At 60.7% G+C, this 53,400-nt stretch carries 57 protein-coding genes and 2 pseudogenes; 18 read left to right on the top strand and 41 right to left on the bottom strand.

What is annotated here, in order from left to right; all coding sequences use genetic code 11:
• The 10 genes and pseudogenes from Q8K08_RS05020 to Q8K08_RS04975 all read right to left on the bottom strand — a co-directional run.
• Positions 1-354 (bottom strand): PfkB family carbohydrate kinase (locus tag Q8K08_RS05020; protein WP_305249366.1); only part of this gene is annotated, 354 nt, incomplete at its 3' end.
• A gap of 92 nt (positions 355-446) precedes the next feature.
• Entirely contained in the window at positions 447-1,232 is a 786-nt protein-coding gene (locus tag Q8K08_RS05015) for a TIM barrel protein (RefSeq protein WP_305249365.1), read from the bottom strand.
• 9 nt (positions 1,233-1,241) lie between these two features.
• Positions 1,242-2,252, bottom strand: a complete 1,011-nt coding sequence (locus Q8K08_RS05010) for a Gfo/Idh/MocA family protein (RefSeq protein WP_305249364.1) — start codon at positions 2,250-2,252, stop codon at positions 1,242-1,244.
• Positions 2,253-2,260: 8 nt separating this feature from the next.
• The gene (locus tag Q8K08_RS05005; RefSeq protein ID WP_304803231.1) at positions 2,261-3,157 is read right to left on the bottom strand and encodes a sugar phosphate isomerase/epimerase family protein; all 897 of its coding nucleotides are present in this window, start codon (positions 3,155-3,157) and stop codon (positions 2,261-2,263) included.
• An 83-nt stretch (positions 3,158-3,240) separates the two neighbouring features.
• Complete coding sequence (locus tag Q8K08_RS05000; protein WP_305249363.1) at positions 3,241-4,257, bottom strand: ABC transporter permease; 1,017 nt, start codon at positions 4,255-4,257, stop codon at positions 3,241-3,243.
• Between the two features lie 22 nt (positions 4,258-4,279).
• Positions 4,280-5,818, bottom strand: a complete 1,539-nt coding sequence (locus Q8K08_RS04995; RefSeq protein ID WP_305249362.1) for a sugar ABC transporter ATP-binding protein — start codon at positions 5,816-5,818, stop codon at positions 4,280-4,282.
• Positions 5,819-5,881: 63 nt separating this feature from the next.
• Positions 5,882-6,826, bottom strand: coding sequence for a sugar ABC transporter substrate-binding protein (locus tag Q8K08_RS04990; RefSeq protein WP_305249361.1), 945 nt, complete (start codon positions 6,824-6,826; stop codon positions 5,882-5,884).
• 238 nt (positions 6,827-7,064) lie between these two features.
• On the bottom strand, positions 7,065-8,093 hold the full coding sequence (locus Q8K08_RS04985) for a LacI family DNA-binding transcriptional regulator (RefSeq protein WP_304798865.1): 1,029 nt from the start codon (positions 8,091-8,093) through the stop codon (positions 7,065-7,067).
• A gap of 269 nt (positions 8,094-8,362) precedes the next feature.
• Entirely contained in the window at positions 8,363-9,049 is a 687-nt protein-coding gene (locus Q8K08_RS04980; RefSeq protein WP_304798867.1) for a hypothetical protein, read from the bottom strand.
• 9 nt (positions 9,050-9,058) lie between these two features.
• Positions 9,059-9,433: pseudogene (locus Q8K08_RS04975) on the bottom strand (ABC transporter permease subunit); the annotation flags it as partial.
• Positions 9,434-9,543: 110 nt separating this feature from the next.
• On the opposite strand from Q8K08_RS04975, the pseudogene Q8K08_RS04970 reads away from it, so the two are divergent.
• The 6 genes and pseudogenes from Q8K08_RS04970 to Q8K08_RS04945 all read left to right on the top strand — a co-directional run bounded on the left by Q8K08_RS04970 (position 9,544) and on the right by Q8K08_RS04945 (position 15,225).
• Positions 9,544-10,908 (top strand): annotated as a pseudogene (locus tag Q8K08_RS04970) (ISKra4 family transposase).
• Positions 10,909-11,198: 290 nt separating this feature from the next.
• Entirely contained in the window at positions 11,199-11,816 is a 618-nt protein-coding gene (locus tag Q8K08_RS04965; protein ID WP_304803007.1) for a TetR/AcrR family transcriptional regulator, read from the top strand.
• Entirely contained in the window at positions 11,813-12,973 is a 1,161-nt protein-coding gene (locus Q8K08_RS04960) for an efflux RND transporter periplasmic adaptor subunit (RefSeq protein WP_304803005.1), read from the top strand. Before Q8K08_RS04965 ends, Q8K08_RS04960 begins: the two co-directional genes overlap by 4 nt.
• Positions 12,970-14,103: an FtsX-like permease family protein gene (locus Q8K08_RS04955; protein ID WP_304803003.1), complete on the top strand. Its 1,134-nt coding sequence runs from the start codon at positions 12,970-12,972 to the stop codon at positions 14,101-14,103. Before Q8K08_RS04960 ends, Q8K08_RS04955 begins: the two co-directional genes overlap by 4 nt.
• A 1-nt stretch (position 14,104) precedes the next feature.
• Positions 14,105-14,818 (top strand): ABC transporter ATP-binding protein, encoded by a 714-nt coding sequence (locus tag Q8K08_RS04950; protein WP_304803001.1) that lies wholly within the window; start codon positions 14,105-14,107, stop codon positions 14,816-14,818.
• Positions 14,815-15,225 carry a hypothetical protein gene (locus Q8K08_RS04945; RefSeq protein ID WP_304802999.1) on the top strand — a complete coding sequence of 137 codons (411 nt, stop codon included), beginning with the start codon at positions 14,815-14,817 and terminating at the stop codon, positions 15,223-15,225. Before Q8K08_RS04950 ends, Q8K08_RS04945 begins: the two co-directional genes overlap by 4 nt.
• 52 nt (positions 15,226-15,277) lie before the next feature.
• Here Q8K08_RS04945 and Q8K08_RS04940 read toward each other — a convergent pair whose 3' ends face one another.
• From Q8K08_RS04940 to Q8K08_RS04900, 9 genes are all read right to left on the bottom strand, one after another.
• Positions 15,278-15,562 (bottom strand): DUF6522 family protein, encoded by a 285-nt coding sequence (locus Q8K08_RS04940; RefSeq protein WP_304802997.1) that lies wholly within the window; start codon positions 15,560-15,562, stop codon positions 15,278-15,280.
• Between the two features lie 3 nt (positions 15,563-15,565).
• Positions 15,566-15,760: a cbb3-type cytochrome oxidase assembly protein CcoS gene (ccoS, locus tag Q8K08_RS04935; protein ID WP_305249360.1), complete on the bottom strand. Its 195-nt coding sequence runs from the start codon at positions 15,758-15,760 to the stop codon at positions 15,566-15,568.
• Positions 15,757-16,566, bottom strand: coding sequence for a DUF2189 domain-containing protein (locus Q8K08_RS04930; RefSeq protein ID WP_304802993.1), 810 nt, complete (start codon positions 16,564-16,566; stop codon positions 15,757-15,759). The genes ccoS and Q8K08_RS04930 overlap by 4 nt, the downstream gene beginning before the upstream one ends.
• A 12-nt stretch (positions 16,567-16,578) precedes the next feature.
• A complete protein-coding gene (locus Q8K08_RS04925) occupies positions 16,579-16,734 on the bottom strand; it encodes a hypothetical protein (RefSeq protein WP_304802991.1) in 156 nt (51 codons plus the stop codon).
• Positions 16,731-17,597, bottom strand: coding sequence for a cytochrome-c oxidase, cbb3-type subunit III (ccoP, locus tag Q8K08_RS04920; RefSeq protein ID WP_305249359.1), 867 nt, complete (start codon positions 17,595-17,597; stop codon positions 16,731-16,733). Before ccoP ends, Q8K08_RS04925 begins: the two co-directional genes overlap by 4 nt.
• Complete coding sequence (locus tag Q8K08_RS04915; RefSeq protein WP_304802987.1) at positions 17,588-17,752, bottom strand: cbb3-type cytochrome c oxidase subunit 3; 165 nt, start codon at positions 17,750-17,752, stop codon at positions 17,588-17,590. The genes ccoP and Q8K08_RS04915 overlap by 10 nt, the downstream gene beginning before the upstream one ends.
• The gene (ccoO, locus tag Q8K08_RS04910) at positions 17,749-18,486 is read right to left on the bottom strand and encodes a cytochrome-c oxidase, cbb3-type subunit II (RefSeq protein ID WP_304802985.1); all 738 of its coding nucleotides are present in this window, start codon (positions 18,484-18,486) and stop codon (positions 17,749-17,751) included. Before ccoO ends, Q8K08_RS04915 begins: the two co-directional genes overlap by 4 nt.
• A gap of 3 nt (positions 18,487-18,489) precedes the next feature.
• A complete protein-coding gene (ccoN, locus tag Q8K08_RS04905; RefSeq protein WP_305249358.1) occupies positions 18,490-20,115 on the bottom strand; it encodes a cytochrome-c oxidase, cbb3-type subunit I in 1,626 nt (541 codons plus the stop codon).
• An 88-nt stretch (positions 20,116-20,203) separates the two neighbouring features.
• Entirely contained in the window at positions 20,204-20,644 is a 441-nt protein-coding gene (locus Q8K08_RS04900) for an Rrf2 family transcriptional regulator (RefSeq protein WP_304802981.1), read from the bottom strand.
• 87 nt (positions 20,645-20,731) lie between these two features.
• Here Q8K08_RS04900 and Q8K08_RS04895 point away from each other — a divergent pair, with 87 nt between their 5' ends.
• The 3 genes from Q8K08_RS04895 to Q8K08_RS04885 all read left to right on the top strand — a co-directional run bounded on the left by Q8K08_RS04895 (position 20,732) and on the right by Q8K08_RS04885 (position 23,359).
• Complete coding sequence (locus Q8K08_RS04895; protein WP_304802978.1) at positions 20,732-21,232, top strand: group III truncated hemoglobin; 501 nt, start codon at positions 20,732-20,734, stop codon at positions 21,230-21,232.
• Between the two features lie 98 nt (positions 21,233-21,330).
• Entirely contained in the window at positions 21,331-22,482 is a 1,152-nt protein-coding gene (gene nirK, locus Q8K08_RS04890) for a copper-containing nitrite reductase (protein ID WP_305249357.1), read from the top strand.
• Positions 22,483-22,549: 67 nt separating this feature from the next.
• Complete coding sequence (locus Q8K08_RS04885; protein ID WP_305249356.1) at positions 22,550-23,359, top strand: SUMF1/EgtB/PvdO family nonheme iron enzyme; 810 nt, start codon at positions 22,550-22,552, stop codon at positions 23,357-23,359.
• 91 nt (positions 23,360-23,450) lie between these two features.
• On the opposite strand, the gene Q8K08_RS04880 is transcribed toward Q8K08_RS04885, so the two are convergent.
• Positions 23,451-23,885: a pseudoazurin gene (locus tag Q8K08_RS04880; RefSeq protein ID WP_305249355.1), complete on the bottom strand. Its 435-nt coding sequence runs from the start codon at positions 23,883-23,885 to the stop codon at positions 23,451-23,453.
• Between the two features lie 97 nt (positions 23,886-23,982).
• On the opposite strand from Q8K08_RS04880, the gene Q8K08_RS04875 reads away from it, so the two are divergent.
• Positions 23,983-24,681: a Crp/Fnr family transcriptional regulator gene (locus Q8K08_RS04875; RefSeq protein WP_304802970.1), complete on the top strand. Its 699-nt coding sequence runs from the start codon at positions 23,983-23,985 to the stop codon at positions 24,679-24,681.
• A 3-nt stretch (positions 24,682-24,684) separates the two neighbouring features.
• On the opposite strand, the gene Q8K08_RS04870 is transcribed toward Q8K08_RS04875, so the two are convergent.
• Both Q8K08_RS04870 and Q8K08_RS04865 read right to left on the bottom strand, forming a co-directional pair.
• The gene (locus tag Q8K08_RS04870) at positions 24,685-25,452 is read right to left on the bottom strand and encodes an NnrS family protein (RefSeq protein ID WP_304803011.1); all 768 of its coding nucleotides are present in this window, start codon (positions 25,450-25,452) and stop codon (positions 24,685-24,687) included.
• Between the two features lie 218 nt (positions 25,453-25,670).
• Positions 25,671-25,880 (bottom strand): DUF1858 domain-containing protein, encoded by a 210-nt coding sequence (locus Q8K08_RS04865; protein ID WP_304802968.1) that lies wholly within the window; start codon positions 25,878-25,880, stop codon positions 25,671-25,673.
• A gap of 138 nt (positions 25,881-26,018) precedes the next feature.
• On the opposite strand from Q8K08_RS04865, the gene Q8K08_RS04860 reads away from it, so the two are divergent.
• From Q8K08_RS04860 to Q8K08_RS04835, 6 genes are read left to right on the top strand one after another with little or no spacing between them, the layout of a single operon-like run.
• A complete protein-coding gene (locus Q8K08_RS04860) occupies positions 26,019-26,471 on the top strand; it encodes a cytochrome c (protein WP_304802965.1) in 453 nt (150 codons plus the stop codon).
• Positions 26,472-26,480: 9 nt separating this feature from the next.
• Positions 26,481-27,827, top strand: a complete 1,347-nt coding sequence (locus Q8K08_RS04855; protein WP_304802964.1) for a cbb3-type cytochrome c oxidase subunit I — start codon at positions 26,481-26,483, stop codon at positions 27,825-27,827.
• Entirely contained in the window at positions 27,824-28,621 is a 798-nt protein-coding gene (locus tag Q8K08_RS04850; protein WP_304802963.1) for a CbbQ/NirQ/NorQ/GpvN family protein, read from the top strand. The genes Q8K08_RS04855 and Q8K08_RS04850 overlap by 4 nt, the downstream gene beginning before the upstream one ends.
• Positions 28,622-28,625: 4 nt before the next feature.
• Entirely contained in the window at positions 28,626-30,506 is a 1,881-nt protein-coding gene (locus Q8K08_RS04845; protein ID WP_304802962.1) for a nitric oxide reductase activation protein NorD, read from the top strand.
• 1 nt (position 30,507) lies between these two features.
• Positions 30,508-30,684, top strand: a complete 177-nt coding sequence (locus tag Q8K08_RS04840) for a protein NnrT (RefSeq protein ID WP_304802960.1) — start codon at positions 30,508-30,510, stop codon at positions 30,682-30,684.
• A complete protein-coding gene (locus Q8K08_RS04835; protein ID WP_305249353.1) occupies positions 30,681-30,905 on the top strand; it encodes an NnrT protein in 225 nt (74 codons plus the stop codon). The genes Q8K08_RS04840 and Q8K08_RS04835 overlap by 4 nt, the downstream gene beginning before the upstream one ends.
• Positions 30,906-31,302: 397 nt before the next feature.
• Here Q8K08_RS04835 and hemN read toward each other — a convergent pair whose 3' ends face one another.
• The 11 genes from hemN to Q8K08_RS04780 form a co-directional block, all read right to left on the bottom strand.
• Positions 31,303-32,658: an oxygen-independent coproporphyrinogen III oxidase gene (gene hemN, locus Q8K08_RS04830; protein WP_305249352.1), complete on the bottom strand. Its 1,356-nt coding sequence runs from the start codon at positions 32,656-32,658 to the stop codon at positions 31,303-31,305.
• A 144-nt stretch (positions 32,659-32,802) separates the two neighbouring features.
• A complete protein-coding gene (locus tag Q8K08_RS04825; protein ID WP_305249351.1) occupies positions 32,803-33,306 on the bottom strand; it encodes a DUF2478 domain-containing protein in 504 nt (167 codons plus the stop codon).
• 30 nt (positions 33,307-33,336) lie between these two features.
• A complete protein-coding gene (glp, locus tag Q8K08_RS04820; protein ID WP_304802844.1) occupies positions 33,337-34,617 on the bottom strand; it encodes a gephyrin-like molybdotransferase Glp in 1,281 nt (426 codons plus the stop codon).
• Complete coding sequence (locus tag Q8K08_RS04815; RefSeq protein ID WP_304802842.1) at positions 34,614-35,231, bottom strand: carbonic anhydrase; 618 nt, start codon at positions 35,229-35,231, stop codon at positions 34,614-34,616. The genes glp and Q8K08_RS04815 overlap by 4 nt, the downstream gene beginning before the upstream one ends.
• Positions 35,221-35,790, bottom strand: a complete 570-nt coding sequence (locus Q8K08_RS04810) for a hemerythrin domain-containing protein (protein WP_305249350.1) — start codon at positions 35,788-35,790, stop codon at positions 35,221-35,223. The genes Q8K08_RS04815 and Q8K08_RS04810 overlap by 11 nt, the downstream gene beginning before the upstream one ends.
• Positions 35,791-35,810: 20 nt before the next feature.
• A complete protein-coding gene (locus Q8K08_RS04805) occupies positions 35,811-36,605 on the bottom strand; it encodes a peptidylprolyl isomerase (protein WP_305249349.1) in 795 nt (264 codons plus the stop codon).
• Between the two features lie 6 nt (positions 36,606-36,611).
• Positions 36,612-37,388, bottom strand: coding sequence for a respiratory nitrate reductase subunit gamma (narI, locus tag Q8K08_RS04800; protein WP_304802835.1), 777 nt, complete (start codon positions 37,386-37,388; stop codon positions 36,612-36,614).
• Position 37,389: 1 nt separating this feature from the next.
• The gene (gene narJ, locus Q8K08_RS04795; protein WP_304802853.1) at positions 37,390-38,091 is read right to left on the bottom strand and encodes a nitrate reductase molybdenum cofactor assembly chaperone; all 702 of its coding nucleotides are present in this window, start codon (positions 38,089-38,091) and stop codon (positions 37,390-37,392) included.
• 2 nt (positions 38,092-38,093) lie between these two features.
• The gene (narH, locus tag Q8K08_RS04790) at positions 38,094-39,620 is read right to left on the bottom strand and encodes a nitrate reductase subunit beta (RefSeq protein WP_304802833.1); all 1,527 of its coding nucleotides are present in this window, start codon (positions 39,618-39,620) and stop codon (positions 38,094-38,096) included.
• The gene (locus tag Q8K08_RS04785) at positions 39,617-43,363 is read right to left on the bottom strand and encodes a nitrate reductase subunit alpha (RefSeq protein ID WP_304802831.1); all 3,747 of its coding nucleotides are present in this window, start codon (positions 43,361-43,363) and stop codon (positions 39,617-39,619) included. Before Q8K08_RS04785 ends, narH begins: the two co-directional genes overlap by 4 nt.
• A gap of 15 nt (positions 43,364-43,378) precedes the next feature.
• Positions 43,379-46,096 carry an MFS transporter gene (locus Q8K08_RS04780; RefSeq protein ID WP_305249348.1) on the bottom strand — a complete coding sequence of 906 codons (2,718 nt, stop codon included), beginning with the start codon at positions 46,094-46,096 and terminating at the stop codon, positions 43,379-43,381.
• A gap of 254 nt (positions 46,097-46,350) precedes the next feature.
• Between Q8K08_RS04780 and Q8K08_RS04775 the strand changes: the two genes are divergently transcribed.
• Both Q8K08_RS04775 and Q8K08_RS04770 read left to right on the top strand, forming a co-directional pair.
• Positions 46,351-47,049: a cyclic nucleotide-binding domain-containing protein gene (locus tag Q8K08_RS04775; RefSeq protein ID WP_305249347.1), complete on the top strand. Its 699-nt coding sequence runs from the start codon at positions 46,351-46,353 to the stop codon at positions 47,047-47,049.
• An 11-nt stretch (positions 47,050-47,060) separates the two neighbouring features.
• Positions 47,061-47,372, top strand: coding sequence for a carboxymuconolactone decarboxylase family protein (locus Q8K08_RS04770; protein ID WP_304802825.1), 312 nt, complete (start codon positions 47,061-47,063; stop codon positions 47,370-47,372).
• A gap of 3 nt (positions 47,373-47,375) precedes the next feature.
• Here the strand turns inward: Q8K08_RS04770 and Q8K08_RS04765 are convergent, their stop codons facing one another.
• The 8 genes from Q8K08_RS04765 to Q8K08_RS04730 are packed head-to-tail and all read right to left on the bottom strand — an operon-like array spanning position 47,376 to position 53,379.
• A complete protein-coding gene (locus Q8K08_RS04765) occupies positions 47,376-48,041 on the bottom strand; it encodes an NnrU family protein (RefSeq protein WP_304802823.1) in 666 nt (221 codons plus the stop codon).
• Between the two features lie 17 nt (positions 48,042-48,058).
• Entirely contained in the window at positions 48,059-49,237 is a 1,179-nt protein-coding gene (locus Q8K08_RS04760) for an NnrS family protein (protein WP_305249346.1), read from the bottom strand.
• A 46-nt stretch (positions 49,238-49,283) separates the two neighbouring features.
• Positions 49,284-50,198, bottom strand: a complete 915-nt coding sequence (locus tag Q8K08_RS04755) for a U32 family peptidase (RefSeq protein WP_304802819.1) — start codon at positions 50,196-50,198, stop codon at positions 49,284-49,286.
• A 5-nt stretch (positions 50,199-50,203) separates the two neighbouring features.
• Positions 50,204-51,202, bottom strand: coding sequence for a peptidase U32 family protein (locus tag Q8K08_RS04750; protein ID WP_304802817.1), 999 nt, complete (start codon positions 51,200-51,202; stop codon positions 50,204-50,206).
• Complete coding sequence (locus Q8K08_RS04745) at positions 51,199-51,729, bottom strand: SCP2 domain-containing protein (protein ID WP_305249345.1); 531 nt, start codon at positions 51,727-51,729, stop codon at positions 51,199-51,201. Before Q8K08_RS04745 ends, Q8K08_RS04750 begins: the two co-directional genes overlap by 4 nt.
• Complete coding sequence (locus Q8K08_RS04740) at positions 51,726-52,424, bottom strand: 5-formyltetrahydrofolate cyclo-ligase (protein ID WP_305249344.1); 699 nt, start codon at positions 52,422-52,424, stop codon at positions 51,726-51,728. Before Q8K08_RS04740 ends, Q8K08_RS04745 begins: the two co-directional genes overlap by 4 nt.
• Positions 52,425-52,465: 41 nt before the next feature.
• On the bottom strand, positions 52,466-52,954 hold the full coding sequence (locus tag Q8K08_RS04735; protein ID WP_304802812.1) for a hemerythrin domain-containing protein: 489 nt from the start codon (positions 52,952-52,954) through the stop codon (positions 52,466-52,468).
• Entirely contained in the window at positions 52,915-53,379 is a 465-nt protein-coding gene (locus tag Q8K08_RS04730) for a group III truncated hemoglobin (protein ID WP_305249343.1), read from the bottom strand. The genes Q8K08_RS04735 and Q8K08_RS04730 overlap by 40 nt, the downstream gene beginning before the upstream one ends.
• Between the last annotated feature and the right edge of the window lie 21 nt (positions 53,380-53,400).

The following is a 53,400-nucleotide window of genomic DNA, read 5'->3' as shown; positions in this document are numbered from 1 at the left end:
CAGCGCCATGTCTGCGCAATTCTCGCGGTAGAAGATTAGTGGAAACTGTTCGGAATCGCGGATCCCCAGAATGACCAGCGCCGTCAGGCGATCCGGGTCGGTCGCCACCCCGCGCACATCAACGCCCTCGCGCTGCAACTGTTCGCGGATGAAACGGCCCATATGCTCGTCGCCCACCCGTGTAATCAGCCCCGACCGCAACCCAAGCCGCGCCGTGCCGCAGGCGATATTCGTGGGTGAGCCGCCGATGTACTTGCGAAAGCTTCCCATATCCTCCAGTCGCCCGCCAACCTGCGCCCCGTAAAGATCGACGCCCGCACGGCCGATGGTGATGACATCCAATGTTTTGGTCATGCTGGTTCCTCAATATCAATCAGGGCAGGAGGCGGCGTGATGTCACAGCCGCCCCCTTAAGGACGAGGCAGGGAGGAGCCCCGTCTCTTGTCTCAAAGGCCGGCGCGGATGAAATCCATGCTGGTCCGCACAGCCGCCTCGCTGTCGTCCAGATCATGCACTTCGGGGGCAAAAGGTTCGAAGCTGAACGGCCCGTCGTAGCCTTTAGCCAGCAAAGTCTTGATCTGCGCAATGTTTTCCAGCCTGTCGTGCGCGTCGACCAATACCCGGTGTGGATCCAGCATTGCGGCCACGCTTACTTCTGGATCGACCACACCCGAAATGTGAACGAGCCCCGTCCACTCGGCAAAAAACTCGGTCTCGCCTGCGAGGTGGTGGTGAAACGTATCATGCACCAGCTTGTAGACGTCTTCGCCGCCAGCTGCCTGAATCGCGCGAATGGCTTCGGCCTTCGTCCGCAACGAAGAGATCGGGAATCCGAGCGGCTCGACCAGCCCTGTCAGACCGCGATCCTGCAAAATTGACTTCATGGCAATCAGCGCGGCCACGAGATCATCAAACGAAACCTTGGTCCCGTCATTCAACGGGCACATGACAAGGGCCTTGGCACCACAGGCGGAGGCGTAGTCGGCCATCGCTTCGGCCTTGGCGGGCAGATCACCGGACCAAACGTTGAAAGGATACAGCGCGTTGATCGAGATGATGCTGACACCCGCTTTCTCGGCGGCAGCTTTCACGTCAGCGGCCGGCCAATCACCCACCACATTCGGCAAATCGTTGCGGATTTCCACCTCGGTCGCGCCAAGTCGGCGTGACATCGCGAAAAAATCCTCCAGCCCCACCTTGGGGGCCGTGATGTGGTTCATTGCAAAGCGCATGGTCATTCCTCAGGCGTAAAGTGCGGGACGGGAGGGGTAGCTGATCGCGACAGTCGCGCCTTCGTCGTCTTGCGCGGCAACGCAAGCGTCGGCGGTCACGGCGGCCATATAGCCATCCCAGGAGGTCGGGCCAGAAGCGGTGCCTTCGGCAGCGGCTTTCAGGAAATCCTGCAATTCGACGTCATAGCTCGCAACAAAGCGGTCTTTCCAGTCGGTCAGGATGCTGTTTTGCAGCTTTGCTCCCAGCCGCATCTGCACAGCCATTGGCTCGGGCAGGCTGGCCACGCCGTCTTCGCCCACCACTTCGCACTGGATGTCATAGCCGTAATGGCAATTCACGAAAATCTCGGTGTTAATGACCACGCCTTTTGCGGTGGTCAGAGTGACGATCTGCGGATCACGCAATTTGGCGTGGCTGCGCGCACAGGTCCGCGGGAAGGTGACGCGGGCGGACACGTAGTCATCCTCCAGCAGCCAGCGGAACACATCGATCTCGTGGATCAGCGTGTCATGGATCGCCATAGGCGTGGTATAGGCTTCGGGAACCGCCGGGTTGCGGTGTGCAGCATGCACCATGACGGGCGCCCCCGTGTGGGTTTCGATAGCCTGTTTCAGCGCCACATAGCCCGCATCATATCGGCGCATGAAGCCGACCTGCACCAGACGACGGCCAAAGGCCACCTCGGCGTCCACGATGCGCTTTGCACCCGTTGCGGTTGTTGCCAGCGGCTTCTCGCAAAAACATGGCTTACCTGCTGCGATAGCGGCCAGAACATATTGTTCATGCGTCGCCCCCCACGAGGTTACGAGAACAGCATCGACATCGGCCGCTGCAATCAATTCCTCACCCGTAGCATATACGGTCGCATCGGGTGCGATATCGGCTTTGACGGCTTCGGCTGACGCAGGGTTCACATCGCTGAGCGCCACGATCTTGCCACCGGCAAGAACCTGATTGATGCGGCGCGCATGATCGCGGCCAATGGCTCCGGTGCCGATGACACCAATTCTGACGGTCATGTTGGATCTCACTTCCAGTATTTTGCGATGTAGGTTTTGGTTTCGGCCAGCATAAAGCGGGCGCTGTCTTCGGCACGATCTTCCCAGCCAAAGACACAGTTCGAGAGCACCCCGTCGAACTTCATGTCCGCCAGCGTGGCAAAGAAGGTGTCCCAATCAATCTCGCCTTGCCCGAAGTCCAGATGCTGGTGCACGCGCACCTTTGATCCGGGCGGGTTAACGACGTAGCGCAGTTGCGACGACTTGTTGTGATCATAGGTGTCGGCCAGCCGGACATGCTCCAGATAACCTTCGGTGGCGCGCAGATTGGCGACCATGTCAGGACCATAAAAGAAGGTATGTGGCGCGATGAAAGACGCGCGCACCATCGGTGAGTTAATGGTCTTGATGATGTCGATCGCAGGCGCGATTTCTTCGAGCCAGTCTTCGGGATGTGCCTCAAGTGACAGTTTGATGCCCTCGCGCTCCAGGATCGGGACCAGAACATCCATCGCGCGAAAGAACTGGTTCTCGCAGGTTTCGGGACGATGCAGACCGGAGCGGTCGTTCAGACTGCGGTCCGGCGATCCGCCACGGCCAAATTCGGAAACGAACAACGGACATTCCAGTTCGACCGCAATTTCGATGGCCCGTTTCCAATTGGCAATCGCAGCCTCCCATTCATCAGGATAGGGGCTGGCCCAGCGATACATCGGCTGGATCGAGGCAAGACCGACGCCATGATCCTTCAGCGCCTTTTTGAATCCCTGAATGCGCTCGGGATACATCTTGGGGCGCGTCCACCATGCCAGAAAATCCGGGCGTGGGGACATTTCAACGTAATCGTAACCCAGATCTGCCACTTTGCGGAGCGTGTCTTCCAGCGACAGATGGCGGATCATATGGGGGTCAAGCGTGTGTTTCATCTCAAAATTCCGCTATTTTTGGGTGCAGGCCACCTTTCGGCGAAGCAGGTCCGCCGAGAGGGAAAGTCTGGATGTCGAGAAGTTCAGCTTTTCTTGACGCGTTTTTTCTGGCGATGCACGTCGGCCACCACAGCGGCCACAATGATCACGCCCTTGATCATTTCCTGATAATAGGCGTCCAAACGCAGGAAGGTGAAGCCCGAGATGATGACGCCAAAGATCACCATACCGATCATCGTCCCAAGAATGGTCCCCCGGCCCCCGGCCAGTGAGACCCCGCCGATGACGGCCATCGCGATGGCATCAAGTTCATACATCACACCCATACCAGCCTGCGCCGTCAATCCGCGCGCCGTCACCACGATCCCGGCAAGTGCGGCCAGCAGTCCCGCCACGGCATAAATCTTGACGATATGGCGCTCTACATTGATCCCTGACACGCGGGCCGCCTGTGGGTTCGCGCCGATGGCATAGGTGTATTTCCCGTAGCGTGTGTATTTCAGCGCCACATGGAAGATTGCGGCCACAAGCAGAAAGATGAACACCGGTGTCATCCCTTTGCCCAAGGCAGCAAAGCTGTCTGTCGGGAAAGATACCGGCTGCCCCTTGGTATACCATTTCGCAAAGCCCCGGGCCGCAACCATCATCCCGAGCGTCGCAATGAACGGCGGTATCTTGGTGTAGGCAATCAGCACCCCGTTCACGGTGCCTGCGATCAACCCGACCATTAGACCCGCGATCAGTGGCACGATCACCGGCAAATCTGTCAGGCCCGGGTAGATCGCACGATCAAAGGTTCCAACCTGTGCAAGGCTCATCGAGATCATCGCCGTCGCTCCGACGATTGATCCCGAAGACAGGTCAATTCCGCCCAAGATGATGACTTGAGTCACGCCGATGGCGATGATGCCGATAACGGATACTTGCAGGATCATGATCGAAAGGCGCTGTGGATTGCCCAAAAAGCTTTGGCCTTGCGTGATCCAGCCCAAGATTTCGAACACCAGCGAAATGCCGACCAGCACCATGAGGATGTTGACTTCTTGAGGCAGCCGGCGCTGTGGCCTTTCGGTGGTTGGTTGTGTGGTTGCAGTTGTCATAGATTGGTCCCCCTCGGGTCACTCAGCGCGCAGCCAAGTCCATGATTTTCACTTGATCCGCCTCATCCCGGTTCAGGAAACCTGCGACATGGCCTTCGTGCATGACCATGATCCGGTCTGACATGCCCAGAACCTCAGGCAATTCGGACGAGATCATCAAAACAGCCACCCCTTCGGAGGCCAGCCCCGTGATCAGGCGGTGAATTTCGGATTTAGCCCCCACGTCGATACCGCGCGTCGGCTCGTCAAGGATCAGAATGCGGGGCTTGGTCAGCAGCCAACGCGCGATCAGTAGTTTTTGCTGGTTGCCGCCAGACAGGTTTTCGACCTTTTCAGCCAGGTTCGGCGTCTTGACCCGCAGTTTTGCTGCCATGTCTTCGGCCAGTTTGGTTACGGCTTTCTGATCAATGAAGCCAAAGCGGACATGATCACGGGTGATCAGGGCCGTCTGGATGTTTTCAAGACAATCCAGGATCAGAAAACATCCGGTCTCTTTGCGGTCTTCGGTCAGGAAGGCCATGCCATGTTCCATGGCGACCTTTGGGCTGGTGATCTGAACGGGTGTTCCGTCAATCAGAACCTCGCCTGATGATGCCGGGTGAACCCCGAACAGCGCCTCGGCGACATTGGATCGCTTTGAGCCTACGAGTCCGGCAAGTCCCAGAATCTCGCCCTTGCGGAGTTGGAAAGACACGTCGTGGAAAACGCCCGGAATGGTCAGGTTCCGCGCCTCGAGAACCACTTCGCCGATCGGACAATCAATCTTGGGGAACATATCGGTGATGTCACGCCCCACCATCATACGGATGATGTCGTCGCGGGTCACATCAAGTGCCGAATGGGTCCCGACGTATTTGCCATCCCGAAAAACGGTAAACTCGTCGGCGATCTCGAACAATTCGCTCATCTTGTGCGTGATGTAGACGATTCCCACCCCCCGCGCCCGAAGATCGCGGATGATGGTGAACAGATGTGCCACCTCGTTTTCCGTGATGGCAGACGTCGGTTCGTCCATAATCAGCACGTCCGAATTGTGGCTGACCGCCTTGGCGATTTCGACCATCTGCTTTTGCGCGACAGTCAACTCAGACACCATAGCCAACGGGTCAAGCCGAATGTTCAGGCGGTCAAACAACTCCTGAGTCTGACGCGCCATCTTGCCATGATCAATAAGCCCGAACACATTTTTCGGCTCGCGGCGGATCCAGATGTTTTCTGCCACCGTCATCCAGTTCATCAACGCCAGTTCCTGGTGGATCATGGAGATCCCCTGCTCCAGCGCATCAAGCGGAGATTTCAGGGTAACTGGCTTTCCACGCAACGTGATTTCGCCAGCGTCGGGCTGATAGATCCCGGCGATGATCTTCATCAGCGTGGATTTGCCGGCACCGTTTTCGCCCATTAGCGCATGAACGGTTCCTGGCCGGACTTTGAGCTGCACATCATCCAGCGCAAGCACGCCCGGAAACTCCTTCCGAATGCCGCGAATGGCCAGAATGCCCTCTGCGTCGATCCGTTGCTTCACACGGTCCACCGCCGCGGCTGTAGATGCACTGACCATTGTCATTCCCTCCGTCCGTCATCGTTTCTGGCAGAGAGGACCTCCTCTCTGCCAGAAACAGATTCAGTTTTTTGACTGATAGTCAGCCAGATTGGCCGGGGTCACGAGTTCAAATGGCACATAGACCTTTTTCTCGACCTCTTCGCCCCTTGCGAGCTTCAGTGCAGCCTCTACCGCACCCTGCCCCTGCCCCGCGGCATTCTGGAACACGGTCACGTCCAGATCACCGGCTGCCATTGCGGCCAGCGCGTCAGCGGTTGCATCGATGCCGCCAACGATGACGGCATCCATGGCAATGCCCGATGCCTTCAGCGCCTGGATGGCGCCAATGGCCATTTCGTCATTGTTGGCGATCACCGCATCGAACTGAACCCCAGCCGAAAGCCAGTTGGTCATCAGATCGGAGCCTTGGGTCCGCGACCAGTTTGCTGTCTGCTCTTCCACAATCGTGATAAACCCGCACTCGGGAGTTCCAAGCACATCCTTGATATCTTGGGTGCGAACTCGGGCAGCCTGATTGGAAAGCTCGCCCATCATCACCACTGCCTTGGCTTCGGTCTTGCCGGCTTCGGTCAGCAGGCGGCAGATTTCCTCCGTTTGCAGCGTGCCGGACTCCAGCTCGTTCGATGCAACAAACGCTTGCTTCTCGGGAAGCGTGTCGACGTTGACCGGCTGACGATTCACATAGACCAGGGCAATTCCCGCAGCTGCCGCAGCTTCGGACATTGCAATGGTCGCATCGGTATCCACCGGGTTGACGATGATGGCATCAACACCCGAGGCGATGAAATTCTGAATCTGGTTCAACTGCTTACCGACGTCATTTTGGGCGTCTTCGATTTGCAGTGTCACGCCGTCCTTCGACCCGGCATAGTCAATCATGCCGTTGCGCAGGACAGTAAGGAAGTTATCGTCGAACAGCGCCATCGAAACGCCGATGTTTTCCGCCGATGCGGCCGATCCCATAAGGGACGCAACCATGCTGCTGGCGATCAGAAAATTCTTCATGTCATTCCTCCACTGTAGGCGTCCGGCGCGCCGCTGTAGTCATGCGAAAACCTGTCCCACCGCGCACATAAGCTGGCAGGCTGGCCGTCACTTTGCCGGTTTGGGTTGGGGCGGCTGGGCTCCTCTACCTTCCGCCATGGCAAGACACTCGGACACAGAATGATTCTGGTCAACCTGCTGATAGCTGGTTTTGCCATCATCTATGATAGAAAATAATCACCGGTGATGATAGAGTCTATCAGATACTTTCCGGAGTCCATAAGATCGGCGCGATGAAGCGCTGCCCCGGATTCTCAGCCATCCCATTTTCGATTGTATGCACGACCGTCGCCATCAGTTCGCGGCAAAGCTCTTTCAGGGGCGTCTGGAAAATACCACTGATCCTGCGTTCCAGCAGAGCCTGACGCGACTCCGGGGTCAGCTCATTTACAAGGCAAGCTATGCTTTCACCCGCATCCACTTCACGTAGCGCAGCGATGGCTCCTTCCATTCCCCCTCCCGCGCAGTAAAGCGCCACAAGGTCGGGGTGGCGCGATATGGCCCCTAAAAGGGCCTCGCGCGTCAGCTGCCGCGTTTCGAGGTTTACAACCGCATCCAGCACCTCGAATTCAGGTGCGTACTCGCGAAAATAGGCCCGAAATCCTGTCTCGCGCAAAGAATGCCCATGATAGCGATGTCCGCCAATGAACAGCAGCACCTTACCGGGGCGCGGCGCGAACTTTGACAAAAGCCATGCTGCATTGCGCCCGACCTTCATATTATTGGTTCCGAAATAGGCTTCGCGCACGCCTTGGGCAAAATCTGACAACAACGAGAAGGTCGGAATGTCCTTGTGACGCAGTGTCGCAACGGCATTGGTCACGTCGTGGTGATCCAACCCGGTCGCTGCAATCGCGTGAACCTTACCTGACATTCCCAACAACAGATTCGCCACTTCCGCAGGTTCTGCCGATTGAGAGAACAAGATCGTGATCCTCATCCTGCACTCGCGCAACTGGCTCGCAGCCATCGTCAACTCTGAGGCAAACTCCTGATAATAGGCGTGCCGTTCCTTTTGAAGCACAACGCCCAAGTGATACTCGGGCAGATCGGCATAAATGCGTTGCCGGATGGCGTGTGCGGCGTGGTATCCAATCCGCTCAGCCGCTTCAGACACCTTGCGTGACGTCTCTTCACGGACCTTCAGTCGACCATTCAGAACCCGGTCAACCGTAGCAACACTCACACCCGCGGCTTGCGCGAGATCGGCGATAGTTGGGCGTTGCATGATGTATGACCTCGATCAGTTGACTAAGACTACATCAGGATGAAAGAAAACATCAGAAATGAAAAGGACTTCTGACCACACTGATAGGGCAAGCAGGCGCGGCAACAGCAATGTCTTGGATGATACGTCTTGCTCGGAGGGCCGCCTGGGCACTTTGTACGGGATACGCGCCATGCCCCCCAATGCGGCACTGTCGGCCATGCGCCAGCACATCGAAACCTCAGTGCCATTAATCCTCACTAGCACCTGCCCCGCTTCAGCTTAAATTTTCAACCGAAAGCCAAATCAATTTTTGCCTCAAGCGATGCTCCGCACGGCAGATTGACCAAGTTGTCGCCCGAGCGTTCAGGGTATAGGTTCATGCTGTTTGCCAGATGGCTGACAGGCTCCACACAAATGTATGGCCCGTCTGGATCGTGGATCACCAGATGACCTAACGCGAGGCTGGCCCGAATGCTGACGCGCAGGCCAGAGTCCAGCACCAGTTCCGCCCAGGTCCAGTCCGAAAGATACCGTGTCACAGCCCACTTCTCGGGCAGTTGCCAAAGCCCGGTTGGCAACAAGTCAGCACCCATCGCCCAATCGCACGCAGCATCGGTTCGAACGGCATGGCATTTGGTGAAAAACGGGTGCCATCCAAGGCCAGCAGGCATGGGGCCGTCCCCGCAGTTGGTGATTTTCAAAGCGACCTTCAATCTTCCGGGCTTCACCAAGAACCGCTGGGTTGCCGCAAAGGCCCAGGGCCAATCCTCGTGCCCAGCGTAGTGATAGCTTAGCTCCGCCATATTGCTTGCAGCATCAACGACGACCCATGCTTGCTGATGCGCGTGGCCATGTACTGCGTTCGGCTCTTGCGGATGGATCTTTAGCTGCACATTGCGACCCTGATCCCCGAAGCGTCCAAGCGGGATGCGGTTATGAAACGGAATAAGGGGATAAGCCCCCCCTTTGGCCAAAGCATGGGGTTAAACCCCTGATCTGCCTGCAAGGGATACAAGACCGGCCTGAGGAAGCCAGATGCGCCGAAAGGCCGTGAAGGCTGGCACACCCATTGCCTTGGCCGCCTCAAGCTGCCCGTGTGCGACTCCTTTGAACGCCCCGCGCATCACTTCGCCGGAGTAGCCTGCAGCACTCATCGTCAGAGACAGCACTGCATAGGGCCAAGCCTCGCGCAGGATCGGCCACAAGAAACTTTCCCGCAAACCAGGGAAATATGGAAACAGGGACCCCAGGCCGAACTACAGAAGCCAAAGTTGCAGCAGGAGCGGCGTGCCACGGATCACCGTGCAGTATGCACGTGCAGGAGTTGCAATCCATCTGGGCCCAGCAGCATGAGCAATTGTCGCGCTGCCTTTAAATCCGTTATAATGCGGGGAGTGGACAAAACATGGGGGTCATCTTCGTCGTTGCGGTCCGTGCTAAGGTGAGTTCTTTGCGTTGGGGGGCTGCCATGGACGTTCGGATTACGGTCGAAACGACCTTCGACAGCGGGGAGATGCGCACTCATCAGCTTGAAGGCATTTCTCAACCCTACCGCTTGACCTGTCCAGACGGGATCGGGCTGCGCCTTGAGGATGGGAAAAGGATCGTCGAACAGATCCAGAGGGTAGTCCTTTACGACCAGGTCGATGAGATCATTCGAGAAAGCCGCGTATGCCCGGATTGCGCGTCGGTTCGTGCCATTCATGACTATCGCACGCGCGATCTCGACACGCTCTTTGGCCGGGTTCGGGTCAAAGCCGCGCGCGCCGCTTACGCTGTTCTTGTGATGCCAGGTCAGCGGCGATGCCCGGCGGACCTATTTCTCCGCTGGCCCATTTCTTTCCAGACCGGGCTACCCCGGAGCTGCAGCGGCTACATGCGGAGCTTGGGTCCCGGCATTCTTTTCGCGAAGCCGCGCGGCTGATGAAGAGCTTCCTCCCCTGCCATCCGCCCCGTCACACCACGGTGCGTGACCGGTTGGGAAGAGTAGCCAATGGGCTCGAGAAAAGTCGAAGGGCATCAGGCGATCCCGTTAAAGCACCGCCCCAAGGTGGTTTGACGGTTTTTCTGGACGGTGCACATATCCGCTGTCGACCGGAGTATCAGCAGCGGCACCTGGATATTGTGGTCGGCAAGATTGAGAGCCGCGATATGTGCCGAAGATTTGGCTTGGTCGCCAATGCGACGGCATCACCAGGCAGCCGTATGCGAGATGAGCTGTCAGGCTTTGGATGGAAGCGGGGTCGTCTGTTGACGGTGATCTCGGACGGCGAGCTTGCTCTCCCGAACCTCATTCGAAGTGCCATAGGTGGCGACGGCCAAGTGAAGCATATCCTCGACTGGTGGCACATTTCGATGCGTGTGCAGCATGTCGAGGCAGCCGTTCAGGGTTTCGTCCAGATACCGGGATTCACTGGAATTTCGGTGCTGTTCCAGCCCCCCGCAAAAAGCCTCCGCTGGTGGCTTTGGCATGGCAGAGCACGGGTCGCGGAAACATATCTGAAGGGGCTCATCCTCGATTGCATCCGCCTTGCGGAAGAACCTCTGGCTGTCCGCACCGCTGCCGCTCGTGTGCGGGCCCGATGCGAGACACTGTACACCTATCTCGCGAACAACATGGAATCCCTCGTCGACTATGGCCGCCGGTACCGTAACGGGCTGCCCATCTCGTCATCTCGTGCCGAAGGATCAGTCGATGACATTGCCAATGCCCGCATGGGAAAGCGCAGAAGGATGCGGTGGTCGCCCAAAAGGGGCTCACCGAGTAGCCGTCACAAGGGCCGCAGTTCTCGATGGTCGGCTGACCGTCGCAAACAGAAAACGCGCCGCATGACCCCATGTTCTGTCCACTCCCCGGCAGTCTTGGCTGTTCACGGACGCGCTGTGACGATGAATGAGATTTGCGCATGATCGTGGCAGCCAATAGCGGGTTGTCTTTGAACATTTTTTTCTGCGCAGTCTTCGATGAAAACCCAACAGTGGGTCCCGTCTGAACGAACCACGAACCCTGAAAACCGTTCATTGCCGATAGCCCCTTGTCGCAGGTTGAGCAGGGCGACAGTTGACAGTATCAAAGGGCTTATGATAAAGTGAGTAATCAATAACTAACTAAGGTTCAAGGCCTTGAGGGCTCGAAAATCAGCGGAACTCCGAAAGACCGAGATCGTGGCCGCCATGCTACGACTGGCGGACGAGCTTGGCCCAGACCGGTTGACAACTGTTGCTCTGGCCAAGGCGGTTGCCGTCACGCAGCCGGGAATTTTCCGTCACTTTCCGACGAAGCAAGATCTTTGGTTCGCTGTGGCCGAGCATATTGCACTGACGATGACCGCAGCATGGGAGGTCGCGCTGGCGGCCGAAACGACACCGCAGAAACGGGTGACCGCCTTGATCACCGTGCAACTGCGCCAGATAGCAGCCCATCCTGCAATCCCCGCCATTCTGCACTCCCGCGAACTTCACACCGAGAATGCCGCTCTGCGCGCCCAATTCGTCGCGTTGATGACCCAGTTTCAGACCCTGTTGGTCGAGACGCTGGCCGAGGGCAGCGCAACGGGCGTGTTTCGAGGCGATCTTGCACCCAAGGACGGGGCCATTCTGCTGATTTCCCTTGTCCAAGGCCTCGCGATCCGCTGGTCGCTTGGTCAGCGGGTCTTTTCGCTGGAGGACGAGGGCAGCCGCCTGCTTGCCTGCCAGCTTGACCTGTTCAGACCACAGCCCGCGTCGGAGAAAACCAAATGAACTTCATTTCAAGACGCACGATTTTCGTACTTGCCGCCATGGGCGTCGTCGCAATCGGCAGTTGGTTCTTTCTGACCGAACGTCCGGTGTTTGTGCCCGTGGTCACAATGGCCCAAAGCACTGAGGTGCGGGTCTACGGCATCGGCACGGTGGAGGCGCGGATCGTGTCGAAGATTAGTTTCGAGGTTGGCGCGGCGTTGGCCGAGCTTCTGGTGGACAGCAACGATGCGGTGACCAAAGGCCAGATGCTGGCCCGGCTGCACCCCGCAGGGCAACAGGCCCGAGTGGCGCGAGCCGAGGCGGGTGTCGCTGCTTCGGATGCCGCGATCCTGAAAGCCGAGGCCAATGTCACGCGGGCGCAGGCAGTGCTTTCCCAACGCAAGGCAGCCAATGCCCGGCAGCAGGACTTGGCATCCCGCAACACGGTCGCCACGACTTCGGCCGAGGAGGCGCAGCGCGATGTCGATGTGGCCGCAGCCGAGCTGACCGTGGCGCAAAGCGATGTCGCGGTGCTCCGCGCGCAAGCGGCTGATGCACGAGCTGCACTACTTTATGAACAGAACTTGCTCGCGCATCACGACCTGATCGCCCCCTTCAATTCTGTCGTTGTGCAGCGCCACGCCGAAGCGGGCACGGTGGTGCGCGCGGGGGACGTGATATTCACCTTGATGGACCCAACAACGGTGTGGGTTCAGACCTATATCGACGAGGGGCGGGCTGGGGATCTGGCGCTTGGCCAACCAGCCGAGATCCGGCTGCGGTCGTTGCCGCATTCAGTTTATTCCGGTGCCGTTATGCGCATAGGTATCGAAAGCGACCGGGTCAACGAGGAACGCCGGGTCTGGCTCAGTTGCACAGATTGCCCCGATCAGGTGTTTCTGGGTGAACAGGCCGAGGTGCGCATCACCACTGCCACCCTGACCGATAGCCTGCTGGTACCGGAGGTCGCCATTCAGGGGTTCGACGGCCATCAGGGTCGCGTCTGGACACTGCAAGACGGGCGACTTGTCCAAATGCCGCTGATCTTTGGCCACCGCACCGAAGATGCGCGGGTGGAAGTCGTTTCAGGCTTACCCAACGGCGCGCAGATCGTGGCCAGCCCGGTCAAGGGTCTGGCCGAGGACCGGATGGCCCGCGTGGCGGGGGGTACCCCATGAACCTCGCCTTCCGCGATGTGCGCCACAACCTTTTCCGTTTTCTGCTTACCTGCCTGGGACTGGGGCTCTTAATGACAGTCGTTCTGGCGATGATGGGCATCTACAACGGCCTTGTGGCCGATGCGCTGAACATCGTGAAGGCCCCGCAGGCCGACCTCTGGGTGGTCGAGGCGGAAACGCAAGGCCCGTTCGCCGAGGCCTCCAAGATCCCGGGCGACACCCGCGATGCAGTGGCGCGCTTGCATGGCGTGGCGCAGGCGGGCAGCATCACTTATCAGACCGTCGAGGCCCCGTTTGAAGGCGCCACGCTGCGGCTCTATGTTATTGGTTATGAGCGTGGTCGCCTCGGCGGGCCGCAGACCATCATCCGCGGGCGCGGGTTGGAGGCCAGCCATTTCGAACTGGTGGCCGATGCCAAGACCGGGCTGGTGCCGGGCGATACACTGATATTGGGGCGCAACCGGTTCACCGTGGTGGGGCTGGTGCGCGACACGATGAATTCTGGCGGCGATCCGGCGGTCTTTCTGACGCTGGCCGATGCGCAGGTGCTGCAAACCCAGCTTGCGCCCCCCGCCGCCCGCGTACAAGCGGCGCGCGGCGCAAGTGTGACCAGCGGTGCTACGGTTGCGGCGGTGATTGCGCGCCTGGACCCGAATGTAGACGCGCAAAACGTCGCCCACACGGTGCGGCAGTGGAAACATCTGTCGGCGCTGACCCAAGCCGAGCAGGAAGACATCCTGATCAAGTCTGTGGTGGACAAGGCGCGCAAGCAGATCGGCCTGTTCCTTGGCATTCTGCTGACGGTGTCCGCCGTGGTGATTGCGCTGATCATATACACGATGACGATGGAAAAGCTGAAACAGATCGCCACACTGAAACTGATCGGCGCATCTGACCGCGTGATCATCGGGCTGATCGTGCAGCAATCCCTGGCGCTGGGGGCGGTGGGGCTGACGCTGGGGTTGGGGCTGATCTTGACGGTCAAGGACTACTTCCCGCGCCGCGTGCTGCTGGAACCAGTCAACGCGCTGGCACTGGCGGGGATCATTCTGGTGGTTTGTGTGCTGGCCTCGGGTCTTGGCGTGCGCGCGGCGCTCAAGGTGGACCCTGCCACGGCTTTGGGGGGCTGATATGACCGATGACAGTCGCCGCGTGATCGTGGACATCAAGGGAGTCGCCAAGCATTACGGGGACGGCGAAGCCCGCGTTGACGCCCTGCGCAACGTGGATCTGCGGGTGCATGCGGGCGAGGTGGTGGCGCTGCTGGGCCCGTCCGGGTCGGGCAAAACCACGCTGCTAAACATCATCGGCTGTATCATTGACCCGTCAGAGGGGCAGGTCAGTCTTGACGGCGAAATGGTTTATGATGGCAAATGGCTGCGCGGCGACCTGCGCCGCCTGCGGCTGGACAAGATCGGGTTCATCTTTCAGGCCCATAACCTGCTGCCCTTTCTGAACGCCACCGACAATGTGGCGCTGGTGCTGCAACTGGCGGGAAAGACCCCCGCTCAGGCGCAGGCCCGCGCGCAGGAACTGCTGGATTACCTTGAGGTCGGCCACCGCGCCCGCGCCATGCCTGCGCTGTTGTCGGGCGGCGAGGCGCAGCGGGTGGCAATCGCCCGCGCGCTGGCCAACAGCCCGCGCATCATCCTGGCAGATGAACCCACGGCGGCGCTTGACAGCAAGCGCGCCGGAATCGTGATGGACCTGTTGCGCAAACTGTCCAGCGAACAGGACGCCTGCATCATCGCGGTAACGCATGACGAAAAGATACTCGATCGGTTTGATCGCCTGTTCCACCTGCGGGACGGGCGGCTGGAAAATGACAAGGGAGACACGCCATGACGACGACACCCTCACGAGGAACGGGTATTTGGGTCGCAGCGGGCATCGCTGTGGTGTTCGGGGCATTGACCATCGTTTCCGGCGGACAGGCACTTTTCGGCGGTGCTGCCGCGCAAGGTGCCGTGGGTAACGCGGTACCCTTCGTACTGTGGTTCAACTTCCTGTCGGGCTTCGCCTATGTGCTGGCAGGGGTCGGGATTGTGATGCGCAAACCCTGGGCTGGCCCGCTTGCCATCGCGCTGGCACTGGCCGTTCTGGCGGTTTTTGGCCTGTTCGGCCTGCACGTCTTGCGCGGCGGAGCCTTTGAGGCGCGTACGGTTGGCGCGATGATCCTGCGCGCGGCGGTTTGGATCGGCATCGCGATCTTTCTTTGGCGCGGGAGGATGCCCGGATCACCACGCGCCTGATGCACACTAGGCCGAGAGGCTTCATCCGGTAGCCGAACCGAAGCCGTCGTCCTTAATCGGCTGGTGGGGTGCGATTGGCCTTGGCGACGCCGACGGGAAACATAGCCCGCGTCAGCACCTGACCGTCCGCATCCACCGTCAACCGCAAGGCCCGTCCTGCATGGCGGAAGGTCAGCCGAAAGCGGCCGAGGTCAGCGTCCACGCCTGCTTCGCACAGACTGGTGACCTCGCCAGCGCGCATCCGCGCCTGGAGGGTGGAGGGATCAATGCCGAAGGCTGACGCGATCACTGATGCGTCCACCTCGAAGCCATTCGTCGTGATGGTGACGACCGTCATGTTTCAGCCAGCATCCGGTTGCACCTCGCTTTTTCTCGACGGTTCGGGGAGCGGCAGGGGCTGGTCGGGTGTGGTCAAAATGCGGGCTGCCGCGCCGTCAAGATCATCATACTGATTGTGACGCATCGACCAGAAGAAGGCACCAAGACTAGTAAGGCCAAGCGCAATCGACACAGGTATCAGAAACAGATGGTTCATGGTTCCGCCCCCCGCACTGCGGGCCGCATCGAGACCCAGGCGTGCCAGGTGCCATGCCCCAGCAACGGAAAGATCACCATCAGGCCCAGCAGGCGCGTCGCGGCCGACAACGCGAAGCCGGCCACAACGATGGCCCCCCACGGCAATACTGCCCGCAGGTTCTGCGTTGTCAGCGCAAAGCTGGTGCCAAGGGCGGTCAGCGCATCGACCCGGCGTTCGAGCAGCATTGGGATGGAAAACAGGCTGATCGCCATGGCGAGGGCCGCGAACAGGCCGCCAACCGCAGACCCCACCCCGATTAGCGCCCAACCGCGCGGGGTGGTCAGCAATTGACCAAGGAACTGGTCATACCCTGGAAACGGCAACAGCCCGTAAAACAACGCATACAAAAGGTCCGCCGCGCGCAGCCATAGCATGACCAGCAGGCACAGCAGCAGCCCCGCGAACACCAGCTGCCCACCCGATCGCGGATGCGTCACGATCATGTTTGCCAATGTTACCGGCTGCCCCGCCTGCAAACGACGGCTTTTTTCATAAAGGCCGATCGCCAGCAGCGGACCCACCACCAGAAAGCCCGACAGCGCAGGCAGGATCAGCGAAGGCAGGCCAACCGCAATCAGCCCCCAGATCACCAGGATGGAAAGCGCAAAGACGGCCAGACCATAAGCCAGGCTTTGTACCGGACTGGCGCGCAGATCAGACCATCCGGCCCCCAGCCATTCCAGCGCGGCCAGACGCGGAAGGTCGCGCGCGAGGACGGTGTCGGGGCGGACCCTTGGGGCGATGGCGGGAAGGGGTTCAAGCATGGTGTCCTTTCCTCAGCAGGCGGGTTTTGCAGCAGGGGGGGCGGCGCCCACCGGCACGCAGCCGGGGGCGGTGTCGAACGCTAGCCGCACGAACTGCCAGTTGGCCGCGATGACCAGCGCCAGCCCGGCGCAGGCCGCAAGAATTGCCCAGTGGCGCGCTGCGGTCATGGGGCTGTCCCCGACAAATCCTCGACATACAGCGCCATCGCGCGGATCTCGGCTTCGGTCAGGCGCGATTGCCAGCTGGGCATCTGCCCCTGCCGGCCGACAACCAGGCCGTGACGCAGGTTGGTGGCATCCCCGCCATAGAGCCAGTCGCCATCCGTCAGATTTGGCGCGCCGCTGCCTGATATCCCGCGGGCATCCTCGCCGTGGCAACCGGCGCAGTTTGTCTGGAACAGCAGTGCACCATCAGACGGATCGTCCGCCATTACGCCCGCGCCCAACGTCTGGACATAATCGGTCAGAACGGAAATCTCTGTGCCTGTCAGCAGACCATCGCGACCAAAGGCCGGCATCTGCGCGAAATGGGTGTCAGGGTGGTCGGCATTGATGCCAACGCGCAGGGTGGTGGCAATCTCGTCCGCCGTGCCGCCCCAGACCCAGATGTTATCATTCAGACGCGGATAGCCCGGCCCGCCGATGCCGTTCGCACCGTGACACACCTGGCAGTTCTGCCCGAACAACGGCTCGGCCGTCGCCAGTGCCCGCGCCATCAGGTCGGGGTCGGCACGGATAGTCTCGAAATCATGTGTCGCGAGCGCGTCCATCCAATCGGCCCGATCTGCGTTGGCGGCTGCGATGTCAGCTGCAACCGCAGTCTTCTGATCGATGCCCAAAAGCCCCTTGGTAAAGGTCTGACCCAACGGCCAGGCGGGCAGCAGAAACCAGGCGACCAGCGCGTATAGATGGGTCACCACCATGAACGCGAACACGATGCGCGGAACGGGGGAGTTCAGCTCCGTGATGCCGTTCCAGACATGCCCGGTGGTCAGATACCCCGAGACGGGATCGCGTTCTTCTACCGACATGGGCGATCCTCCGCGGTCAGGATAGACCGGGCCGCATGGTCGGCACTGGCGCGGCGCGACGGGCGGTAGGTCTGAAAAACCACGATCAGGAAGAAGACCATCAGGTAGATCAGTCCAAAGGTCTTGGCGATGATGACATAGGTTTCATGGGTCATGGCTGCTCCAGCATGGCATCGGGGGCATAGGGGGCTTGGGTCAACTGGCCCAGAACTTGCAGGAAGGCCACGACTGCATCCATTTCCGTCAGGCGCGGTGTGCCTGAAAACCGGCGCAGGGTGGTCGCCTCGCCATAACGTTCGGTTACACCTGCGGCACCGGCCGAGTCCGGGATTGCCTGCGCTTCGGCGTCGCGCGGGGCGTTGGCGATCATCTCATCGGTATATGGCACGCCCAGGGTGCGCAAAGCCGCCAGATGTGCGCCCAGATCATCCACCGCCAAAGGTGCCGTCGCCAGCCATGGATAGGCCGGCATGATCGAGGTCGGCACCACCGCGCGCGGATTGATCAGATGTGCCACATGCCAGTCGTCGGAATACTTGCCCCCCAGCCGTGCGATGTCCGGCCCGGTGCGCTTTGACCCCCAAAGCATCGGGTGGTCATACTGGCTTTCGGCCGCCAGCGAATAGGGGCCGTAACGCTCCACCTCGTCGCGCAGGGTGCGAATCATCTGGCTATGGCAGGCATAGCAGCCTTCGCGGATGTAGATGTTGCGGCCCGCCAGTTCCAGGGGCGTGTAGACCCGCATGTCGGGCAGGGTTTCCACCGTCTCGTCTATGGTGAACAGCGGCGCGATCTCCACGATGCCGCCAACGCTGGCCGCCAGAATGATCCCGATCACCAGCGCAATCGAGTTCTTTTCCAGATTGTAGTGGGCTTTGAACAGGGCCATGGGCTACTCCGCCGGTTGGGGGGACAGGGGGCGGTCGGCGGCCGCATTGCGCGCGCCCCGCACCGTCAGCCAGATGTTCACCGCGCCCACACAGATGCCTGCCAGGAAGAGCGAGCCACCCACCACGCGGGTGATGTAATAGGGGCGCATCGCCTCCATGCTGTCGATGAAGGAATAGTTCAGCGTGCCCGCGTCGTTATAGGTGCGCCACATCAGCCCTTGGGTGATCCCCGCGTTCCAAAGGGCGAAAACGTAGGTCAGCAGCCCGGCCAATGCCAACCAGAAGTGCCACTCCACCAGCTTGGGCGAATACATCGCGGGTCGTCCCCAGATTTGCGGGATGACCGAGTAGAACGCCCCAAAGGTGACCATCGCAAGCCAGCCAAGCGCACCGGAATGGACATGCCCCACCGTCCAGTCGGTGTAATGCGACAGCGCATTGACCGGGCGGATCGCCAGAAATGATCCCTCGAACGTCGACAGCCCATAAAATACCGCCGCCACGAACATGAAGCGCAGCGTCGCATCATCGCGCACCCGGTGCCATGCGCCGTTCAGCGTCAGCAGCGCATTGCCCGCAGAGGCCCAGCTTGGCACCAGAAGCATGACCGAAAACGTCATGCCCAGCGTCTGCACCCAATGCGGCAGCGCGGTGTAATGCAGGTGGTGCGAGCCGACCCACAAATAGAAGAACGTGATCCCCCAGAACGACAGGATCGACAGCCGGTAGGAAAAGATCGGCCGCTGCGCCCGCACCGGCAGGTAGTAATACAGCATCCCCAGAAAGCCCGAGGTCATGAAGAATGCCACCGCGTTGTGGCCATACCACCACTGCACCATCGCATCCTGCACGCCCGAAAACGCCGGATAGCTTTTTGCCCCGGTCCAACTGACCGGCAAGGCGGCGGCATTCACGATATGCAGCATCGCCACCACCACGATGAAGGCCAGGTAATACCAGTTGGCAACATAGATATGCGGCTCGGCCCGGCGCTTGAGCGTGCGCAGGTACAAGACCAGATAGGTCACCCAGACGATGACCAGCCAGATGTCGGCATACCATTCCGGCTCTGCATATTCCTTGGACTGGGTGATCCCCATGAAATAGCCGCTGACCGCCCACAGGCAGAACAGGTTATAGCCAATCAGCACCAACCATGGGCTAAGCTGATCTGCCAGCCGCGCGCGGCAGGTGCGCTGCATGACGTGAAACGAGGTGGCGATCAGCGCATTGCCGCCAAAGGCAAAGATCACCCCCGTCGTATGCACCGGGCGCAGACGGCCATAGCTGGACCACGCCTGCCCGAAGGTGGCGTCGGGCCAGACCATCAATGCAGCCACCCACAGCCCGATGGCCATCGCAAACACGCCCCAGATCATCGCCAGCACGATGCCCACCTTGATCGGGTCGTCGTAATACTGCAGCAGCCGCGCAGGGTTCGGCAGCGGCTCTTCCAGCACGCCCCCCACCGCAAAGACCAGCACAAGGCCCAGCCCAAGCGCCATGAACCCATGCACTGCCATGGGGTCGTGATTTCCCACCGCCGCCATGGTCAGGCCCAGCAGCGCCAGAAGTGCCGCTAGCGTCATCGCCACGTTGCGCTCTGTGCGGGTCAGGTGGGAAATCATTCAACAGTCCTTTGTGGGCGCGGCCGGTGTGGTGCTGATAGAACCCGGGAAGCGCCGTTTCGTTGCTGCAGATCAGCCTGCAAGCGATTCAAACCCCGTTGCCTGCCATCGCTCGAACACCGGGCACAGCGGGCAAGGCAATGTCGGCAAGCGTGGACCGATCAAGATCGGCCAGAAACGCCGCCTCGGCGCTGCGCAGGCGGGATTTCAGGCGGCAGCAGCCCGTGAGCGTGCAATCGCCCCCCGTGGCCGCAAAACATTCGACCAGCGGCTGCCCTTCTTCCAGCAGGCGCACGATTGCGCCCACGGTTACCTCTTGCGGGTCCCGGGCCAGCATCGCCCCCCCACCGCCTCCGCGTCGGGTGGTAACAATTCCGCCCTGCGCCAACCGCTGTATGATCTTGGTCAGGTGATTGCGTGACAGACCGAATTCATCGGCCAGTTCGGCGGTGGAAAGCGCCCGGCCCGGCGCGCTGGCCAGCCGCATCAGCATCCGCAGGCCATAGTCGGTGAAAGAGGTCAGGCGCATGGTCTAAAGGGTTCCATTGAATCGGTATTTACAATACCTATTAGCAGCCCTAGACCAGAACACAACCCTGAATGACCGGAGCCGATCATGCACCACGATGCCGCTGCACACCCCATCCGGTCCGCCCGGCCTGCAATGACCGCCGCGTTGATGGCCGAAACCGGACTGAATGAGGCGATCCTGACCGCGCTGGTGCACCGGTTCTACGACAAGGTCCGCGCCGACCCCGTGCTGGGCCCGATCTTTGCCACCCGCATCACCGACTGGGAGCCGCACCTTGCGCGGATGGTCGACTTCTGGGGCTCGGTCGCGCTGATGACCGGGTGCTATCACGGCTCGCCAGTGGCCAGACATGCCGACCTGCCGGTGACATGGGCGCATTTCGAGCGCTGGCTGGTCCTGTTCCGCGCAACCGCAGATCAGGTTTGCCCACCCGCCGGTGCCGCCCATGTCATCGCCCGTGCCGAACGTATCGCCCGGTCGCTGAACTTTGCCATCGAAGATGCCGCGCGTGATCCTGATGTGGTCCCTGACCTGAACCGTTCGCATGGAATGAGCCAGATCGACCTTTCCAAAGACGACACCTGACAACCTCCACATCGGCCGAAACGTTGTTGCGGCACAACGAAGGGACGCAGCCATCAGGCTAGATTTCGGGAAACCACCTGCTCTCGAAAGGAAACAAGATGCTGACCAGACGCGCTGCACTCATGGGGGCCGCCTTGGTTGCGGCCTCGCCCTATGTTCTGAAAACCTCCGTCGCGGCGGAAGAGGTAATGGACACCTCTGGTGCTGCCCCGGTCGATCTGTCGGCCATGACGCGGCGCAAGGTGAAACTGGTCGCCCCGCCGTTCGTGCATGATCACGAACAGGTGGCGACGGTTGGCCCACAGATCGTTGAATTCGAGATGAAAATCATCGAGAAGGAAATGCAGGTGGATGAGGACGCCTGGATACAGGCGATGACCTTCAATGGCTCGGTTCCCGGCCCGCTGATGGTGGTGCACGAGGGAGACTATGTCGAACTGACGTTGTTCAACCCGGCCGAAAACATGATGCAGCACAACATCGACTTTCATGCTGCCACAGGCGCCTTGGGCGGCGGGTCGCTGACGCTGGTGAACCCCGGCGAAAAGGCGGTGCTTCGGTTCAAGGCGACGCGGCCGGGGGTGTTTGTCTATCACTGCGCGCCAGGTGGTCCAATGATCCCGTGGCATGTGGTGTCGGGCATGTCGGGTGCGATCATGGTGCTGCCACGCGACGGGCTGAAGGACCATCTGGGCCAACCGGTGTCGTATGACCGGGTCTATTACGTCGGCGAGAATGACTTCTACATTCCGCGCGGCGAAGATGGTGCCTACAAGCGCTTTACGGACGTTGGCGAGAGCTATCCCGACACGCTGGAGGTGATGAACCGACTGATCCCGTCGCATGTGGTGTTCAACGGCCGGGTCGGCGCGCTGACCGGCACCAATGCGCTGACCGCGGAACAGGGCGAAGCCGTGTTGTTCATCCACTCTCAGGCCAACCGCGACAGCCGCCCGCACCTGATTGGCGGGCATGGCGATCTGGTCTGGGAAACCGGCAAGTTCAACAACGCACCAGAGCGTGATCTGGAGACGTGGTTCATTCGCGGCGGATCTGCCGGGGCGGCGCTCTATACCTTCCTGCAGCCCGGCGTTTATGCCTACGTCAACCACAACCTGATCGAGGCGGTCAATCTGGGGGCGACGGCGCATGTGATCGTCGGCGGTGACTGGAACAACGACCTGATGGAACAGGTGGTGGCCCCGGTCGAATACGACGTGGCCCACGAGGGCCGGACCGCACTGCCGTAACGCGGGCCACCAACGCCAATAGGCAGCCCCGTGTCCGGGGCTGCCTTTTTCTATCCGGAGGTCAGTCATGAAACGTCGCATCGCACTTGCATCGCTGGTCGTGGTCACCGTGGGCGCCACCGTCGCGCTTTGGCCCGATCAGACCGAACCTCTGAAACTGCCCGAAACCATCCGCCTTGCAGACACGCAGCAGGACTATCGCCCGGCGGGTGATTTCCGCCAGGGAACCCGCGTCGTCGACGCGCCAAAACAACGACAAGACGTGCCTGCGGTGGATGTCATGAAATACTACGTGACCGAAGCAGAATACGCGCTGTGCGTGGCCGAAAATGCCTGCCCGCCCGTACCGTCTGCCGGGCGGACAGATTTCGCACAGACCGGGATCAACCATGCGGACGCCACCTCCTATGCCGCGTGGCTGACCACGCGCACCGGGCAGCACTGGCGCCTGCCGACCGACGCCGAATGGCTGCGCGCGGCGGCCGAACGCGGCAGCGACGACGGCTTTTCCGAAGCGGCCAATGGCACAGACCCCTCACGTCGCTGGATCGCAAGCTATTTGCGAGAGGTCGAGTTGCGCGGCGAGGCCGATTACGACGCGCATCCGGTGGGGCACTACGGGGTCAACCTCGTCGGCGTGGCAGACATGGCCGGCAACATCTGGGAATGGACCGAAACCTGCTTCAAGAATGGAACGCTGTCGCCAGACGGCGCGGCGATCCTGACACAATCAGACTATTGCGGCGTGCGTGCCGTACAGGGCAAACACCGCGCTTTCGTGATCGACTTCATCCGCGATGCGCGGTCTGGCGGATGTGCGGCCGGCGTACCGCCTGATTATCTGGGATTTCGTCTGGTGCGGGACGGCGCGACCTGACGGATCAGGTCATCTTTGGCGCGGCATCCGGCACAAAAAAACAAAGAGCGGCCCCATAACCGGGGCCGCCCTCTTTGCTTGATCTACTGCGTTACTCGGCGATTTGTGTAAACAGCGGCTCGAACCGCGCATTCGCCTTGCCTTTATGGACCACAGCCGTCGCCGCATCCAGGTTGACCGGAGCGCCAACCTGAATCAGCGCCACCATGCCCATCGTGTAATGCGGGGTGCATTTGATACCATACAGGCCCTCGGCCGTAAGCGTCAGGACAAAGTCATCGCCCAGTTTGCTTTTGAACGGCTCCACGCCTTCGGGCAGCATGTCCTTGATGTTCTCGGCATTGTGGCCCTTGTCGGTGGAAATGAAGGTGATGGTGTCACCGACAGCCGCTTTGACGAAGGCGGGCTCGAACACCATGGCACCCTCGGCACCTTTGTTCAGCATCATCACCTCAAAATTTTCCGCATAGGCAGCGGGCGCCAGCAGCAGCGCGGCAAGACTGGCGGCGATCAGTTTCGGGAACATGGCTTGTCCTTTCGTGGAACAGTAGCGATTGGTCTTGCCTCTGTTCTAGGCTAAGGTCGCCTGCGGCTCGTTGTGCTGCCACAACATCGGAGGCTTTGTGTTAAAGAAACTTGACGAAAGCCTGCTGACCGACCTTCCGCCATTTCGCAAACTGTCACGCCCGCAAATCCGCGAGATCCTGGATGCGGCAACGCCGTTGCGGTTTGATGCCGGGGTCGCGGTATTCAGCGAAGGCCTGCCGATCGAGCGGTTCTTTTTGCTGCTCGACGGCCATATCCGGGTGATCCGCACCACGCCCGGCGGCGATCAGATCATCGCGCTGCACATCGCGCCGGGGCAGTTGTTCGGCATCGGGGTGGCGCTTGGGCGGACCTCCTATCCGGCGACGGCGATGACGGCGGATGAGTGTCTGGCGCTGGCGTGGCCCAACCGGCTGTGGGCCACATTCACCGAACGCTATGACGGTTTTGGCACCGAATCCTACAAGGTTGTCGGAGACCGCATCGGCGAAATGAACAACCGCATCGTCGAGCTGGCGACCCAAGCGGTGGAACAGCGCGTGGCCTGCGCCATCCTGCGGCTGATCACCCAGACCGGCCGCAAGGTCGAGGGCGGGATCGAGATCGGCCTGCCGATCACCCGGCAGAACATATCCGACATGACCGGCACCACGCTGCACACCGTCAGCCGCTTGCTCAGCGGGTGGGAGCGCGACGGCATCGTGATGTCGGAACGGCGCAAGATCACGGTGACAGCACCACATCAGTTGGTGATCCTCAGCGGCGCGACCGTCTGAGCCTCAGCGGCCATTCGGCTGACGGCGGGCCGGGTTCGGCAGGGTCAACACCGGGGCAAAGTGCCAGACGAACAGGCCGAACCCAGCCGTCCACAGTGTTGCCGCGATCCACAGCCCGGCCAGTCCGGGAACCGCCACCCGCACAACCGCCGCCAGCGCCACACAGGCAAAGGCCAGCGTCAAGGCAGCACCTGCTTCCAACGCCCGCCCCGTATGACCAAGCGAGGCGCGCATCATCACCGCAACCGTCATGCCGCCAAAGCCACCGATCCCCAGCAGATGAAACCCGGTCGCGGGCGGCACATCCGCAAGGGCCGACAGACCCAAGGCCACCAGCAAGACCCCGGTCGGCAGCGACATCGGCCAGATCATCCAGACCGTCAAGGCCAGCAGCACCCCGTCCAGGCTGACCGCATCAAACCGTCCGAAAGGCACAGGCAGCAGGCCCGGCTCCGGCGACTGCTTGACTAGCCTGTTGCGGGTGAAGCTCGGAATGATCCACCCGCCGATCAGCATGATGGGCATCACCACCATCGCAAAGCCAAGGCGACGGCGGCAATCGGCAGTGCCCACCACCATCACCGCGACCGGCCCAAGCCCAAGCGCGCCTGCCACCGCCAACCGCCCGATCAACCACAAGGCCGTCAACTCCATCAAGGGCCAGCCGCGTGCCGGCATGCAACCCGTCCAGTTCGGAATCGCGGTGAACAGGAACCCTGCGATCACTGCAGAGCTGTACCCGAACAGCAGCTCGTGGATGTGCCAATTCAGCGGTCAGAACGGACCGTCCAGCACAACATCGCCTGACCAGACCACCATCCAGAGCGGCTTGATCAGCGCTGCTCAAGCGCCCGCCATCAGGAACAGCGGTCGGACGCCATAGCTGAAGAACGCGGGACCGATGTAGGGCGGTCGCATTGGCGTGGATATCATTCGGGCCTTTTCGTTATTTCCCAATCCCGCCGGGGCCGCCTGGGAAAGGGAGAGATCTACACGGCAACTGCCGCACGCAACTCAGCGCGAAACATTGTTTCATCGAGCCCGTATTCCGCACAGGCATCAGTCACGGTGTGAAACGGTGCGATCGGGCAACCAAAGCAGGCCATGCGATGGGACAGGAATACCCCGGCAGTCGCGGGCCACTGGGAAAACAGTAATCCCAACGGCAGATCAGGGTCGTCCATCCTTGGGTTGAACATCGTGCCTCCGCTTCGGCTGGCTAGCCGTTACCGAAATGTGCCCGTGCGATTGGCCTGCGTCGTTGTGCTGGAACAACGTCTGTCCGTGCTTGGGTGCGTAGAACCGCCTGATCCGCAACAATCGCCAGGACCGACCGAATGTCAGAGATCCTCACGAAGTCACGGGCCAGAAACATTTTCTACGGTGGATCCTTGTTCTTCATCGTGGTGTTCGTGCTCATGACGATCCACTCGCACCGCTATGTGGTCAATGTCTCCACCGCCGGCATGCCGCTGACGCCCGAGGTCATCCTGGGTAAGCATGTCTGGGAGCGGCACAGCTGCATCAACTGCCACACGCTGCATGGCGAGGGGGCGTATTTCGCGCCAGAACTGGGCAATGTGATGACCCGTTGGGGCGTGCTGGAAGACCCCGAGGACGCTTACCTCACGCTGGACGGCTGGATGGCCGCCCAGCCCAGTGGCATCGAGGGGCGGCGTCAGATGCCCCATTTCGCGATCACCCCCGAAGAGATGCGCGCCCTTTCCGAATTTCTCCGGTGGGCCGATCAGACAGACACCCAAGGTTGGCCGCCAACGGATGCGGGCTAGGAGAAAGACATGAAATATCAATCGCAAAAGGTCGCTTACGCCTATTTCCTCGTGGCAATGGGCCTGTTCGGCATTCAGGTGCTGGGTGGCTTGCTGGCGGGTTGGGTCTACATCTCGCCCAACACGCTGTCCGAGGTGCTGCCCTTCAACATCATCCGCATGATCCACACCAACGCGCTGATCGTCTGGCTGCTGCTGGGCTTTTTTGGCGCTGCCTATTTCCTTGTGCCCGAGGAGTCCGAACGTGAGATCTGGTCGGTCAAGCTGGCCTATTTGCAACTGATCATCTTGGTGGTCGGCACCCTTGGCGCGGTGGCAGGATATCTCGTCGGGATCCATGGCGGGCGCGAATTTCTGGAGCAACCGCTCTGGGTCAAGTTCGGCATCCTGATCGCCGCCGTGATCTTCCTTCTGAACATCTCGATGACGGTGCTGGCCGGGCGAAAAACCGCCATCACCGGCGTCTTGCTGACGGGGCTTTGGCTGTTGTCGCTGTTGTGGATCTTCGCCTTCATCAACCCCGACAACCTGAGTCTGGACAAGATGTACTGGTGGTTCGTCGTGCACCTTTGGGTCGAGGGCACGTGGGAGCTGGTGATGGCCGCGATTCTGGCCTTTCTGATGCTGAAGCTGACAGGCGTTGACCGCGAAGTGGTGGAAAAGTGGCTTTATGTGATTGTCGCCACGGCGCTGTTTTCCGGCATTCTCGGCACCGGTCACCACTTCTACTGGATCGGCCTGCCGGAATACTGGCAGTGGACCGGCTCGATCTTTTCGGCCTTTGAGGTGGTGCCGTTCTTTGCGATGATGTCATTTGCCTTCATCATGGTCTGGAAAGGGCGGCGCACCCACCCCAACAAGGCGGCGCTTCTCTGGGCCTTGGGCTCGGCTGTTGTGGCGTTTTTCGGGGCGGGCGTCTGGGGGTTCCTGCACACATTCCATGGCGTGAACTTCTACACCCACGGCACGCAGATCACCGCAGCCCATGGCCACCTTGCGTTTTACGGTGCCTATGTTGCGATGAATCTGGCGATCATCACCTACGCCATGCCGCTGTTGCGCGGCCGTGCACCCTACAATCAGGTGCTGAACATGGTGTCGTTCTGGCTGATGACCGGGGGCATGGCGTTCATGACCTTTGTGCTGACCTTTGCCGGCACGATCCAGACCCATATGCAGCGGATTGTCGGCGACTACTACATGGATGTGCAGGATCAGCTGGGTCTGTTCTATGTGATGCGCTTTGGCGCGGGCATTGCGGTGGTGCTGGGGGCGATCCTGTTCATCTACAGCCAGATTGTGGTGCGGCGTGAGGTGATTGCGCAAGACAGCACCGCAACGGGAGAGGCCGCATGAACGCGCTTTCCCCCAATCCGACGGCGCCGTACTACCGCCCCGTCGCAGATGAGGTGGCCTTGTTCGAGGCGGCCCATGCCAATGGTCTGCCCCTTCTGCTGAAGGGGCCCACGGGGTGCGGCAAGACACGATTTGTCGAACATATGGCGGCCCGGTTGGGCCGCCCGCTGTACACCGTGGCCTGCCATGACGACCTGTCGGCGGCCGATCTGATCGGGCGCTATCTGCTGCGCGGTGGCGCGACGGAATGGGTCGATGGCCCGCTGACCCGCGCCGTGCGCGAAGGGGCGGTCTGTTATCTGGATGAGGTGATCGAGGCGCGCAAGGACGTGACGGTGGTGCTGCACCCGCTGACCGACAACCGCCGCACCCTGATGATCGACCGCACCGGCGAGGAACTGGTGGCCCCGCCCGGCTTCATGCTGGTGGCAAGCTACAACCCCGGTTATCAGAACATCCTCAAACGGCTGAAACCATCGACCCGCCAGCGGTTCCTGTCGATCACCTTCGGCTTTCCCGATGCCGCAACAGAGGTGGCGGTGGTCGCGCGCGAAAGCGGGCTGGACACCAACCGCGTTGCGCCGCTGGTCCGGTTGGCGGGGCATATACGCGCGCTATCGGGGATGGATCTGGAAGAGGGTGTTTCGACCCGGCTTCTGATCTATGCCGCATCGCTGATCGCCGGGGGCATGGCGATTGACCGCGCCCTGCAGGCGGCGGTGGTGGAGCCGCTGACGGATGAGCCTGATGTCGCCCAGGCGCTGCGCGACGTCATCGCAGCGGTTTACGGGTAAGCCGATGGCCCTGCACCCGATGGATCTGATGGAGCCGGAAGAGACGGTTGGCAATCTGTGGCACGGGGTCGCCCGGCGGCTGGCCCCGGTGGCGGGCTTTGCCGCCCATGCCGTGGCGCTGGATGCGGTGCGCCCCGGCGTCACGCTGTTGTTCCGGGCGCTGGGGGGCAGACACGGCGTCGAGATTGCCGCCAGCCCTGCCACCGCGTCACGCCACCGCCGGGGGATCGGTGCCGGACTGGCGGAAGCGCGGGTGCTGGAGCATGTGGCCACCTTTGACGGCGCGGCACTGCGCCTGCCGCCGGTGATGGATGCCTTTCCCACCGCAGATCTGAACCGCGCAGCCTATCTGTGGCTGGCCGCCATGGCGGCGGCGGCGGAACCCTATGTGGTTTCGGGGGATGCGCGGGATCATGACCTTTGCCACCTTGCCGCGAATGAAAAGGCAACCGCGCGCACGCTGGCGCTGTGCCCCGGACTGCGCGCCCCGCATGCCGCCTTTTGCACGCATCTGTTGCAAGCGATGCCAGATCTTGCCAGCTCGGCGGGGGAACGCAGCGTGTGGGAGCGGGCCCGTGCGCTGCTGTCGGGAGATCCGCTGCCAGACACCAGCCCCGGCCCTGCGGCCCGCGGTTATGCCCCGTTTCCCCCGCTGCCGATCTGGCTGCGGATGGAACACGCCCCAAAGGGCAGTGCAGCCACCCCGGCAGAAGACGCGATCAGCGCGCCCCCCGGCCTTGCCAGCCCGACCCGCAAGCAGGGCAAGCGCGAAGATAACGAGCAGGCCAACCGCACCGACAGCTTTATCATGCACCGGTTCGAGTCGATCTTTTCCTGGGTGGAAAGCATGGGCCTGAACCGCGCGACCGACGATGACGATCTGGAAAACGCCCAGAAGGCGGCCGAGGATCAGGACCACATCACGCTGTCAAAGCACCACAAACGCGCCGCCACGCGGCTGCGCCTGCATCTGGACCTGGCCCCACAGGACGCCGACCACGAGCGGCTTGCCGACATCTTCACCTACCCCGAATGGAACCACCGCGCCCGCGCCTACATGCCCGACCACACCCGGGTGCTGGAGGCCGAGGCCACCCCCGGCGACACCTTTGCCCCTGACCCGCGCCTGATGGCCCGCGTCCGCCAGCAGTTTGAGGCGATGCACCCCCGTCGCATCCTGTTGCCGCGCCACGTGGACGGGGCAGAGCTGGACCTTGACGCGCTGATTGCCGCACAGGTCGCGATCCGTGCCACCGGGCAGGGCAGTGACCGCATCTTCCGCAATCTGCGGAACGTGGAGCGGGATCTGTCGGTGGCGATCCTGATGGATTGCTCGCGCTCCACCGAATCCGTTGTCGGCAGCCGCAGCATCATCGACACCACGCGCGAGGCATTGGCCGCACTCGCAGGAGGCATCGACGCAGCCGGAGATCGTCTGGCGATCTGGGGGTTTTCATCGCTCCGCCGCGACCGGGTGTTCCTGACGCGCTGCAAAGGGTTTGCCGCGCCCATGACACCCGAGGTTACAGCCCGCATCGGTGGCATGCGCCCCGGTCACTACACCCGGCTTGGGGCTGCGATCCGCCATGCCTCTGCACAGCTTGCGCAAGAGACATCGGCCCGCAAGCTGGTGCTGGTTCTGACCGATGGCAAGCCCAATGATCTGGACCATTACGAGGGCACGCACGGCATCGAAGACAGCCACATGGCCGTGCGCGAGGCCCGCCGCGCGGGTCAGTCGGTGCATGGCGTGATCGTCGATGTCGACGGGCAGGACTGGTTTGCCCGAATCTTCGGCCGCGCGGGGTTTACTCTGCTGCCCGACCCGGCCCGCCTTGGCCGCGCTCTACCCGACATTTACCGTTCCCTTACGCAGGAGACCTGACATGCGCCTTTTCCTTGTGCTTTTTACATTTGTTGTTCCGTCCGCTGTTCTGGCCGAAGCATTTCAGCGCCCGATCCCGCAGCCGCAGACAGCCGAGGCCGAACTGGCCTATCTTGCCGCCTCGCTGATTTTCCTCGCGGCGCTGATCGCGGTACAATGGCTGGTCGGCCGCAGATGAGCACGCGCCCAAGCTTGGGGCGTCTGTTCCTTTATCTCTATCCGTTCGGCGCAGGGGCGATGGCGGTCAATGTGTTCTTCGCCTCGCTGATCTGGTCCTGGATCGGTTGGCCGGTGCTGACGCCTGTGCAGTCGGTGCTGGGAGGCGCGGTGCTGGGCGTGCCTGCCACATGGGCCTTTGCCCGCCATATCCGCAGTTTGATGGAAAAGGCCGATAAGTGAACGTCGCGGGATAGACAGAATTCGGAGCCGCATAGCTTGCAGTTGCAGCGGCGCATCTCTTCCGAATGGGGCCGAATGCGTGAAACCCTGATTGTCCACGGACCCTAGACCATAGCGAGAAAAGCAGCAACGTTTCAGCGCAAATCAATCGTGTTGCTGTTCTTCGGGGTAAACTGCTAAGCACCTACCTCTTTTCGGCGACTAACGTTCTGCTTCGCTGGAGAAGCCAGATCTGTGACGTCCCGCCGAGCTGGTGGTTGCAACGACCTTTTTGTTTCGGCTGACGAAAATTACCCCGTTGAGGCATCCAGCTCGAATATCAACATGAGCCTAAAGCCCCGGCACGGATATCGAAACAGGCTTGACCAGAACTCGCAACCAAAGGCCAAAACACAGACTATGAAACGCGGGAGTATCGAACTCCCTCGGGCACATGGTCATCGAACATGCTGGCTACGATCCGCGTCAGCGCGCGGCCGTCAGGAAGAATCCTCAGAACGTCACCTTCACAGCTGATCAGTTCCCCGAACTTGGCTGCAGCATGCTTCATGATCGGGGCAAGCGCTGTCGCGGCTACGCCAAACTCTGGTTGCAAGTCAGTCAGGTTGAGGCGAAAATCACACATCAGGAATTCAATCGCCCGGGCGCGCAGGGCATCTTCTCCTGCCATGGCGTGCCCGCGTGACCCTGCGAAACCTCCCGCCGTGATCCGCTGGATGTAGGCGGCCGTTGCCGTTGCATTTTGCACATAGCCGCCAGGAAACCGTGAAATCGACGATGCGCCGAGGCCGATCAGCGTCTGGCAGCCGTCGGTGGTGTAGCCTTGGAAATTGCGACGCAGACGTCCCGTGCTTTGCGCCTTTGCCAGCGCGTCGTTGGAACGGGCGAAGTGATCAATCCCGATGGCCTGCATTCCAGCTTTACCGAACCGTTCAGCAGCAAACGCTGCAAGGCGATACCTTGACACATCACCGGGCAGTGCGGCTTCATCAATCAGCTTCTGCCGCTTTGACACCCACGGAACGTGCGCGTAGCCGAAAAGGGCGACGCGATCAGGCGCAAAGGTTAGCACCTTTTCAACCGTATCGGCGATGTGTGCTTCCGTCTGATGTGGCAGGCCGTAGACCAGATCAGTATTGAGCGACAAGATCCCCGCCGCGCGCAAATCGGCAACACAGACTTGCGTTAACTCAAAGGGTTGCTCACGCCCAATTGCCTGCTGAACTTCTGGCGCAAAATCCTGAATGCCGATTGAGGCGCGGGTCATGCCCTCAGCGGCCAAGGCATCAATTTTGGCCCGGTCGACCATCGTCGGATCGATCTCGACCGAAAACTCGAAATTTTCTGCCGGTTCAAACACATCGCGGATCGCGCGGGCCAACCTGTGAATCAAGATTGGCGGCAGAATGGTTGGTGTGCCGCCTCCCCAGTGCAACTGGCCCATCCGCAGGCCTCTTGGCAGGATATGACGGAGCAAAGCCAGTTCCGCCTCAAGTGTTTCGATATATCCTTCCACTGGGGCCAATGTCTGGGTGCCTTGGGTATGACAGGCGCAAAACCAGCATAGGCGCTCGCAGAACGGGATGTGAATATAGACCGAAACCGGTATGCGCGGATCCAGCTCTGCAAGAGCTTCTGACTGAAACGCGGCACCGATCCGGGGTGAGAACACGGCTGCTGTAGGATAAGACGTGTAACGTGGCACACGCGCATCAAAAAGACCAAGCGCGCGAAGATGTTCTATGTGTTCCATTTTTCCTAAGATACCGACAAGAGCGGGCATGACGTTGCGCTACATCAAACGACGACAATCTTTTTCCGGCGCAGAACAGTCGGTCCAGATAAGGCGGTCTAGGTCTCGCAGCGCTTCTGATCACAGCCGTGGCGCGATGCGGGCTTACGCAGCCGCAACCTTCTTCGCGATACATTCAGAGAGCCACGCGTCCAGCCTGCTGACGTCAGGGGGCAGGCTTGCAGCCATCCCCTCGGCGAAGACCTCGAAAGCCGGGAGGTTCAGCGCATTTATGCCGACAATGACCGGAATGCCCATGGAAAGCGCTTCGGCGATCACGCCGCGAAAGCCTCGCCCTTCGGCTTCGTGTTTGCCGAATTTGTTGACGATGAGGACATCTGCCCCCATCGACAGCTCGGCAGATACCAGACCGACGGCAGTTTCCAGTGCAGCAGGGTCAAGCCTGCAGCCACGCGAGGATCGACCAAGGTCCTGACTGATACGCAGCACGGGCCCTTCGGGCAAAACCTGAACATCCATGTCACATGGGCCCGTATCAGCCCGTTCCGAGTTGATCTGAACGGTGCCACAGCACCTGAGACCGCGCGACACAAGCTGAGTGGCCAGCTTGAAAAGGATCAGGTCGGTGTCTCCCCTTCCGGGTGCCATTGTGTAGGCTAAACGCATCTGCAGGGTCCTTCATGTTGGGCAAAATGGTTGGAATTCGACCAACGCACCGGCGGGAAGCCACTCTGCGTCGGCAGGAATGAAAATAAGGCCGGACGCCATCGAAAGGCCGTTCACCCGCGACGAATGGCTCTCTGGCTCAAAGCTCACAACCTCGCGGCCTTGCGGATCGAACCCTGCACAGATTGCCGGGCGCAACTCGCAGCGGCCCGTCTTTCTGGAAATGTCATGGGCAGTGACGACATGCCGTCTTTTGGCAGTGTCATCATTTGCACCAGTCATCCGTCTGACAAGCGCCTCGCCAAATAGGTGCCAGGTGATGAACGCTGAAAGTGGATTGCCCGGGAGGCCTAGCCAGGCTGCTTCCCTGACGTGTCCGAAGGACACGGGTTTGCCAGGTTTGATCGCAACACCGCTGAAGATGACCTCGGCACCCATCGCCAACAGCGTTGGTTTTATGTGATCTTCCTCACCCACCGAAATTCCGCCAGTGGTAATCACGAGATCAGCGATGTTTGCCATCTCTGCGATCTGTAAAAACAGCCCGTCCTTGCTGTCGAGACCGTGTTCAACGGTGATGAGATCGATGTCAGGCCGCGTCAGCGCGGCGGTCAGCATGGGCGTATTAACATCCCAGATCTGCGCTGCCGCCCGGTCTGCGCCTGCCTGACGCACCTCATCCCCGGTTACCAGCAAGGCGACGCGCAGGCGTCTGCGCACCCGGACGGACCCTGTACCTGCTGCGGCGCAAGCAGCAATTTCGCGTGGTCCCAGACGTTGTCCCTGCCTTAGAACCATGTCGCCTGCCGCCATTTCACTGCCCGCACGGCGGATGTTCAGCCCCGGTTCGGGACGGCGCGCAATTCGGATGGTCGCACCGCTGCGCTGGACGTCTTCCTGCATAACGACGGCATCCGCCCCTGCAGGGATCGGCGCACCAGTAAAAACCCGGGTGGACTGCAAGCCGTAAATCGGCCGTGTTGCCAGTTGTCCCGCCGGAACCCGTGCGACAACATCCAGCGTCCACGGACCATCTCCGACCAGTGCCGACGTCACGACAGCGAAGCCGTCCATCGCCGAGTTGTCGAAGGGCGGGCTCATACACAAGGCGATGACCGGACTTGCAAGTGTTCGGCCCAAGGCAAGGCCAAGTGCAAGGCCCTCCGTCTCTTCGACCGGGGGCGTCCGAGCAAAGATCAGGGAGAGCGCGTCGTCAATGCTGATCAGCGTCTTGCGGGTACCGCTACCGTCACAGCCACAGCCTTGCGGTGCAATGGGTTGCAAAATCGTCATTCCGCTACCTCCTTCTGGAAATGGCCAGGGCCTATGCTGCAATCGAGGTCGCGCAAACGACCGTCTTTCAATCCGTAAATCAAACCATGCACGCGAAGGTTCGCACGGCGTCGCCAAGCCCTTTGCAGGATGGGCGTTTCGCAGACGCGCCGAACACCCTCGACCACGTTCAGTTCAGCCAGCCGGTCGCGCCTTGCTTCGATATCCGGTTCGTGCGACAAATCGACGGCGTAACTGCGTGCCAGCCGCCGTATCGGCTCCAGCCAGTGATCAGCAAGGCTCTGAGGCAGATCCTCTGTGGCAGCTTTGACGCCACCGCATCCGTAATGACCGCACACAATGATCTCGCGTACTTTCAGTGCCTCGACCGCAAATTCCAGCGCCGATAAAAGGTTCATGTCAGATGAGTGAACGATGTTGGCGACATTGCGATGGACAAAAACCTCGCCCGGATCGAGGCCCGCGACCACGTTTGCAGGCACACGGCTGTCCGAGCAGCCAATCCAGAAAAACTCTGGGGCCTGAATGGCGGCAAGTCGCGTAAAATAGTCAGGTTCTTCGGCGTGACGTTGCTTTGACCACTCATAATTGCGCGCCAGCAGGTCATTCAGCATTGGTCATCTCCTGGATCGGGGGAAGCCCGCGCCGCAATCGCATGTGCTCCGAGAGCATCCGCAAATCGGCCCGGGTCAGCCGGGAGCGGGCGATCGGCAGCAGGATCGCATGCGCAGCCACAAGGTGGCTGCGCATGTGTCCCGCGAACTCGGTCAATGTTGTGCGATCTTCGGCGGTCAGGTCGGCACCGGTGTCAAGATAGTCAGCGAGCGTCACACGCACCTGTGGCAACAGGCGGATTGCTCCAACTTGGTCGGCCCTGATCCGGTTGATTGTCCTTTCGATCGACTCTTCCTCCGAGCAACGCAGCACCAAGAGCGGGAACAGATCCTCAGCTTCGTCCCGCTGATGCACATTCAACTCCTCGTTCAGAAAACGTAAAACGGTCAGTACAGCCTGCCGGTCAGGGGATGTGGCAATCGCGAGATCGTCGATCACCGCACAAATCTGACGTTCGCGCAGGTGATCTTCGCTGATGAAATCCAGAGGGCTTGCGAACAGTCTCTGGCTCGTCGGAGCAACCCCACTTCTATGCCGAGTCGGAACTGACTGTTTCATGACAACCCCCTTCGCGAGGCTCAGATCGGAGCAAGGTTCGTACCCGAGATCTGCGCCCTTTCGGCAAGTGTTTCGATGAAGTCCCGAGACGCACGCGCCCACGCCGCCTTTTCCAGCGCTAGCGTAATCTTGGGCCGGACGGTGTCATAGGGCAGCACCTGCCCCGGTGCGGTCGCGTTCAGCCGGATGAGATGCCAGCCGCGCCGTGACAGGACGGGTGCCGCGGTCATCCCGCCTTCCGCCAGGGTGCGCAGCGCAGCTTCGAACTCTGGCACGGTATCATTGGGGCCCAACTGACCCAGATGGCCACCGGACGCTTTTGACCCGCAATCGCTTGTCCGGGCGGCTGCCGCAAAGCCCTTGGCATCGCCATCAAGCCGCGCCAGAAGAGCAACCGCCCTTGCCTCTGCAACCAACCGCTCTTGCTCGTCCCGCGGGTCACAGGCGCACAGGATGTGCGAGACGTCCCAAAGGGGCGCGGACCGATAGCGATTGGGATCGCGCGCCCATTCGGCCCGAACCGCCTCTTCCGTGATCGGCGCAGTGGTCAGCGCCTCGTCCAGAAGGGCACGGATGAGGGCTTCATCTTCGGTCTCGAAACGGCCCGGCGCAAGTTCCTCCGGGTCGGCATCAAGGTCACGCTTGCGAGCCTCTTGCAGCAAGAGCGTGCGGATCGCCAGCGCCTGCGCCGCCTTGCGCCAGGCGATGCCGGGTTTGTCCTTGGGGGCGGTGTGGTTCTGGGCCTCGGCGGCGATTGCCGCCGAGGGTATGGTTTCGCCGTTCACAACGACATCTGGGAAAAGAGATACGTTCATCTTCGTTCACTCCGCTGGCGTCGTGGCCGAAGGGCCGGATTTGCCTTGGCGGGCGTCATAGGCTTGGCGGCGTTCCTCAAGGGGGCGGCCGCGGCGCGAACGGACAATCTGATAACCGGGACGCAGCGTGACATATCGGATCGGCACTGACAGCATGTGCACCAGCCGGGTGAACGGAAACAGTGCTACGATCACCATGCCCAAGACGATGTGTGCCTTGTAGAGCCAATGCACATTGATGACCTCTGTCCAGGCGTTCAGTTGGAGCGTCATCACGCTTTGAGACCAGGTCATGAACAGCACCATTCCGGCACCGTCCATATGGTCCAGTGTCACGATAATCGTACCCATGCCGATGACGATCTGCAGCCACAAGATCGCCAGAATTGCGATATCGGCAAAGCTGGAATTGACCCTGATGCGCGCATCAAAAAGCCGCCGATGAAGCAGCATCGTGGCGCCGATGAAGGCCGAAAGCCCGGCAATCCCGCCCAAGATCACCGCAACCCATTGCTTCACGCCATACGGAATACCAAGGGCGTCGAGAATCCAGACCGGGGTGAACAGGCCGATCAGATGGCCGAAAAACAGGACGATGATGCCGACGTGAAACAGCACCGAGCCCCACATAAGCTGCTTGCGGCGCAAGAGCTGACTGGATGAGGTTTTCCAAGTGAACGGATCCCGTTCGTATCGCGCAATAGTGCCGACCAGTGCCACGGCGAGTACGGCATAAGGCATGATGCCAAAGATCAGGAAGTTGAGATCGTAATTTCCGAACATGTCATGCGCTCCTGCTCAGCGGTGTGGGGGCGGGCCTGTCCATGGTAGCCAGCATGTCGCGAACCTGCGGGCACCCAGCGTTTGGATCGGGACCGAATGTGACTTCGGTCTCCTCCCAAACGGCATCGAGCGCGTTAAGGTCTGTGGGGTCATCATCGGGCTGCGCCAACATCACGGCTACGGCCTCGGCATCCGCCTGCGCGCCAGCAAGCTGGGAAAGAGCGGCGAACGCGGCAGCATACCTGCTCTCGCGCCGCACCAAACGGGTGGCAAGCGCGTCGAAGATATGCGCCGCATCCGCCAAAGTTTCCTGTGCCTCGAGCGAGGGACGCGTCGACAGGAATTCCAGCAACACCGGCAGGTGGTCGGGCAGTTCCGTGGTGGCGGGCTCGAAGCCCGCCCCCCGGTAGGTCTCGATCAAGCTGACCATTGCGCCCCCCCTGTCCCGGCTTTCGCCATGGACATGCTCGAAGAGGTTCAGTGAAAGTGTACGTGATCGGTCGAACAGCATTACATAGCTTTCCTGAACGTCGAACAGATCGCCCTGCCCCACTTCCTTGGCCAACTTTTGCAATGACTCGCAGGTTTCAGCTTCAAGTCGGTGATCGGAGGCCATGACAGCTGCGATATCAGCCATCGCTTCTTGCAGTTCGGCTGTCGGATAGCTGAGCGTAAGCGACAGCGCCTTGAGTGTACGGTCCATCATCAGAATGACTCCAACGGAAGGGCAAAGGATTTTTTCTTGCCGCCGAACATGGTGGTTTTGCCCGTTTCGCCGCTGGAACAGCCATTGCCATCGGTAAAGCCGCAGCCACCACGAATGTCGGCACCCTCTTCATTTTGTTCGCGGTGTGCAGTCGGGATCGCAAAACGATCCTCGTAGTCGGCGATCGCCATGATCTTGTACATGTCCTCGATCATTCGGCCCGACATGCCGACGCGGGCAGCAATGCCTTCGTCGCGCACGCCGTCCACCGTCAGCGCGCGCATATAGAGGCGCATCGCCGACATGCGTTCAAGCGCGTGAACGATCGGTTCCTCGTCACCTGCCGTAAGCATATTGGCCAGATACTGCACCGGAATGCGCAGGCTGCGCACATCGGGCATCTGGTCGCTCATCGCGATCTGGCCGGCTTGCGCTGCATTCTGGATCGGTGACAGCGGCGGAATATACCACACCATCGGCAGGGTGCGGTATTCGGGATGCAGCGGAAAGGCGACCTTCCACTCCATCGCCATCTTCCAGATCGGGCTGATCTTGGCAGATTCGATCCAGTCTTCGGGAACGCCATCCCTACGGGCGGCAGCGATCACGTCCGGGTCATTCGGATCAAGGAACACGTCAAGCTGTGCGCCATAAAGATCGGTTTCGCGTTCGCTGCTTGCCGCCGCCTCGATCTTGTCGGCGTCATACAGGATCACGCCCAGATAGCGTATTCGACCGACGCAGGTTTCCGAACAGACCGTCGGCTGACCGGATTCAATCCGCGGATAGCAAAAGGTGCATTTCTCGGATTTGCCGCTGTCCCAGTTGTAATAGATCTTCTTGTAGGGGCAGCCCGAGATGCACATCCGCCATCCACGGCACTTTTCCTGATCGATCAGGACGATGCCGTCTTCCTCGCGCTTGTAGATCGCGCCTGAAGGGCAGGCGGCCGAACAGGTGGGGTTCAGGCAATGCTCACACAGGCGTGGCAGATACATCATGAAGGTATTTTCATACTCTCCGTAGATCTGCTTCTGGATGTTCTCAAAGTTGTGGTCCTTGGACCGCTTTGAGAACTCACCGCCGAGGATTTCCTCCCAGTTCGGGCCCTTTTCTATCTTTTCCATCCGCTCGCCGGTGATCTTGGACCGAGGGCGCGCGGTGGGAAAGGCATTCATGTCGGGCGCCGATTTCAGGTGGTCATAGTCGAAATCGAACGGCTCATAGTAATCGTCGATTTCCGGCATGTCCGGGTTCGCGAAGATGTTCGCCAGGATCCGCCACTTGGAGCCCTGCTTGGGGTGCAGCTTGCCCGATTTCGACCGGGCCCAGCCCCCGTTCCAGCGCTTCTGATTCTCCCAGTCAGTCGGATAGCCGGTGCCGGGTTTCGTCTCGACGTTGTTGAACCAGGCGTATTCAACGCCTTCGCGGCTGGTCCAGACGTTCTTACAGGTGACAGAGCAAGTGTGACACCCGATGCACTTGTCCAGGTTCAGAACCTTGCCGATTTGCGCGCGCACTCTCATTCCGCTGCCTCCACTTTGCGGGTTGCGGGCGTGTCCAGCCAGTCAACCTTTTTCATTTTCCGCACGATGACGAACTCGTCGCGGTTGCTGCCCACGGTGCCGTAATAGTTGAAGCCGTAGGACAACTGCGCATAGCCGCCGATCATGTGCGTGGGTTTCAGCGTGGCGCGCGTCACCGAATTATGGATGCCGCCACGATTGCCTGTCTTTTCCGATCCGGGCGTGTTCACGATCTTTTCTTGGGCGTGATACATGAACAATGTGCCCTGCTTAATCCGCTGGGACACCACCACCCGCGCCGTCAGCGCGCCGTTGATGTTGTAGGCCTCAACCCAGTCGTTATCGACCAGCCCAGCCTTCTGGGCGTCCACCTCGGACATCCAGACCACCGGCCCGCCTCTGTTCAGCGTCAGCATCAGGAGGTTGTCGGTATAGGTGCTGTGGATGCCCCACTTCTGGTGCGGCGTGATGAAGTTCAGCACGACATGCGGGCTGCCCTCGGCCGCGTCGTTGTTGACGGCCTTGGTGATGGTCTTGAGGTCTACCGGCGGGCGGTAGCTGACAAAGCCCTCGCCGAAGGCGCGCATCCAGAGGTGGTCCTGGTAGAGCTGCTGGCGGCCTGTCAGGGTGCGCCACGGGATCAGCTCATGCACGTTTGTGTAGCCCGCGTTGTAGCAGACCTCCTCGGACTCAATCCCCGACCATGTGGGGCTGGAGATGATCTTGCGCGGCTGGGCGGCGATATCGCGGAAGCGGATCTTGGTGTGATGCGCCCCCTCGGCCAGATGGGCGTGGTGGCGGCCAGTGGGTTTTTCCAGTTCCTCCCACGCCTTGACGGCCACTTCGCCGTTGGTTTCGGGAGCCAGCATCAGGATCATTTCCGCAGCGTTGATCGCGGTGTCCAGTTTGGCCATGCCCTTCGACACGCCCTCATCCAGCACGACCCCGTTCAGATCACGCAGATGCCCAACTTCGACCTTGGTGTCCCAGTTGATCCCCTTGCCGCCGTTGCCGAGCTTTTCCAAAAGCGGCCCGACCGAGGTGAACTTCTTGTAGAGGTTCGGATAATCCCGCTCGACCGCAATGTAGTTCGGCGCGGTCTTGCCGGGGATCAGATCGCATTCGCCCTTTTTCCAGTCGCGGACATGGGCCTGCGCCAGCTCGGCGGGGGTGTCGTGCAGCAAGGGAAGCTGGACGATGTCGGTCTCGACCCCCAGCACTTCGGGCGCGACTTCCGAAAATTTGCGAGCGATCGACTTGAAGATTTCCCAGTCCGACTTGCTCTCATACGCCGGATCCACCGCCGCCTGCAGCGGGTGGATGAAGGGGTGCATATCGGAGGTGTTCAGATCGTCCTTTTCGTACCAGCTGGCCGTCGGCAGCACGATGTCGGAATAGACGCAGGTGGTGGACATCCGGAAGTCGATGGTCACCAGCAGGTCGAGTTTGCCTTTCGGCGCCTCATCATGCCACACGGCCTCTTTCGGCATCGCACCGCCTTCTTCGCCCAGATCCTTGCCCATCACGCCGTGGTCAGTGCCCAGAAGGTGCTTGAGGAAATATTCATGCCCCTTGCCCGAGGACCCCAGCAGGTTGGACCGCCAGACGAACAGATTGCGCGGCCAGTTTTCCGGCGCATCCGGGTCTTCGCAGGACATCTGCAGGTCGCCGGATTTCAGTTGCTCTGAAACGAAGTCCTTGATCTCCTTACCCGCCGCCTTGGCCTGTTTCGCCACCGCCAACGGGTTGGTTTTCAGTTGCGGGGCAGATGGCAACCAGCCCATCCGTTCGGCGCGGATATTGTAGTCGATCAGGCTGATATCCCAATCGCCCGCAGGCGCGGTGGGCGACAGGATCTCGTCTGCCCGCAATGTCTCATAGCGCCACTGATCAGTGTGCGCATACCAGCACGAGGTCGAGTTCATCTGCCGAGGCGGGCGGCTCCAGTCCAGCGCGAAGGCCAGCGGTGCCCAGCCGGTCTGCGGGCGCAGCTTTTCCTGACCGACATAATGCGACCAACCGCCGCCCTCCTGCCCGATGCAGCCGCACATCACCAGCATGTTGATGATGCCGCGGTAGTTCATGTCCATGTGGTACCAGTGGTTCAGACCGGCCCCGAGGATGACCATGCTCTTGCCACGGGTCTTTTCCGCGTTGCCCGCGAATTCCCGCGCGACGGCGATGATCTTTTCCCGGTCGACGCCGGTAATCTTTTCGGCCCATGCCGGGGTATAGGGGCTGTCGTCGTTGAAGTCCTTGGATACCCACTTGCCGCCAAGGCCGCGATCAAGCCCGTAGTTGGCGCAGAACAGGTCGAACACCGTGGCGACCAGCGCTGACTGACCGTCGGCCAAGGTGACGCGGAGGGCAGGAATGTTCCGGGTCAGAACCTCGGGGTGGTCGCATTTCACGAAATCGCCAGTCGCAACCCCGCCGAAATAGGGGAAATCGACGCCCACCACCTCGTCGTGATCGCCGTCCAAGATCTGGCTCAGGCGCAGTTGGGCCTCAGTTCCCTTGGCGCGCTGCTCAAGGTTCCACTTGCCCTCTTCACCCCAGCGGAATCCGATGGACCCGTTGGGAGCCACGATCTGACCGGATGCCTCGTCATAGGCGACCGTCTTCCAGTCGGGGTTGTTGGTTTCGCCCAGCTTGCCGTCGAAATCCTCGGCGCGCAGCATCCGGCCGGGTACCAGTTGGCCGTCGCGGTCTTCCAGCCGCACCAGCATCGGCATGTCGGTGTATTTGCGAGCGTAGTCCTCGAAATATTCGGCCTGCCGGTCCAGATGGAACTCGCGCAGGATCACATGACCCATGGCCATTGCCAGCGCGGCATCGGTGCCAGCTTGAGGGTTCAGCCAGATGTCACCGAACTTGGCTGCCTCGGAATAATCGGGGCTGACCACGGCGGATTTGGTGCCGCGATAGCGCACTTCGGTGTAGAAATGCGCGTCGGGCGTGCGGGTCTGAGGCACGTTCGAACCCCACAGCATCAGGAAGCCTGCATTGTACCAGTCGGCCGATTCCGGCACGTCGGTCTGTTCGCCCCAGGTCTGGGGCGAGGCGGGCGGTAGGTCGCAATACCAGTCGTAGAACGACATGCAGGTGCCGCCCAAGAGGCTGAGGTAGCGCGAGCCGGCCGCATAGCTGACCATCGACATGGCCGGGATTGGCGAGAAGCCAAACACCCGGTCAGGACCCCAGGTCTTGGCGGTATAGGCGTTGGCAGCGGCGATGATCTCGGTCGCCTCGTCCCACGTTGCGCGCACGAAACCGCCCTTGCCCCGCGTTTTGGTATAACTCGCGCGCAAAACAGGATCATTCTGGATCGAGGCCCATGCCGCCACGGGTGTCATGGTGGGCCGCATCTTGCGCCAGGCGCGCATCAACGCCCCCCGGATCAGCGGGTTCTTCACGCGATTGGCGGAATACAGATACCAGCTATACGACGCCCCCCGCGCACAACCGCGTGGCTCGTGGTTTGGCAATCCCGCCCGGGTGCGCGGATAGTCAGTCTGCTGCGTCTCCCACGTCACAATCCCGGATTTGACGTAGATCTTCCACGAACAGGACCCTGTGCAGTTCACGCCGTGGGTCGAGCGCACAACCTTGTCGTGCCGCCAGCGGTTTCTGTAGACGTCTTCCCAATCGCGGTTCTCGGAAGTGGTCTGGCCCCAGCCATCCGAGAATTGCTCAAGCTCTTTGCTTTGGAAGAAGTTCAGTCTGTCGAGCAGGTGGCTCATCTTGGCTTCCTTTCGTTATTGTGCAGGGTGGGCGGCGGTTGTGGCACGGCCGCGCTCGTTGTCATGGAGAAGCCCGCCTGGGCGCGTATAGATGGCCCAGGTGATGCCAAGGCAAAGCACGTAGAAGATCAGAAACAGCCACAGCGCGCCGATCGGGCTACCGGTCATGGCGATGGATGATCCGTAGGCTTTCGGGATGAAGAACCCGCCATAGGCGCCGATGGCGCTGGTGAAGGCGACGATCCCACCGGACTCCATGGCGATTTGACGGGCGCGGTCAGTGCCGGTCAGCAGCGGCATCAGACGCGGCACTTCGCGGCTCATGATTACGGGAATCATCTGGAACGTGGAGGCATTGCCGACGCCGGTGAAGAAGAACAGCGCCATGAAGCCCGCGAAGAATCCGGCAAACGAACCTGCCTGAAGCGAAAGGATTACTGCAAGGACCGAGGCAATCATCCCCACGAATACCCAGAAGGTGACGCGCCCGCCGCCGAACTTGTCGGACACCCAGCCGGTGCCAGCGCGGCTCAGAGCGCCGACCAGCGGGCCAAGGAAGACATACTGAAGGGCGTTGACATCCGGGAAGACAATCCGGCTCAGCAACGGAAAGCCTGCCGAATAGCCGATGAAGCTGCCGAAGGTGCCGATGTAGAGGACGCACATAAGCCAGTTGTGGGTGCGCCCGAAGATTACCGATTGCTGGGCAAAGCTGGCCTTGGCATCGGCAATGTCGTTCATGCCCCACCATGCCGCGATGGTGGCGGCAAGGATGAATGGTACCCATATAAAACCCGCGTTCTGCATCCAGAGCTGGCCGCCGTCCGACAGATCCTGCGGCGCGCCGCCCATGGCCCCGAACACGCTAATCGTGATGACCAGCGGCACCACGAACTGCATGACGCTGACGCCAAGGTTGCCCAGACCGGCGTTAAGGGCCAGTGCATTGCCTTTTTCCGATTTGGGGAAGAAATAGCCGATATTGGCCATCGAGGAGGCAAAGTTGGCCCCGCCGAGACCGCACAGCAGCGCCAGCACGAGGAAGATGAAATAGGGCGTTTGCGGGTTTTGCACGGCATATCCGATACCGATGGCGGGCAAAAGAAGCGATGCGGTCGAGACCGTCGTCCAGAGGCGCCCGCCGAAGATCGGCACCATGAAGCCATAGAAGATGCGCAGCGTCGCGCCCGACAGGGCGGGCAGGGCCGCAAGCCAGAACAGTTGTTCCGGGGCAAAGTTGAACCCGATGGCAGGCAAGCGTGCAATCACCATCGACCAGACCATCCAGACCGAGAAGGCCAGAAGCAGCGCGGGTATCGAAATCCAGAGATTGCGGCGCGCGACAGCACGGCCTTTTGAATCCCAGAACTGGGGATCTTCGGGGCTCCACTCCTCCAGCACGCGCGGCATGGCAGTGCGCTCAGGGTGGTGGATTGTCTGCATTTCGGGCAGCTGTGGCAGCCGGTCGAGAATTTCGCCATGGGCTGCACGTTCCATCGCCCGGACCGACAGGTGCATCCACGTCAGCGCGATGGCGACGAGGACGAAGAGCAGGGCAAAGCACGATGTGTAAATGCCCGTCAGGTCCAGCAGCGCGCCAAAGGCGATGGGCAGGATGAAACCACCGAGACCGCCGACCATGCCGACAAGACCGCCCACCGCGCCCACATGGTTGGGATAGTAGACCGGGATGTGCTTGAACACTGCCGCCTTGCCAAGGCTCATGAAAAAGCCGAGCGCGAACAGTGTCACGATGAAGGGCCACAGGCCCATCTGCGTGGAAAAGGCGATCGGACCATCCTTGCCCTGAATTATGTAATCGGTCGGAGGATAGGACAGCATGAACAGAAACAGCATGCTGAACCCAAAGGTCCAGTACATGACCGAGCGCGCGCCAAATTTGTCAGACAGGATCCCGCCATAGGCCCGGAACAAGCTGGCCGAGAGACTGAAAGAGGCGGCGGCCATGCCTGCGAAGCGAACGTCGATGCCATAGACGTCGATTAGGTAATGCGGCATCCACAGCGCCAGTGCAACGAAGGCACCGAAAACGAAGAAGTAGTAAAGCGAAAAGCGCCAAACTTGCAGGTTTTTCAGCGGTGCAAACTGCTGCGCGAGGGAAGGCGCCTTGGTGCCGGTCTTGCGGCGTTCCACAAACTCGGGATCATCCTTGGCGAGCAGGAAAAACAGCACACCAATGGTGGCAAGTCCGGCCGCCCAGACATAAGCCACCCCGTGCCAACCAAAACCCACCATTACGAAGGGGGCGACGAACTTTGTGACTGCGGCCCCAACGTTGCCTGCACCGAAAATACCCAGTGCCGTCCCCTGATGACCTGCGTCATACCAGCGGCTGACATAGGCCACGCCGATAATGAACGATCCGCCCGCCAGCCCGATGCCAAGTGCCGCGACCAGATACATTACGTAAGTGTCCGCCAGCGTCAGCGCCCAAGTCGCAAGCGCTGTCAGGATCATCTGGCTGGAGAACACCAGTCGTCCGCCGTATTTTTCGGTCCAAACACCAAGAAACAGGCGTGATACGGAACCGGTAAGGATCGGCGTTGCTATCAGAAGGCCAAACTGGGTGTCATTCAGACCAAGTTCTGCCTTGATGGCGACCCCGATGATGGAAAAAATCGTCCAGACCGCAAAACAGGCGGTGAAGGCGATCGTGCTCAGGCTCAAGGCGCGCGTCTGATCGGCGCGTGAGGCTGTTGCTACGGTCTGCATGGCGGTTCTCCGGCAAGAATAGCGGTGTCACCCCTGCATGGGGTTCAGAGCCAGACTTGAGGCCGGAGCGGCGCTCATGACTTGATCTAGATCATGAACTTAGAAAATGATAACGAAATAAATGACTTATGGAAATTTGTCATGCGATGTTGGGTGTTAAATCAAGGCTGCTGCGGCGAAGCTCAACTGATGGATTGACTTTTATCAATCGATTTGGTGATAATCGGTAGGTACGCAAAGGCCGGGGGGACAACATGCCCGATTCCGAATACCGGGATATTAGAATGCTGAATCTATTCGCGCAGATGGCGGATGAGAACTTCATATCCTTGATGCGGGGCGCCTATGTGCAGAATTTTCCTGCGCAGATTGAACTGATCTCTGAAGGAGAGCCGAGCGATTTTCTTCACATTCTTATTTCGGGCTCGGTCGATCTGTTTTCAGCTTGGAATGGGCGGGATACCAGCCTGGCGACGGTTCGTCCGATCTCGACTTTTATCCTTGCCGCGACTGTCAAGGATGCGCCTTACCTCATGTCGGCCCGCACGCTGGAGAAAAGCAGGATCGCGCTGATCCCCAGCCAGGATGTGCGCGCGATCTTTGACGCCGACAGCAACTTTGCCCGCGCAATCGTCACGGAGCTGGCACAATGCTATCGCTCTGTCATCAAGACGCAGAAGGACCTCAAGCTTAGAACCTCGCTCGAGCGGCTTGCAAATTACTTGCTCAGGCAACAAAAGCGTAGCGGCGGTGGGGCGTCGTTCGAGCTTGATTTCGAAAAGCGTCGCCTCGCCTCGGTGCTTGGCATGACCCCCGAAAACCTTAGCCGCGCATTCAAGGGCCTGCAGCCTTACGGTGTGACGGTGAACGGCACCAACATTATCGTCACCGATCAGATAGATTTGGAGCATTTCGCCAAGCCAAATCCGCTGATTGATGACTTCTCAAGTTGAAGGACAGATAAATGACGAAATCCATGCCCGGCGCCGCCGGAGACCTCGCCGAGGAGTATCCTGATGTTTGGAAGGCCTATGCGGCCCTGGGCAGGGCAACTGCTGACAGTGGACCCCTGACTGCGCGTGAGAAGCGGCTCGTAAAATTGGCGCTGTCGATTGGGGCAGGCTCGGAAGGCGCAGTGCATTCCCACACCCGACGTGCGAGATCCGAGGGGATCGAGCCTGCCGCGATAACGCAGGTCGCAATGCTGGCCATCGGCCCGCTAGGTCTTCCGCGTGCCGTTGCAGCCAAGACTTGGATCGAAGACATCAAGGAGTGACAGTCACGGAAGTGGGCTGACGCCGAAAAGAATGGGATGCAGCCAGACGAGCGTGGCATAAAGGAAAATGCTTGCCAAAAGCCGGACCAAGGTGCCGCCTGTTGCGAACCAAGACAGAAGCGGCACGTTTGCAACTGCAACCCCCAGCCGCAACCACTCCGTCCCCATCTCGCGGCGCTTTCGACGGTCGATCAGGCGACCGCCCACCATCGCGAACACCGCAAAGGTGCCAAATAGGATCACATGTGCCAGATCCCCGTTCGGCACGACATGGGCGGCGGCCCAGAGGGCCAGCGCCAAAAGCAGAGGATGGCGCGACCAGCGTACGATGCCGGGCCGAATCGGGTCGAACCGGTCATTCCACGCGCCACCAAATGAAAACGGATTTGGCCGCGCAATGGTGAACGCAAGGATCAGGCAGACTGGCCCCATGACAACGAGCGGCACATGGGCCTGCCACGGTGCCCACACCCACAGGGGCACATGAGGCGCACGCCCTGCCGCCCCGACCAGCCATGCCAACACCGCAAGTGACAGCGCTGAATAGGCCAGTGTGAAGCCGCGTTGGCCCAGTCGCGTCTGCAGCCATGGCCGCACCGGAGGGCGCACCGGAATGGAGTGCGACAGGAAGAACACTGCATAAGCAGTGACGAACTCAAGCCACCCCATTTGCCAATCCCTTAAATTTACTTCGCGGTGGGGAGGCGCAACAGAAGGGCCCCATAGATCACGGCAAAGCCACCAAAGGCCGTGATCCAGAAAAGCCCCGCCATCAGATGCATCGAGCCAGAGATCTCGGGCCACATTCCTGCAACCACCCGTGCCAGCACCGACATTGTCAGGGTGACATAGATCATAACCGTCCCCGCGCCCGCCGTCAGCGCCCGCCCGGTATGGCCCAATGTGGCACGCGTCATCACGGCCAGCGTCATCAACCCGGTCGCCCCGGCCATCCAGAGGTGCTGGGCGCCTGCCATTCCGAAGGTCCCGGGCCACAGGATCTCTGCCGCCAGCGCGAGCGCCCCCAGCGGCACAAAAGCATAGCCCGCATGCAGCACCGCCACCAGCGGTTCTGCATGCGTTTTGTGGCCCGCCCAGCGGCTCAGCCGGATCACGTGCAGCACCCCTGCCAGTAAAAGCGCAAAACCGGTCGCGGCCGCAATCGGCAACGCGACCCACAGGACAACTGCCACCAGCAAGGCGACAAGCGCTGCCTTGTCGAATGTCTGCATGGGCGACACGGGCAAAGCGGCACTTCGCTGCTTCACCAGCCAGTTGCGGGTGAAGGACGGCACGACGCGCCCCCCGATCACGGCAATCATCATGACGCCTGCGCCGAGGCCCAGCCGCAGACCATAGCCTTGCGCCGCATAATTGCCCCGCGCGGCCTCCCAGTGGAACAATGTGTTGCCGACGATGAAAGCACCCAGCAACCCCACCACAATCAGGTTGCGCCAGTTTTTGCCGGCCACAATCTCGCGCCCGATGGCCAGCGCAAAGACGACCGGAAAGGCCAGATCGATCATCGCGACCAGCAAAGGCGGCAAGCTGCCCGAGAAGGCAACCGCCACACGGCCCGCCAGCCAGAGGCCGGCCAGCATCCCCAGCCACCATCCGACGATGGGCAAGCGCCCCGTCCAGTTCGGCACCGCAGTCAGCAGAAATCCGGCAACCACAGCACCCAGATAGCCAAAGAGGAACTCGTGCGCATGCCAGCTGACCGGATCGAAGGCGGTGGGAAGTGTCAGATGCCCGGACAGCATCGGCACCCAAAGCGCCATCGCAAGTGCCGCCCAGACCGCCGCTCCGAAAAAGAACGGGCGGAACCCGAAGGTCAAGATCGCTGGCCCTGTCCAGGCGCGCATCTGTTGAGCTGTGGTTGCAGTCATTTCAAAGGCCCCTAAATCTGTATCAGGTCGATGCAGCCGCGGCGATCCGCCGATATCCGGCGATGCCGTGATAGAACCCGTTGCTGAATGTCGTGCCATCACACAGGTCACGCAGGCGCATATCGGCCTCGGTTGTCGCCACCTTGCCGTCGAGCACCGACCGGAACACTGTTGTCACACCAACCATATCAACATCCTGCGGCATCAGCCGCAGATGGGTGATGCCGTCTGCAGCAAGACGCCCCAGTTCGGGAAGCAGATCAATGTAGCTTTCAGACAGGGTCTGAATGCCATTCACCCGCAGGATCGGGGAGTCATCGCGTGTTTTCAGCGGCATGCCGTCAGGATCATCCTCGCAGACGAACAGACAGTTATCCTTGGTGCGTCCGTGGGCGCGGGCGTGGTAGCAGCGCGCCGAGACGGCAAGCGATGCCCGACCGAAAACCTGGACCTCGACGCCCAAACCCAGATTGCGGGCGCTTCGCGCGGCGATGGCAATCGCCTCGGCTGGCAATTCGGTGGGCAGGCAGACATGGGTCGCGCCCTGCCGGGCCATCCAGTCAATCGTTGCTTCGTTATAGGCATTCATGAAAGGACCCACACGATGTGGACGCATCCCGCGGGCATAAAGTCCTGCGGCATTGTTCACTTCGATTTCGGGGGCGTCCAACCCGGCGATATCATCCGTCGCCTTGCGCTCGCGTTTCAGCATCACTTCGGCCAGCGTTGAAAGCACGACGGTCTTGCCCGCGCGTTCAAGCCGCTCGATAGTGGCGGGTAGGTCGGCCTCATGAAATGGCGCGCGCTTGGAACAGATCACTTCGCCCAGATAGACCTCATCGAGAGGCGCTTCATCGGCAATGCGGGCATAGAAATCCCGGTTCTTATGTGCGGACCAGTGATAGGCGATGGGCCCCAGCGTAAGTTTCGGTTTCATTGCTTTCACCGCCATTTCTTCGTCTCGAACGCGCCTTGAGTCTGTTTCTGTCCCTCGGTCAAGGCGACCAGATCGGACATATTCGTCGCGCGCCCGGCGCGGATGTCATCTACCGCGTGTCGAAACGCCGTAACGACGTTGCGGACATAACTTTTCGACCGCTGGCGCCCCTCGATTTTGAAGGCGTGCACGCCTGCGTCGATCAGCTCGGGGAGCAACCGAGACAAGTTCAGACTGATCGGTTCTTCGAATGCGTAATACCCCTCGGGCCGGTTCGGGGCGGCGTAGCGCCCTTTGCAGATCGTGGGATAGCCCGCCATTTCCTCGGGTCCGAAGCGGTCAATCGTGAACCCGGCGAGGCGTGATGACATGGACCCGTCTGTGTCCCGGACATATTGCACGTCGGATGCGGGCGAACAGACGCCGTCCATATTGGTCGATTGCCCGGTCAGGTAGTTGGTCAGACTGCATCGCCCTTCGACCATGAGCCCGTGGTTGCCAAAGATGAAGGTCTCGATCTCACAGGGGATTTCCGTGCGGATCTGGCGGATCTCTGGGATTGTCAGGATGCGAGGCAGGACCACGCGCTTGACCCCGAAGTTCTCGCAGTAATAGCGGATCGCTTCGGGCGACGAGGCGGCCGCCTGAACCGAGAGGTGCAGCCGCGCCAGCGGATGGGTGTGTCTGATGTAATCGGCGACGCCCATGTCGGCGACAATGAAGGCGTCCACGCCATACCTCACGCCAAGATAGGCGGCATGGCGCCAAAGGTCCACCTTGCCTGCGGGCGGATAGGTGTTGAGCGCCAAAAGCACCTTGGTGCCCGCGTGATGGGCATACGCCACAGCCGCCGCTAACTCGTCAGGTGTGAAGTTCAAGCCGGGAAAATTGCGGGCGTTGGTGGCATCCTGAAAACCACAATAGACCGCGTCAGCACCCGCATCTACGGCAGTGCGCAGTGCAGCAGGTGTGCCGGCAGGGCAGATCAGTTCAGCGAGGCTCATCTGGTGTCCTGTTGTCTGTTCTTCATTGAATAGCTGCGACGCAACCGTGTCAGTATCGCCCGACCGGGCGCACCGAACATCTCGGCTGTTTCCGTGGCGATTGAACCGTCGATATCGTCAAGCGCGTTGCGCAATCGTACAACCGCCTCGGTGTCACCGGTGATCTCAAGGTCGCGCGAGAAAAAAGCGGCGTCACCGTCCTCTTCGGAATCGACCAGTTCAAGCAGAAGCATGAAACGACCCCGGATCGATGCGCCGGCTGGCAGGGCCGCATCCCGCGGGACCGCGCGGAACACCAGCGCCTGAGGATCTGGCCGAAGATGAAGCGCAAACGGCAGATCCACCGGGTCGATGAGGAAATCAGTGCTCTGATGTGAGCCAAGACGCGCAAAAAGGGATGGATGCCGCAATGCGACGCGCCGCACGACGCGCGACAGCATCGGCTGGATCAGGACGCAGGCGAGGCGCGCGAACATGCCGGTGCCCAGCAACGGGGGTTGCGGCGCGTCGCGGATGTCGGTGTTCATGACGCTGGTCTCCTTGAGGCGGAAATCCCGTCCTCAGTGACAATCAAATCAAGCGGGATATCGTGGGGTTGCGGGAAAATCGTGGCAAGGCGAGCGCCGGCAAGCGCGATTCCAAAGGCAAAGGGTCGCGGTGTCACTGTCGCAAGCGTGCGGTCAAAATATCCTCCGCCCCAGCCCAGACGGTAACACCTTTCATCCCATCCCAGACAGGGCGCGAGTGTCACATCAGGCGTGAGGGCTGCGGCGTTTGGCGGTGGGACGGGAATGTTCCAATCGCCACGCACCATGCGGGTCTCGGGCGTCCAACGGCGAAAGATCAGGGGCGCAGCGCGGGTTTCCACCACCGGCAAGGCGATGATGACACCGATCCGATGCAGGTCAGACATCAAAACGCGCAGATCAGGTTCGCCTTTGATTGGCCAATATCCAGACAACACAGTCCCCGGCGCCACGCCGCGCGCTGTGAGCGCCTTACGCAATTGCAGGCCGATCTGAACCGACAACTGCGCCCGCCCGGTCTGGCCCAGTCCCTCCCTCCGTCCAATCAGCCTTGTCCGCTCAGCGCGGCGCCAACGCGCAACATCGCGCGCTTGCTCCGGATCGATGCCTGACGCGCCAAAATGGTCAGGTGCTACCTCGCCTGCCAAGCATGGCGACGAGGCGAAGCGGCTCAGCCCGTCACTGTCCCCGATCATTGCACGCCTCGGCCAAGGGCCTGCTCCGGGAAGAAGCCGTTTCAGGCATTTGCATGATTGCGTGTTTCGAACTGCGGAAAGAGGACATCATTCTCGAGTCGCATGTGCTCGGTTAGGTCTGCCACAAATTCGATGAGCCCATCATACAGTCGGGTCCACGTGCCACATGCGCCCGTTGGCAAGGTCAGGTTACCGGTAAGGTGGTTGATTTGTGCGACAGCCCGGACGTGGTCGTCATGATCGGCACGCATCACAGCAATAGGATTTTCGATACCAGAGGCACCGCCGTTGCGGATGGCGGGGAAGAGGATGAGTTCTTCCTTTTTCATATGCACTTCCATCTCGCCGGTCATCCGGCGCAAAAGCTCGGACAGACCGTCTGGCACGTCCTCGTCGCCAAAATGGACCATCTCCACTTTCTCGGCCATCTCAACGAGCGACGCTAGCTGCACGCGATGCCGCGCGTGGTAGCGCGTTTCTATGTAATAGGTCAGTTCTGCTGCATCATGGACGGGAGGCGCGTCGGCCATCTGGGTATCCTTTCATCAAAAAGAAGTGAGGGCACTGCATCGGGGGCGGCTTGCGCCTCGGCTACGGCGATTTGAAGCGAACGCGCAATGCGTTCGGCGCGAAGGATGGCATGGGCCACTCCTTCGGGGGTGCAAACCTCTTGCGCCGCCTGCCGAAAACGCTGGAGCCAGCGGTCAAAATGTGCGGCGTTGATCGGAAGTGATGTGTGGGCGGGAACCGGGCGGCCATGATAGCGACCCGTCATCAGAGCCACCGAAGACCAGAAGGACAACATACGTTCGACGTGTGACCCCCAGTCGGTTATGCGCGCGGCGAAGATCGGGCCGAGCACTGGGTCTGCGCGAACTTTAGTGTAAAAGCCATGAACAAGCGCGCCCAACGTGGCATCGTCAAGGCCCGTCACAGCGCGAATGACAATGGTCATGTCGGGCCGGGCAGAAGACAT

The organism is Pseudotabrizicola sp., assembly GCF_030684215.1.
Lineage (GTDB): Bacteria > Pseudomonadota > Alphaproteobacteria > Rhodobacterales > Rhodobacteraceae > Pseudotabrizicola.
The sequence above is the reverse complement of the archived record's forward strand: the minus strand, read 5'-3'. Positions and strand labels throughout refer to the sequence as shown.

Bases quoted from the DNA above. Each gene is read 5' to 3' on its own strand.
- Q8K08_RS05015 (WP_305249365.1), bottom strand. From the start codon at position 1,232: ATGCGCTTTGCAATGAACCACATCACGGCCCCCAAGGTGGGGCTGGAG.
- Q8K08_RS05010 (WP_305249364.1), bottom strand. From the start codon at position 2,252: ATGACCGTCAGAATTGGTGTCATCGGCACCGGAGCCATTGGCCGCGAT.
- Q8K08_RS05005 (WP_304803231.1), bottom strand. From the start codon at position 3,157: ATGAAACACACGCTTGACCCCCATATGATCCGCCATCTGTCGCTGGAA.
- Q8K08_RS05000 (WP_305249363.1), bottom strand. From the start codon at position 4,257: ATGACAACTGCAACCACACAACCAACCACCGAAAGGCCACAGCGCCGG.
- Q8K08_RS04995 (WP_305249362.1), bottom strand. From the start codon at position 5,818: ATGGTCAGTGCATCTACAGCCGCGGCGGTGGACCGTGTGAAGCAACGG.
- Q8K08_RS04990 (WP_305249361.1), bottom strand. From the start codon at position 6,826: ATGAAGAATTTTCTGATCGCCAGCAGCATGGTTGCGTCCCTTATGGGA.
- Q8K08_RS04985 (WP_304798865.1), bottom strand. From the start codon at position 8,093: ATGCAACGCCCAACTATCGCCGATCTCGCGCAAGCCGCGGGTGTGAGT.
- Q8K08_RS04960 (WP_304803005.1), top strand. From the start codon at position 11,813: ATGAACTTCATTTCAAGACGCACGATTTTCGTACTTGCCGCCATGGGC.
- Q8K08_RS04955 (WP_304803003.1), top strand. From the start codon at position 12,970: ATGAACCTCGCCTTCCGCGATGTGCGCCACAACCTTTTCCGTTTTCTG.
- Q8K08_RS04950 (WP_304803001.1), top strand. From the start codon at position 14,105: ATGACCGATGACAGTCGCCGCGTGATCGTGGACATCAAGGGAGTCGCC.
- Q8K08_RS04945 (WP_304802999.1), top strand. From the start codon at position 14,815: ATGACGACGACACCCTCACGAGGAACGGGTATTTGGGTCGCAGCGGGC.
- Q8K08_RS04940 (WP_304802997.1), bottom strand. From the start codon at position 15,562: ATGACGGTCGTCACCATCACGACGAATGGCTTCGAGGTGGACGCATCA.
- ccoS (WP_305249360.1), bottom strand. From the start codon at position 15,760: ATGAACCATCTGTTTCTGATACCTGTGTCGATTGCGCTTGGCCTTACT.
- Q8K08_RS04930 (WP_304802993.1), bottom strand. From the start codon at position 16,566: ATGCTTGAACCCCTTCCCGCCATCGCCCCAAGGGTCCGCCCCGACACC.
- Q8K08_RS04925 (WP_304802991.1), bottom strand. From the start codon at position 16,734: ATGACCGCAGCGCGCCACTGGGCAATTCTTGCGGCCTGCGCCGGGCTG.
- ccoP (WP_305249359.1), bottom strand. From the start codon at position 17,597: ATGTCGGTAGAAGAACGCGATCCCGTCTCGGGGTATCTGACCACCGGG.
- Q8K08_RS04915 (WP_304802987.1), bottom strand. From the start codon at position 17,752: ATGACCCATGAAACCTATGTCATCATCGCCAAGACCTTTGGACTGATC.
- ccoO (WP_304802985.1), bottom strand. From the start codon at position 18,486: ATGGCCCTGTTCAAAGCCCACTACAATCTGGAAAAGAACTCGATTGCG.
- ccoN (WP_305249358.1), bottom strand. From the start codon at position 20,115: ATGATTTCCCACCTGACCCGCACAGAGCGCAACGTGGCGATGACGCTA.
- Q8K08_RS04900 (WP_304802981.1), bottom strand. From the start codon at position 20,644: ATGCGCCTGACCTCTTTCACCGACTATGGCCTGCGGATGCTGATGCGG.
- Q8K08_RS04895 (WP_304802978.1), top strand. From the start codon at position 20,732: ATGCACCACGATGCCGCTGCACACCCCATCCGGTCCGCCCGGCCTGCA.
- nirK (WP_305249357.1), top strand. From the start codon at position 21,331: ATGCTGACCAGACGCGCTGCACTCATGGGGGCCGCCTTGGTTGCGGCC.
- Q8K08_RS04885 (WP_305249356.1), top strand. From the start codon at position 22,550: ATGAAACGTCGCATCGCACTTGCATCGCTGGTCGTGGTCACCGTGGGC.
- Q8K08_RS04880 (WP_305249355.1), bottom strand. From the start codon at position 23,885: ATGTTCCCGAAACTGATCGCCGCCAGTCTTGCCGCGCTGCTGCTGGCG.
- Q8K08_RS04865 (WP_304802968.1), bottom strand. From the start codon at position 25,880: ATGTTCAACCCAAGGATGGACGACCCTGATCTGCCGTTGGGATTACTG.
- Q8K08_RS04860 (WP_304802965.1), top strand. From the start codon at position 26,019: ATGTCAGAGATCCTCACGAAGTCACGGGCCAGAAACATTTTCTACGGT.
- Q8K08_RS04855 (WP_304802964.1), top strand. From the start codon at position 26,481: ATGAAATATCAATCGCAAAAGGTCGCTTACGCCTATTTCCTCGTGGCA.
- Q8K08_RS04850 (WP_304802963.1), top strand. From the start codon at position 27,824: ATGAACGCGCTTTCCCCCAATCCGACGGCGCCGTACTACCGCCCCGTC.
- Q8K08_RS04845 (WP_304802962.1), top strand. From the start codon at position 28,626: ATGGCCCTGCACCCGATGGATCTGATGGAGCCGGAAGAGACGGTTGGC.
- Q8K08_RS04840 (WP_304802960.1), top strand. From the start codon at position 30,508: ATGCGCCTTTTCCTTGTGCTTTTTACATTTGTTGTTCCGTCCGCTGTT.
- Q8K08_RS04835 (WP_305249353.1), top strand. From the start codon at position 30,681: ATGAGCACGCGCCCAAGCTTGGGGCGTCTGTTCCTTTATCTCTATCCG.
- hemN (WP_305249352.1), bottom strand. From the start codon at position 32,658: ATGGAACACATAGAACATCTTCGCGCGCTTGGTCTTTTTGATGCGCGT.
- Q8K08_RS04825 (WP_305249351.1), bottom strand. From the start codon at position 33,306: ATGGCACCCGGAAGGGGAGACACCGACCTGATCCTTTTCAAGCTGGCC.
- glp (WP_304802844.1), bottom strand. From the start codon at position 34,617: ATGACGATTTTGCAACCCATTGCACCGCAAGGCTGTGGCTGTGACGGT.
- Q8K08_RS04815 (WP_304802842.1), bottom strand. From the start codon at position 35,231: ATGCTGAATGACCTGCTGGCGCGCAATTATGAGTGGTCAAAGCAACGT.
- Q8K08_RS04810 (WP_305249350.1), bottom strand. From the start codon at position 35,790: ATGAAACAGTCAGTTCCGACTCGGCATAGAAGTGGGGTTGCTCCGACG.
- Q8K08_RS04805 (WP_305249349.1), bottom strand. From the start codon at position 36,605: ATGAACGTATCTCTTTTCCCAGATGTCGTTGTGAACGGCGAAACCATA.
- narI (WP_304802835.1), bottom strand. From the start codon at position 37,388: ATGTTCGGAAATTACGATCTCAACTTCCTGATCTTTGGCATCATGCCT.
- narJ (WP_304802853.1), bottom strand. From the start codon at position 38,091: ATGGACCGTACACTCAAGGCGCTGTCGCTTACGCTCAGCTATCCGACA.
- narH (WP_304802833.1), bottom strand. From the start codon at position 39,620: ATGAGAGTGCGCGCGCAAATCGGCAAGGTTCTGAACCTGGACAAGTGC.
- Q8K08_RS04785 (WP_304802831.1), bottom strand. From the start codon at position 43,363: ATGAGCCACCTGCTCGACAGACTGAACTTCTTCCAAAGCAAAGAGCTT.
- Q8K08_RS04780 (WP_305249348.1), bottom strand. From the start codon at position 46,096: ATGCAGACCGTAGCAACAGCCTCACGCGCCGATCAGACGCGCGCCTTG.
- Q8K08_RS04775 (WP_305249347.1), top strand. From the start codon at position 46,351: ATGCCCGATTCCGAATACCGGGATATTAGAATGCTGAATCTATTCGCG.
- Q8K08_RS04770 (WP_304802825.1), top strand. From the start codon at position 47,061: ATGACGAAATCCATGCCCGGCGCCGCCGGAGACCTCGCCGAGGAGTAT.
- Q8K08_RS04765 (WP_304802823.1), bottom strand. From the start codon at position 48,041: ATGGGGTGGCTTGAGTTCGTCACTGCTTATGCAGTGTTCTTCCTGTCG.
- Q8K08_RS04760 (WP_305249346.1), bottom strand. From the start codon at position 49,237: ATGCGCGCCTGGACAGGGCCAGCGATCTTGACCTTCGGGTTCCGCCCG.
- Q8K08_RS04755 (WP_304802819.1), bottom strand. From the start codon at position 50,198: ATGAAACCGAAACTTACGCTGGGGCCCATCGCCTATCACTGGTCCGCA.
- Q8K08_RS04750 (WP_304802817.1), bottom strand. From the start codon at position 51,202: ATGAGCCTCGCTGAACTGATCTGCCCTGCCGGCACACCTGCTGCACTG.
- Q8K08_RS04745 (WP_305249345.1), bottom strand. From the start codon at position 51,729: ATGAACACCGACATCCGCGACGCGCCGCAACCCCCGTTGCTGGGCACC.
- Q8K08_RS04740 (WP_305249344.1), bottom strand. From the start codon at position 52,424: ATGATCGGGGACAGTGACGGGCTGAGCCGCTTCGCCTCGTCGCCATGC.
- Q8K08_RS04735 (WP_304802812.1), bottom strand. From the start codon at position 52,954: ATGGCCGACGCGCCTCCCGTCCATGATGCAGCAGAACTGACCTATTAC.
- Q8K08_RS04730 (WP_305249343.1), bottom strand. From the start codon at position 53,379: ATGACCATTGTCATTCGCGCTGTGACGGGCCTTGACGATGCCACGTTG.